53 protein-coding genes (2 of these 53 cut by a window edge) are annotated in these 57,671 nt (G+C 44.9%); 17 read left to right on the top strand and 36 right to left on the bottom strand.

Features of this window, described 5'->3' with window-relative positions; translation table 11 throughout:
• From prfB to lon, 15 genes are all read right to left on the bottom strand, one after another.
• A protein-coding gene (gene prfB / locus MJ612_RS14345; protein ID WP_187031039.1) for a peptide chain release factor 2 occupies positions 1-143 on the bottom strand; the annotation gives its coding sequence in 2 pieces (ribosomal slippage) (positions 1-82 and positions 84-143; 1,077 coding nt in all); it reaches 935 nt to the left of the window's first position.
• 102 nt (positions 144-245) lie between these two features.
• Entirely contained in the window at positions 246-1,319 is a 1,074-nt protein-coding gene (locus MJ612_RS14340) for a branched-chain amino acid aminotransferase (protein ID WP_187031041.1), read from the bottom strand.
• Between the two features lie 27 nt (positions 1,320-1,346).
• Positions 1,347-1,898: a cob(I)yrinic acid a,c-diamide adenosyltransferase gene (locus MJ612_RS14335; RefSeq protein WP_187031043.1), complete on the bottom strand. Its 552-nt coding sequence runs from the start codon at positions 1,896-1,898 to the stop codon at positions 1,347-1,349.
• Entirely contained in the window at positions 1,882-2,625 is a 744-nt protein-coding gene (locus MJ612_RS14330) for an ABC transporter ATP-binding protein (RefSeq protein ID WP_187031045.1), read from the bottom strand. The genes MJ612_RS14335 and MJ612_RS14330 overlap by 17 nt, the downstream gene beginning before the upstream one ends.
• A gap of 9 nt (positions 2,626-2,634) precedes the next feature.
• Positions 2,635-5,679, bottom strand: a complete 3,045-nt coding sequence (locus MJ612_RS14325) for a tetratricopeptide repeat protein (protein ID WP_187031047.1) — start codon at positions 5,677-5,679, stop codon at positions 2,635-2,637.
• Positions 5,680-5,694: 15 nt separating this feature from the next.
• Positions 5,695-5,982, bottom strand: coding sequence for an Asp-tRNA(Asn)/Glu-tRNA(Gln) amidotransferase subunit GatC (gatC, locus tag MJ612_RS14320; protein WP_187031049.1), 288 nt, complete (start codon positions 5,980-5,982; stop codon positions 5,695-5,697).
• Positions 5,924-6,733: a lysophospholipid acyltransferase family protein gene (locus tag MJ612_RS14315; protein WP_187031051.1), complete on the bottom strand. Its 810-nt coding sequence runs from the start codon at positions 6,731-6,733 to the stop codon at positions 5,924-5,926. The genes gatC and MJ612_RS14315 overlap by 59 nt, the downstream gene beginning before the upstream one ends.
• Before the next feature lie 747 nt (positions 6,734-7,480).
• A complete protein-coding gene (locus MJ612_RS14310; protein ID WP_187031053.1) occupies positions 7,481-8,035 on the bottom strand; it encodes an NUDIX domain-containing protein in 555 nt (184 codons plus the stop codon).
• A gap of 60 nt (positions 8,036-8,095) precedes the next feature.
• Positions 8,096-8,476, bottom strand: coding sequence for a RidA family protein (locus MJ612_RS14305; RefSeq protein WP_187031055.1), 381 nt, complete (start codon positions 8,474-8,476; stop codon positions 8,096-8,098).
• 72 nt (positions 8,477-8,548) lie between these two features.
• A complete protein-coding gene (locus tag MJ612_RS14300; protein ID WP_187031057.1) occupies positions 8,549-9,646 on the bottom strand; it encodes a hypothetical protein in 1,098 nt (365 codons plus the stop codon).
• 353 nt (positions 9,647-9,999) lie between these two features.
• A complete protein-coding gene (acs, locus tag MJ612_RS14295; RefSeq protein ID WP_187031059.1) occupies positions 10,000-11,898 on the bottom strand; it encodes an acetate--CoA ligase in 1,899 nt (632 codons plus the stop codon).
• Between the two features lie 306 nt (positions 11,899-12,204).
• Positions 12,205-12,942 carry an SDR family NAD(P)-dependent oxidoreductase gene (locus MJ612_RS14290; RefSeq protein ID WP_250419194.1) on the bottom strand — a complete coding sequence of 246 codons (738 nt, stop codon included), beginning with the start codon at positions 12,940-12,942 and terminating at the stop codon, positions 12,205-12,207.
• 207 nt (positions 12,943-13,149) lie between these two features.
• On the bottom strand, positions 13,150-14,541 hold the full coding sequence (gene hslU / locus MJ612_RS14285) for an ATP-dependent protease ATPase subunit HslU (RefSeq protein WP_187031061.1): 1,392 nt from the start codon (positions 14,539-14,541) through the stop codon (positions 13,150-13,152).
• Positions 14,542-14,593: 52 nt separating this feature from the next.
• Complete coding sequence (gene porQ / locus MJ612_RS14280; RefSeq protein ID WP_187031062.1) at positions 14,594-15,637, bottom strand: type IX secretion system protein PorQ; 1,044 nt, start codon at positions 15,635-15,637, stop codon at positions 14,594-14,596.
• A gap of 95 nt (positions 15,638-15,732) precedes the next feature.
• Positions 15,733-18,222, bottom strand: coding sequence for an endopeptidase La (gene lon, locus MJ612_RS14275; RefSeq protein ID WP_187031064.1), 2,490 nt, complete (start codon positions 18,220-18,222; stop codon positions 15,733-15,735).
• Between the two features lie 224 nt (positions 18,223-18,446).
• On the opposite strand from lon, the gene MJ612_RS14270 reads away from it, so the two are divergent.
• Together MJ612_RS14270 and MJ612_RS14265 are read left to right on the top strand one after the other, a co-directional pair.
• The gene (locus tag MJ612_RS14270) at positions 18,447-20,426 is read left to right on the top strand and encodes an OmpA family protein (protein WP_187031066.1); all 1,980 of its coding nucleotides are present in this window, start codon (positions 18,447-18,449) and stop codon (positions 20,424-20,426) included.
• Positions 20,427-20,441: 15 nt separating this feature from the next.
• Positions 20,442-21,203 carry a DUF4184 family protein gene (locus MJ612_RS14265; RefSeq protein ID WP_187031068.1) on the top strand — a complete coding sequence of 254 codons (762 nt, stop codon included), beginning with the start codon at positions 20,442-20,444 and terminating at the stop codon, positions 21,201-21,203.
• Here MJ612_RS14265 and MJ612_RS14260 read toward each other — a convergent pair.
• The 5 genes from MJ612_RS14260 to MJ612_RS14240 are packed head-to-tail and all read right to left on the bottom strand — an operon-like array spanning position 21,200 to position 26,904.
• A complete protein-coding gene (locus MJ612_RS14260) occupies positions 21,200-21,700 on the bottom strand; it encodes a DUF6702 family protein (protein ID WP_187031070.1) in 501 nt (166 codons plus the stop codon). The two genes, MJ612_RS14265 and MJ612_RS14260, sit on opposite strands and share 4 nt — an antisense overlap.
• Positions 21,701-21,705: 5 nt before the next feature.
• Positions 21,706-22,821 carry a LysM peptidoglycan-binding domain-containing protein gene (locus MJ612_RS14255; protein WP_187031072.1) on the bottom strand — a complete coding sequence of 372 codons (1,116 nt, stop codon included), beginning with the start codon at positions 22,819-22,821 and terminating at the stop codon, positions 21,706-21,708.
• A gap of 11 nt (positions 22,822-22,832) precedes the next feature.
• Positions 22,833-24,146, bottom strand: coding sequence for an RIP metalloprotease RseP (gene rseP, locus MJ612_RS14250; RefSeq protein ID WP_187031074.1), 1,314 nt, complete (start codon positions 24,144-24,146; stop codon positions 22,833-22,835).
• 50 nt (positions 24,147-24,196) lie between these two features.
• The gene (locus tag MJ612_RS14245; protein ID WP_187031076.1) at positions 24,197-25,357 is read right to left on the bottom strand and encodes a 1-deoxy-D-xylulose-5-phosphate reductoisomerase; all 1,161 of its coding nucleotides are present in this window, start codon (positions 25,355-25,357) and stop codon (positions 24,197-24,199) included.
• 47 nt (positions 25,358-25,404) lie between these two features.
• Positions 25,405-26,904, bottom strand: a complete 1,500-nt coding sequence (locus MJ612_RS14240) for a GH3 auxin-responsive promoter family protein (protein WP_187031078.1) — start codon at positions 26,902-26,904, stop codon at positions 25,405-25,407.
• A 164-nt stretch (positions 26,905-27,068) separates the two neighbouring features.
• Here MJ612_RS14240 and MJ612_RS14235 point away from each other — a divergent pair, with 164 nt between their 5' ends.
• Positions 27,069-27,503: an OsmC family peroxiredoxin gene (locus tag MJ612_RS14235; RefSeq protein ID WP_187031080.1), complete on the top strand. Its 435-nt coding sequence runs from the start codon at positions 27,069-27,071 to the stop codon at positions 27,501-27,503.
• Positions 27,504-27,562: 59 nt separating this feature from the next.
• Positions 27,563-28,072: a hypothetical protein gene (locus MJ612_RS14230; RefSeq protein WP_187031082.1), complete on the top strand. Its 510-nt coding sequence runs from the start codon at positions 27,563-27,565 to the stop codon at positions 28,070-28,072.
• Between the two features lie 401 nt (positions 28,073-28,473).
• Here the strand turns inward: MJ612_RS14230 and dnaA are convergent, their stop codons facing one another.
• The 5 genes from dnaA to MJ612_RS14205 all read right to left on the bottom strand — a co-directional run bounded on the left by dnaA (position 28,474) and on the right by MJ612_RS14205 (position 34,015).
• A complete protein-coding gene (dnaA, locus tag MJ612_RS14225) occupies positions 28,474-29,898 on the bottom strand; it encodes a chromosomal replication initiator protein DnaA (RefSeq protein ID WP_187031084.1) in 1,425 nt (474 codons plus the stop codon).
• Between the two features lie 105 nt (positions 29,899-30,003).
• Positions 30,004-30,939: a bifunctional metallophosphatase/5'-nucleotidase gene (locus MJ612_RS14220; protein WP_187031086.1), complete on the bottom strand. Its 936-nt coding sequence runs from the start codon at positions 30,937-30,939 to the stop codon at positions 30,004-30,006.
• Between the two features lie 6 nt (positions 30,940-30,945).
• A complete protein-coding gene (locus MJ612_RS14215; protein ID WP_187031088.1) occupies positions 30,946-31,710 on the bottom strand; it encodes a 5'-nucleotidase C-terminal domain-containing protein in 765 nt (254 codons plus the stop codon).
• A 231-nt stretch (positions 31,711-31,941) separates the two neighbouring features.
• Positions 31,942-32,670, bottom strand: coding sequence for a hypothetical protein (locus tag MJ612_RS14210; protein WP_187031090.1), 729 nt, complete (start codon positions 32,668-32,670; stop codon positions 31,942-31,944).
• A 22-nt stretch (positions 32,671-32,692) separates the two neighbouring features.
• Positions 32,693-34,015 carry an amidohydrolase gene (locus MJ612_RS14205; RefSeq protein ID WP_187031092.1) on the bottom strand — a complete coding sequence of 441 codons (1,323 nt, stop codon included), beginning with the start codon at positions 34,013-34,015 and terminating at the stop codon, positions 32,693-32,695.
• A gap of 126 nt (positions 34,016-34,141) precedes the next feature.
• On the opposite strand from MJ612_RS14205, the gene MJ612_RS14200 reads away from it, so the two are divergent.
• The 4 genes from MJ612_RS14200 (at position 34,142) to scpA (ending at position 39,198) form a co-directional block, all read left to right on the top strand.
• Positions 34,142-34,525, top strand: a complete 384-nt coding sequence (locus MJ612_RS14200; protein ID WP_187031094.1) for a YkvA family protein — start codon at positions 34,142-34,144, stop codon at positions 34,523-34,525.
• Between the two features lie 76 nt (positions 34,526-34,601).
• On the top strand, positions 34,602-36,440 hold the full coding sequence (locus MJ612_RS14195) for a methylmalonyl-CoA mutase subunit beta (RefSeq protein WP_187031096.1): 1,839 nt from the start codon (positions 34,602-34,604) through the stop codon (positions 36,438-36,440).
• Complete coding sequence (locus MJ612_RS14190; RefSeq protein WP_187031098.1) at positions 36,421-36,882, top strand: YybH family protein; 462 nt, start codon at positions 36,421-36,423, stop codon at positions 36,880-36,882. The genes MJ612_RS14195 and MJ612_RS14190 overlap by 20 nt, the downstream gene beginning before the upstream one ends.
• Positions 36,883-37,047: 165 nt before the next feature.
• Positions 37,048-39,198, top strand: coding sequence for a methylmalonyl-CoA mutase (gene scpA / locus MJ612_RS14185; RefSeq protein WP_187031100.1), 2,151 nt, complete (start codon positions 37,048-37,050; stop codon positions 39,196-39,198).
• Positions 39,199-39,352: 154 nt separating this feature from the next.
• Here the strand turns inward: scpA and MJ612_RS14180 are convergent, their stop codons facing one another.
• Positions 39,353-40,150, bottom strand: a complete 798-nt coding sequence (locus MJ612_RS14180) for a hypothetical protein (RefSeq protein ID WP_187031102.1) — start codon at positions 40,148-40,150, stop codon at positions 39,353-39,355.
• A 114-nt stretch (positions 40,151-40,264) separates the two neighbouring features.
• On the opposite strand from MJ612_RS14180, the gene MJ612_RS14175 reads away from it, so the two are divergent.
• On the top strand, positions 40,265-40,810 hold the full coding sequence (locus MJ612_RS14175; RefSeq protein ID WP_187031104.1) for a metal-dependent hydrolase: 546 nt from the start codon (positions 40,265-40,267) through the stop codon (positions 40,808-40,810).
• Between the two features lie 75 nt (positions 40,811-40,885).
• Here MJ612_RS14175 and MJ612_RS14170 read toward each other — a convergent pair whose 3' ends face one another.
• The gene (locus MJ612_RS14170; RefSeq protein ID WP_187031106.1) at positions 40,886-41,689 is read right to left on the bottom strand and encodes a hypothetical protein; all 804 of its coding nucleotides are present in this window, start codon (positions 41,687-41,689) and stop codon (positions 40,886-40,888) included.
• 165 nt (positions 41,690-41,854) lie between these two features.
• Between MJ612_RS14170 and MJ612_RS14165 the strand changes: the two genes are divergently transcribed.
• The 4 genes from MJ612_RS14165 to MJ612_RS14150 all read left to right on the top strand — a co-directional run bounded on the left by MJ612_RS14165 (position 41,855) and on the right by MJ612_RS14150 (position 44,098).
• A complete protein-coding gene (locus MJ612_RS14165; RefSeq protein ID WP_187031108.1) occupies positions 41,855-42,253 on the top strand; it encodes a hypothetical protein in 399 nt (132 codons plus the stop codon).
• Positions 42,254-42,355: 102 nt separating this feature from the next.
• On the top strand, positions 42,356-42,562 hold the full coding sequence (locus MJ612_RS14160) for a hypothetical protein (RefSeq protein ID WP_187031110.1): 207 nt from the start codon (positions 42,356-42,358) through the stop codon (positions 42,560-42,562).
• Between the two features lie 72 nt (positions 42,563-42,634).
• A complete protein-coding gene (locus MJ612_RS14155) occupies positions 42,635-42,868 on the top strand; it encodes a hypothetical protein (protein WP_187031112.1) in 234 nt (77 codons plus the stop codon).
• A 105-nt stretch (positions 42,869-42,973) separates the two neighbouring features.
• On the top strand, positions 42,974-44,098 hold the full coding sequence (locus tag MJ612_RS14150; protein WP_187031114.1) for a YncE family protein: 1,125 nt from the start codon (positions 42,974-42,976) through the stop codon (positions 44,096-44,098).
• A gap of 81 nt (positions 44,099-44,179) precedes the next feature.
• Here MJ612_RS14150 and MJ612_RS14145 read toward each other — a convergent pair whose 3' ends face one another.
• A complete protein-coding gene (locus MJ612_RS14145; RefSeq protein ID WP_187031116.1) occupies positions 44,180-45,583 on the bottom strand; it encodes a DUF5723 family protein in 1,404 nt (467 codons plus the stop codon).
• A gap of 274 nt (positions 45,584-45,857) precedes the next feature.
• Here MJ612_RS14145 and meaB point away from each other — a divergent pair, with 274 nt between their 5' ends.
• The gene (meaB, locus tag MJ612_RS14140) at positions 45,858-46,838 is read left to right on the top strand and encodes a methylmalonyl Co-A mutase-associated GTPase MeaB (protein ID WP_187031118.1); all 981 of its coding nucleotides are present in this window, start codon (positions 45,858-45,860) and stop codon (positions 46,836-46,838) included.
• A gap of 62 nt (positions 46,839-46,900) precedes the next feature.
• On the opposite strand, the gene folB is transcribed toward meaB, so the two are convergent.
• The 3 genes from folB to MJ612_RS14125 are packed head-to-tail and all read right to left on the bottom strand — an operon-like array spanning position 46,901 to position 49,166.
• On the bottom strand, positions 46,901-47,257 hold the full coding sequence (gene folB, locus MJ612_RS14135) for a dihydroneopterin aldolase (protein WP_187031120.1): 357 nt from the start codon (positions 47,255-47,257) through the stop codon (positions 46,901-46,903).
• The gene (locus MJ612_RS14130) at positions 47,257-48,240 is read right to left on the bottom strand and encodes a DivIVA domain-containing protein (protein ID WP_187031122.1); all 984 of its coding nucleotides are present in this window, start codon (positions 48,238-48,240) and stop codon (positions 47,257-47,259) included. The genes folB and MJ612_RS14130 overlap by 1 nt, the downstream gene beginning before the upstream one ends.
• The gene (locus MJ612_RS14125; protein WP_187031124.1) at positions 48,237-49,166 is read right to left on the bottom strand and encodes a WD40 repeat domain-containing protein; all 930 of its coding nucleotides are present in this window, start codon (positions 49,164-49,166) and stop codon (positions 48,237-48,239) included. Before MJ612_RS14125 ends, MJ612_RS14130 begins: the two co-directional genes overlap by 4 nt.
• An 84-nt stretch (positions 49,167-49,250) precedes the next feature.
• On the opposite strand from MJ612_RS14125, the gene MJ612_RS14120 reads away from it, so the two are divergent.
• Positions 49,251-49,901: a 4'-phosphopantetheinyl transferase superfamily protein gene (locus MJ612_RS14120; protein WP_187031126.1), complete on the top strand. Its 651-nt coding sequence runs from the start codon at positions 49,251-49,253 to the stop codon at positions 49,899-49,901.
• A 2-nt stretch (positions 49,902-49,903) separates the two neighbouring features.
• Complete coding sequence (locus MJ612_RS14115) at positions 49,904-50,494, top strand: thioredoxin family protein (RefSeq protein WP_187031128.1); 591 nt, start codon at positions 49,904-49,906, stop codon at positions 50,492-50,494.
• Between the two features lie 128 nt (positions 50,495-50,622).
• On the opposite strand, the gene MJ612_RS14110 is transcribed toward MJ612_RS14115, so the two are convergent.
• From MJ612_RS14110 to MJ612_RS14090, 5 genes are all read right to left on the bottom strand, one after another.
• Entirely contained in the window at positions 50,623-50,868 is a 246-nt protein-coding gene (locus MJ612_RS14110) for a hypothetical protein (RefSeq protein ID WP_187031130.1), read from the bottom strand.
• 249 nt (positions 50,869-51,117) lie between these two features.
• Positions 51,118-51,969, bottom strand: a complete 852-nt coding sequence (locus tag MJ612_RS14105; RefSeq protein ID WP_187031132.1) for a transglutaminase-like domain-containing protein — start codon at positions 51,967-51,969, stop codon at positions 51,118-51,120.
• Positions 51,970-52,089: 120 nt separating this feature from the next.
• Positions 52,090-53,718: an acyl-CoA carboxylase subunit beta gene (locus tag MJ612_RS14100; RefSeq protein ID WP_187031134.1), complete on the bottom strand. Its 1,629-nt coding sequence runs from the start codon at positions 53,716-53,718 to the stop codon at positions 52,090-52,092.
• A gap of 85 nt (positions 53,719-53,803) precedes the next feature.
• Positions 53,804-54,862 (bottom strand): MlaD family protein, encoded by a 1,059-nt coding sequence (locus MJ612_RS14095; protein ID WP_187031136.1) that lies wholly within the window; start codon positions 54,860-54,862, stop codon positions 53,804-53,806.
• Positions 54,863-54,883: 21 nt separating this feature from the next.
• Positions 54,884-55,666, bottom strand: a complete 783-nt coding sequence (locus MJ612_RS14090; protein WP_187031138.1) for an N-acetylmuramoyl-L-alanine amidase family protein — start codon at positions 55,664-55,666, stop codon at positions 54,884-54,886.
• Between the two features lie 85 nt (positions 55,667-55,751).
• On the opposite strand from MJ612_RS14090, the gene MJ612_RS14085 reads away from it, so the two are divergent.
• Positions 55,752-57,671: the 5' portion of a putative LPS assembly protein LptD gene (locus tag MJ612_RS14085; RefSeq protein WP_187031140.1), read on the top strand. The gene runs 735 nt beyond the window's last position; the window shows 1,920 of its 2,655 coding nt (coding positions 1-1,920); the start codon lies at positions 55,752-55,754; its stop codon lies beyond the right edge, outside the window.

Below are 57,671 nucleotides of genomic sequence, written 5' to 3'. Positions count from 1 at the left end.
CTTCTTTCGGATTATCCCAAAAGTCGGGGGCAGTGGTCTGGAGTTCAACCTTCTCTACTTCTTCTTTTTTGTTATCGTAGTCAAAGATACCTCCTCAAGGCTTCTACGCGCGCCTTTAAATCTCTTACCTGCTCTGCAGTCATCGTTTTATAGTTTTTGTTTTGCTATACTTTGTTTAAAACAAGAAGATGCTGAAATATAAACCTGGTGGCTATACTTCAGCATCTGATGCTATATTTATCTTACTATAAGCTAATCCTGTAAACCCAGTTATATGGGTCCGGCGCCTGGCCAGTTTTAATCCGATCCAGTTCCTGAGCTACCCTGTTCGATATCTCACGTCCTTCTACAGCAGGCAGATCCATGTCTTCACCATTATAGTATATAGTTGCAATCTGGGCTATAGTTGCAGCTGTTCCTGTACCGAATGCTTCCTGCAAGGTACCGGCTTTATGAGCTTCTACTATTTCTGCCACAGATACTTTGCGTTCTTCTACTTTATATCCCATATCACGGGCAACCTGTAATACACTGTCGCGGGTAATACCGGCAAGTATAGTTGAGCTCACACTAGGTGTAATCAGCACCCCATCGATCACGAACATTACGTTCATAGTGCCTGATTCTTCGATATACTTGTGCTCTTTGGCATCGGTCCAGATTAGCTGTTGATACCCTTTTTCCTGCATTTTTTTTGCCGGATACAAAGCCGCACCATAGTTACCAGCTGCTTTTGCGTACCCTGCACCACCTTCTGCAGAACGTACATAGTTGGTCTCAATAGCTACTTTTACAGGTGCACTGTAGTAAGCTGCCACCGGGCACGAGAAAATAGTAAATCTATAGTTGGAGGATGGCCTTACACCAATAAAATCGTCGGTAGCAAACATGAACGGACGGATATATAAGGCACTTCCGGCAGTTGGTGGTACCCAGGCAGCATCTACACGAAGTAGTTGCTCAAGCCCTTGCATAAATATCTCTTCCGGAATCTCAGGAATGCACATGCGGTCTGCAGAGATGTTGAGGCGCTTAAAGTTATCGTATGGCCTGAAAAGCAGGATATCACCATCCGCACTGCGGTACGCCTTCATGCCTTCAAAAATAGCCTGACCATAATGTATAGCCGATGTAGCCGGGCTCAGCGACATGTTGCCGTATGGTACGATCTGTGGGCTCTGCCATGCGCCATCTTTAAAGTCAGCCACCAGCATATGATCCGAAAAGATCTTACCAAATTCAATATTATTAAAATCAAGCTCTGAAATGCGCGACTTTGCTACAGGTTGGGTAGATATAGTTAACGTATCAGTAGACATAGCTATAATGTTAGTTGTAAAGGGTTGTTAAACTCTGGGCTTCCAGGTTATTTCTTCTGCCTTCAGTTCGTAAGTCATACGGCGGCAAAGAGCAAACAAGTAATCTGAAAGTCTGTTCAAATAAATAATAATCAGTTCTTCAACGGGAGACTCTTCCTGTAACCGGATAGCCAGCCGCTCTGCCCGACGGCAAACACAACGGGCGACATGGCAGAACGATACCGACTGATGACCACCCGGCAGTACAAAAGCACGCAGCGGCGGTACATCTTCACTCATTGCATCTATTTCTTTTTCCAGCAGCAGAATGTCTTCGTTGTGCAGGTCCGGGGTAACCATCTTCACATCTTTTTCAGGATCAGTGGCCAGCATAGAGCCAATGGTAAACAGCCTGTCCTGTATTTCTTTTAGAATATCAGCTCTTGATGTGTTTACTTCCTGGTCACGTACCAGCCCGATATATGAATTCAGCTCATCTATAGTTCCGTAAGCTTCGATACGAAGATGTGATTTGGCTACGCGGGTTCCCCCTATCAGCGCAGTGGTGCCTTTATCGCCGGTTTTAGTGTATATTTTCATTTACAGTGTTTGCTTCACGCATCATGGCTGCGGTAGCTATATTGGTGTTTATAGTATCCGATTCGATCAAACCATCGCGTAAGCGTACTATGCGGTGTGCATATCTTGCAATGTCCTCTTCGTGGGTTACCATAATAATTGTATTGCCTTTAGAGTGCAGGTTCTCGAACAGCTCCATGATCTCGTAAGAGGTTTTGGTATCGAGGTTACCGGTCGGCTCATCGGCAAGTATAATACTAGGATTGTTAATTAAAGCACGGGCAATTGCCACACGCTGTCGCTGACCGCCTGAAAGCTCATTTGGTTTATGCTTGCCCCTGTTTCCCAAGCCTACGCTTTCCAACGCTTTCTGTGCCCGCTCCTCACGCTGCGATTTGTTATAACCTGCATAAATAAGGGGCAGCGCCACATTCTCCAGCGACGACTGACGTGGCAAAAGATTAAAGGTCTGAAACACGAAACCGATCTCTTTGTTTCGAACTTCAGCCAATTCGTTATCAGTCATGTTGCTCACATCGTTCCCGTTCAGGATGTACTGCCCACCGGTTGGCGTATCCAGGCAGCCAATAATGTTCATCAGCGTAGATTTACCAGAACCCGACGGCCCCATAAAAGCTACATATTCGCCTTTGTTTATGGTGATAGAAACATCCTGCAGGGCATTGATCACTTCGCTGCCCATGCGGTATACTTTAGAAATATGATGTGTTTCAATAATGATGCTCATACAGGCTTTTTATAGTTGCCAGTCGTCAGCTTTTTCTGCGGCAGCCTGGCGGTGGCTTTCATACTGCTTTATAAATGTACTGTATTCTGAGGCAGGAAGCAAGCCCTGTAATGTCTGAAGTGCCTGCTCTGCATAGCTTTCCAACCCTTTATCCAGACTTTCCAGCGCGTATGCCTTGTGCAGCTCTGCTGAGAAAGGATTATAGGTTATACCATCCAGCAAAATCTCATAAGACGTCATCTTATCAGGGGTATACTCTTTATAAAAAGCAGCAGCAGCCTTTACTACTTCTTCATCATACAAAAGCATTTTTACTGCCTGGCTATACTTTTCAGCCGCCTCCCGTGTACGCCCTTTAGCTGCTGCTATACTTGCTTTAAAGTATAAATTATACTTCTTGTCCCGGTTGGTGAGGTGCAGGTTATCCATGCGGCTGAGCAAGGCATCATAATTCTTTGTGTAATGCCATAGTTTTAGCTGTTGCAGGTTAAGCCTGCTGCGCAGTTCACCTTCTGGTTGTAACCTGGTGCCGGCCTCCTTAATTGCCTGGTTCGCTGCTTTCCAGTTTTTACGCTGTAGCAGGTAGTCTATTCGGGCAAGCAATGCCACACGCTGCAGTTCTTTCTCTTTAACGGCACTTACAAGTGCATCTACCTCCTGGGGCTGTAGTTGCGACAAATAAGCCTGCAGGTATTTAACTTTGTCAGCATCCGGGGCTGTAGCAATAATCTGCTGCACATCCTGCTGTAATACCTGCTGTAGTTGGTCGGCCACCTGCATGGCAGATGCTACTTCCGTATATCCTACTTCCTGTAAAGAGTTTACAGCTGCTTCTGTATCGTGGGCCATTGCCAGCGCATACCCATGCGATAAAAAGGCCTGATTATACCCATGATCTTTTGCCAGTTTAAAGTAGTGAGCAGCCGCACGATAATTCTCTTCCTCCAGCATCCAGATGGCTAATGCATTATAATAGTACCCGCTTCGCTCTGAGGCGGCTAAGGCTAAATTCTCAACTATACTTCTGGCTTCTTTCGGGCGACCGTTATAGTGGTGCACCAAAGCTTTACTATACAAGAGATCTTCCTGGAACAGCTGATTGCCTGAGGCTTTCAGATACCGGTCTATGGTCTTGAGCTGAGAAGTATCGCCGTTACTTAACCCGCTAAGTACCTGGTTATAGAAAAGCGTAAATTCTTCAACCCGCTCCAGCGAATCAGGTGCAAAAACCTCATCCTTCTGTCCTGCATCTGCACCTAACAGTTGCCGTAGCGCCGCCATGTTGCTGCGTAACGAAGTATAGTTCCCGCCTTTGCTCTGCGCTAGTAAAGCACGTGCTGGTTCCAACATAGCCTGTCGGGTATAAAAGGCCAGCCTGTTGCTCTGAATGGCTTCTTCGTTTGAAGAATACTTCTGGGCCAGGTTGAAATAATATTCTGTAGAGTCAGTTACGCTGGTTTGCATGTAAAGCAGTGCCAGGTTGTTATAAAGCTCTGCACTCTCCGGAAACTTGTCAATACCTTCGTGCAACACGTACAGTTTTTCGAAGAAATATTGTTTCTCGTCGTAGAGGTTGGCCATGCGCACATACAGCTTCGGATTTGGCCGCTTGGCCATAGCGCCTTTCAGGTGCACGATCTCGTTATTGCGCTGCTGCTCTTCGCGGTACATAGAAGCCAGGCTATAGTTGGCTTTCACGTTATTGATATCGTACACATCGCTCTCTTCATAAAAGCGTTTTGCCAACACCGGGTTTTCAGATGCCTGGTACAGATCCCCGAGATAATTATAGTAGCCAGCCTTGGCCTGGAAATAGGTGCTGTATTGAGTTCGAATTACCAGTATAGCCACTACCACGGTACTCATCAGGAAGAATGAGAACAGTGTAAATACACGCGGCTCATATACAATTTTGTAAACTGCTTTACGCTCCTTTATCAGCTTACCAAAGTTAAGCATCAGGTACAGGAAGAAAACTCCCCCATATACCAGATGGGTATAGATAATAAGGTTATGATATAGTACAGTGAGCGAATCGTTGGCAGTAGCAAACGCATAACCTATACTTAGAAACGCAATGGTAGCAAACACTAAGTATAGAACAGCACCTGTAGGCCTGAACGGGAAATATTTACCATAAAAAGCTTCGCGCTGCTGCATTCCCCAAAAGCCGGCGATTACCGAAAGCAACAGAATCAGGTAACCATTAACATAAATCAGATCGGTTTGCAGGTAACCAACGTGGCGCAGGTATAAAAGAAGCAGGTTAGTTAAGTATAGACCTGAGATCAGTATAAATTGCCAAATACTGAAACGGCGCTCAGGTGTCTTTGCCTGAGTATTTATCCAGAGCAGGGCATTTATGTTCTCAAAAGATACCCATATCATGAAGAGTGTGGTAACAATGAGCGTAGCCAGCGAGCTATAGTTTACAAGGTGCAGGGCTGTAAGCGAAGGGGCAAACTCGGCTTCGGATAAAATAGCCACACCTAGAACAAGCACAGCAGCAAGCATAGCAACTACACGCCAGCCAAAAGTTATATGCTTCCAGAATGCATGGAAACCATAACTTAACCCGGCCAGCAGCACAATAGCCATCAGCAACATTGTCTGGCTGGGCTCAGCTCCAAAAACCTGTAAAAGATCGATGTTAAAGGATGCCAGGAACAGCATCAGCAGCAGAACACCTGCAAAGTATGGCACCTGCCGCATGGTACTTATTGCGGCTGTGTAAAAAGCGATGCAGATGCCAAGTATACTCAGGAAAATAACGGCAGGCCAGGTCCTGACTACGGCTGGGGCTACATCGTACTGCTCCAGCACCAGGTACCCATCAGCATATAATGTAAATGGCTCGAGCAGCCTGGTAACTTCGTGTACAGGCACCGACACCAGCTGCAGGTCAGTTATCTTATCCCAGGCGTATGCCGAGGTATTACCGGCAAAATAATAATAGCCGCCTAGCAACAGAGCTGCTAAAGCAAGGGCCATTAAAAAAAGATAGGGATACTTCAGGTTAGTATCCCAGTTTTTCCAGAAGTTGGTTTTACTCATAAACAGCCTTGCCTTTTACTCCAGTACCTTTGGCACTCTAAAGTAATCGGAGTCTTTTTTAGGAGCGTTCAACAATGCTTCTTCGTGTGTAACGGTATTTTGGGCCACATCCTCGCGCATCACATTCACTTCGGCGGTCATGTGCGTCAGGGGCTCTATGTTTTCGGTATCCAGCTCGCGCAGCTTATCTACCCAGTTCAGGATCTTGTTCAGGTCGCCCAGCATCTCCTGTTCTTTCTCTTCGTTAAACTCCAGCCTGGCCAGGTGTGCTAATTTTCTGATGGTTTGAATATCTGTTGACATCCGTATAGTTGTGTTTAGTTAACTCTTGTTGAATAATATGAAATACCCGGTCCTTTAGTGCCGGCAGGTCCTCCAAAGTCATACCTGCGGTTTCAATAGGTTCGTGTATGATCAGCTTGAGTGGATGGCGGCGCAATCGCAAGCCTACTTCTTCCACGTCAGGCATAAAGTACTGGTTATACGGCATAGTTACCGGCACAACCGGCACCTGCTTCTCAATTGCTATTTTAAAAGGCCCATCTTTAAATTCCAACAGCTCCTGCCCTGCATTCGGGGCAATGGTTCCTTCCGGAAAAATAACCAGGCTACGCCCTTCATCCAGCGTTTTCTTAGACTGAATGTAGCTCTTGGCACTGCTCATGGCACTCTTACGATCTACGCTGATATAAAGCGCTCCGTATACTTTACCCCATAAAGGTACTTTAGCCAACGAGCTTTTCCCTACAAAGTTAAGAAAACCGGGGATAGCGCGCAGCATCATCGGAATATCCAGGTAAGAGCTGTGGTTTGGCGTAAAGATATAACGCTGCTCCGGGTCTAATTTCATGCGCCACTCCACCTGCAGAGGGGTAATGAACATGCGCAAAAATATGGTAGACCATAACCTGTTAATGTTATGTACATGTTTGTGCCACTGCTGCTTGCGCAACAGCAGTACCTGAAATGGATATGTCACCACGAAAGGTACTATAAACCAGGTGCAGCACCAGGTAGTATAAATACGTTGCGACAGGTATTTCAGCACTTTCATGGGATCAAATGTAAGAATATTCCAGCATTGTTCAACGCTTCAAAAACCACTGCCGCTGCAGAATAATTCAATATGGTGGTGTAGTGGTGAATGGTATGGTTAGAAGTACAGTTTATAGTTTCCGCCTTGTCATCCCGAGCGTTAGCCGAGGGATCTTATATGTCCTATTAGATTATATAATTAATTGAACCAAGCCTTTATTCTATAGCTGCCTCCAATCCTGGGAGCTCTACTCACCTACCTTTCTATAGTTAGCTTTGGTGTGCTCACGGCCGCGAGGCCCCGTCTTCGGGCATCGCGCTGCTGATTTGAAGCTACCCTCGCTGTGCTCGTGTTGCCTTCGGCACCGCAACAAATCAAAGGCGCTCAACCCAAAGACTGAAATCAGTTCGATAGCTAATTTTATAGTTTGTTTGAGCTGATATAGTTATATAGCTTTCTCGTGGTTGTAGTTTCGTAGGTACTGGTCATAACCTGTTCGTTCACAGGCTGTAACTATAGAACTATAGTTGATGAAACGTTAGGGGCATGGAAAGCTCCCCGCCTTAGACCAGGAGGGGCTGGGGATGGTTGGACCACGGCAACTATAGCAAAGACAGAAATCACTTCCGAGCGTTTACAAAACCTTAGAGCGTCTTTGCCAATAACCTTTGCTTCGTAGCCAGACGCTAATAGGACCTACGGATGCTACGAAGTCTATATTAATCTGCAAATCCGGAGTCTGACAAGAGGCTGGAAAGGGAAAACTTACCTGACTCCAAGTATAAAAGCAGCTTTTAGGATACCTGCAACGCTGATAGCGTCAGTTATCTCATTATTAAGTGCCATGCGCACGGCTTCGGTGAATAGTACGCGTTTGATGTGCAGTTCTTCTGTTTCCTCAAAAGCGGTATCACCTGCGGTTAATTCCTGTGCCAGAAAAACGAAGCCTTCTTCGTCGGTAACGGAGTTGGAAGTATGCAGGCGGCAAATATTCGTCCATTTTGCAGCAGTAAAACCAGTTTCTTCCTGTAGTTCGCGTTTTGCTGATTCAAGGATATCGTTCTCTACCAAACCACCCCCCATTGGTATTTCCCAGCTATATTCGTTGAGCGGGTAGCGGTACTGGCCAATCAGGTAAGTATAACCTTCATCATCTATCGGAATAATGCCGATAGCTTTGTTCTTCATGCTTACCACACCGTAAATACCTTCGCCACCTTTAGGGTTCAGCACTTTGTCTTCGCGCACTTTTATCCAGGGGTTTTGGTAGATATTTTTCGATGAAAGGGTAGTCCAGGGGTTATGCTGCTCGTCTATCATAGCTATGCTTTGTTGCGATGCAAAGATAAGGGGTTTTAAAATTGGCGGCTGTGGTAAAACCTATTTTCTGGCTGCTATCATTTCAACTTCTACCTGCGCGCCCAGTGGTAAGGATGCCACGCCTATAGTTGTACGTGCCGGGTAAGGCTCTGAGAACTGCGTTTTATACACTTCATTCATCGCGCTGAAGTTGGCCATGTCAGTTAGGAACACATTTACTTTCACTACATCGTCCGGGGTAAGGTCTGCTGCTTTAAGCACCGCAAAAAGATTTACAAAGCACTGCTCCGTCTGGGCTGAAATGTCTCCTTCCACCAGTTTACCAGTAGCAGCATCTATTGGCGTTTGGCCGGATAAGTATAATAGGTTACCAGTTTCTACAGCATGCGAGTAAGGACCAACGGATACGGCACCTTCGGCAGTAAAGGCTTTTCTGGGCATGGGGATGTGATTTGAATAAAGTTTAATAGTTAACAGTTAGCGTAATTTTGAATAATTTTATAGTCTACAATCTTACCTGAAACAATTGCCGTTTAGTATATTTTGGATAGTTGGGTTATAAGCATTCCCGTTTACGATATAATCCTTAAACTCTCCTTCTTCTACCAGCTCTTCATTTTCAAGTAAGCCTTTTATGGCACAAAAGTTACGCAAACTCTTATTCCAGCCAATTTCTAAAAACCCGTTCAATGCCTTAAGCTTCTCTAACCCGTCAATAGTAACTAGCGGCCCATTAGCTGTTATAATCAGCCTGCTATTTCCCATCATAGGGTTATGACCTATAGATGTAAGGTTACCAAGTTCTTTAATACTTGCCAGGGCATCATTCCCATATATTTCCAGTCCTCCACCAATCTCAGTTACTCCATTAAGCCCTTGAAGGTCTGTAATAGCATCGTTAGACATTAATTTAACATGCCCCCCAATTGTACGGATATTCTCTAATCCGGCCAGGCTTGTAAGTTTCGGGTTGTTACTAATAGTAAACCAGCCACCACTCGCCGATGTAATGCCCTCCAGCCCGGTTATACTTACTAAATCGTTATTTTCGCTAATAATTAATTCTACAATTGCTCCCGAGATATTACCTAACCCATCCAGGTTAACTAAAGAAGCATTCTCTTCTACAAATAAACTACCTCCCTCTAATACTGCGTTTGCTAAACCATCAACATTTAGCAATGCTGGATTCATATCAATAGTAATACCTCTTCGATTTTTATCCGGCTGTAAACTTCCTACTGAAGATAAACCATTCAGGCCATCAAGATTCTTTAGCGTTGTATTCTGGTATACAAATAATCTGGAGCCTACCGTTGCTATGTTATGCAAGCCATCTAAACTGGCAAGGTTAATATTTCTGAGTATACTTAATTCATCACTTACTTTCGTCAGGCTCTTAAGGCCTTGTAAATTTGTTATATCCGTTTCAGACATGGCTCCTATTGTTAAGGATCCATTGATCTCGGTATACCCTTTAGCAGCAAAAGCATCTACTTCCTGTTGACTTTTAAGCTCCACATTCCCTGTGAATACAGGATTAAAAACGTCTTCCTTCTTACAACTATAAAGTGAGATTGTAACAAGTATTATGATCAGTATACCCTTCATGTATGCAGTAGTTCCGTGTTGAGATGTTCTTAAAAATACAAACATAAAACTATATAGGCACTTATAAATATTACCCTAAATGTTTTTCTTGTTGCCCCTCTCCCATTACTATAGTTATTCCATTATTTGGACCAGTAACGCTAGTAATGCCACGAACACATTAAGAGTACTCACAGATAATATTTGATGATTTTCAGCGGTAGTTTAACCTATCTTGTAGGTGTTGTTCTGTGCGAATTTAGACAGACTAGGTCTTTGAAGTACACCTCCAGGCTTGAAGGGTTATTGATTAGTTTAAGTATAAAGTCCTACAATAGGCACTGCAGGACTTTACACTTAAACTAATCAATAAATTACAACGCTCCGGCCTTTATCTCATCCACTACATCCGGATCTAACAAGGTGGAAGTGTCGCCCAGGTTAGAGATATCGCCTTCGGCTACTTTGCGCAGAATGCGGCGCATGATTTTTCCGGAGCGGGTTTTGGGCAGGCCACTTACGATCTGAATCTTATCCGGCTTGGCAATTTTGCCAATCTTCTCTACCACCGTTTCGATGATCTCGGCACGCAAATAATCTTCGCGCTCCGGCTTATCTTTGCAGACAACAAAGGCGTAAATCCCTTGGCCTTTCAGGTCGTGTGGGTAACCTACTACAGCCGATTCTACCACATGCTGGTTATGGTTAATGGCTTCTTCAATCTCGGCAGTTCCAAAACGGTGACCGGATACGTTGATTACATCATCTACCCGACCTATGATGCGGTATAAACCGTTCTCGTCGCGCTTGGCTCCATCGCCGGTAAAGTATAGACCTTTGTAAGTAGAGAAGTAGCTCAGGCGTGCACGCTCATGGTCGCCATAAGTAGTACGTATGATGCCCGGCCACGGAAATTTCATGCACAGGTGGCCTTCTACTTCATTCTCTGTAATTTCGGAACCGTCGCTGTTAACAAGTATAGGTTGTATACCTGGCAATGGCAGCGTGGCATGGGCTGGTTTCATAGGGGTTACACCAGCTAGTGTAGAGATCATGATGCCTCCGGTTTCGGTTTGCCACCAGGTATCTACCAGCGGGCAGCGCTCTTTACCCACGTGGGTGTGGTACCAGTGCCAGGCTTCTTCGTTTATTGGTTCGCCTACAGAACCCAATACCTTTAATGAATCTAAACTATAAGAAAGTACGTGGTCTATATCGCCGCTCATAAGTGACCGGATGGCCGTTGGCGCTGTATAGAAAATAGATACACCGAACTTATCGCACACCTGCCAGAAACGGCCCATATCGGGGTAAGTAGGCACGCCTTCAAACATCAGCGTAGTTGCGCCACTTAGCAGCGGACCGTACAGCAGGTACGTATGGCCGGTAATCCAGCCGATGTCGGCGGTGCACCAGTAAATATCGCTTTCCTCGTACTGGAACACGTTCATGAAAGTATACTGCGCATATACCATGTAGCCACCACAGGTATGCACCACCCCTTTCGGTTTGCCCGTCGAGCCTGAAGTATACAATATAAACAGCATATCTTCGGCGTCCATTTCTTCGGCAGGGCAGTCTTTGCTTACATCTTTTACCTCATCATGATACCATACATCGCGGCCCTCTACCATATTTACAGCCCAACCCAGGCGCTCTACTACAACTACTTTCTCTACTGATGGGCAGCTTTCCAAGGCTTCGTCTACCACACGTTTTACTGGTATCTGCTTAGAGCCACGGTTCAGACCATCCGAAGTAAGCACCATTTTTGCACCCGCATCGTTAATCCTGTCGGCCATACTTACGGCAGAGAAGCCTGCAAAAATAACCGAATGAATTGCCCCGATTCGTGCACAGGCCAACACAGCAAAAGCTAGCTCTGGAATCATCGGCATGTAAATACACACGCGATCTCCTTTCTGCACGCCATTCTTTTTCAACACATTGGCAAACTGGCATACTTTCTCGTGCAGCTCGCGGTAAGTAAAGCGCACAAAGCGTTCTTTGGGGTCGTTGGGCTCCCAGATCAGTGCCAGTTTATTGCCGCGGGTTTTCAGGTGGCGGTCCAGGCAGTTTTCGGTGATGTTCAGCTTTCCGCCTTTAAACCAGTTTATATTCGGCTCTTCAAAATTCCACTCCAACGTAGTATTCCACTTTTTGCGCCAGGTAAACGTATCGGCTATATCACTCCAGAATCCTTCCGGGTCTTCCACGCTTCGTTTGTAGGCTGCCTGGTACTGTTCAAAGGTTTTTATCTGGTAGTTCTGCATGGCTTGGGTTAGTTAGGTTAAGGCAAGAAAGTATAAATTGCTTGCATAGTCTTAAACGTACGGCAATATACTTTGTAGCTAAGGTTAAGATAGTTTTTCTGCTATAAATAAGCAAGCTTATGCAGCAACCAGATCAGCATAAAACAAAAAGCCCGGCTACTAAGGCCAGGCGGTTTTGTTACTCGTTGATAGTTATTCGTTTATCGTGTTTGGTATTTGGTGTTTCGTTTTAGTGTTTCGGATCTCCAGGCCAAACTATAGTTGTTTAAGAAAATGAATTCGTAATTCGTAATTCGTAATTCTAAATCACATATTCCGAGCATCCTGTATCACGTCGGTATACTTATCGGTGTGGTTCAGGAAGTATAAAATCTTCTGCGCGACATCCTCGGGCTGGGCCAGTTGGTTGTTGGCTTTGTAGTCCCTAAATTTCTCTACTGTACTGAAGCGGTCGGCATCGGCTTCTCTGATATGTTCCTGCATGGCTGTATCTACTACTCCAGGTGCCAGGGCATATACTTTTACACCTGATCCGCGCATGTCCTGTTCCTTTTGTATTGTAAGTGAAAGCATATCCAGGGCAGCTTTAGAGGCACAATAACTCGCCCAGCCATCAATAGGGTATTTGCCTGCTCCCGAGCTGATGTTAACTATAAGTTTCTGAGCTGGGTGCTGCTGGTATACCTGCAAAAAGGTGTTCATCAGCATGGCAGGCACGATCACATTAATATCAAACACAAACTCGAAACGCTCGTTCGGCATGCCTTCACCTACATATCCGATATCACCCAATACGCCAGCATTGTTTATCAGCACCAGCTTTTCGGCATCGGTGTAAGGCAGAAACACTTTTTGCAGGTTGTGCTCAACGGCAGGTATATCCGAGAAATCCAAAGGCTGATGACGGTAGTTTTTATGGTTGATAGTGCTGTTGCGGCAAACACCTATTACATGGTTGTTCTCGTCTTTTAGTAATTCTTCTGTCAGGGCTTTGCCTATACCTTTGCTTGTTCCGGTTATGATGTAGATGTTCACTTCGTTCACAATTATGAATGATGAATTAAGAATTTTGAATTACGGGGTTAAGGTCGGGAAAGGTTATAGTTACAACTGAAGTATAAAGTATAAAATCCCAACCAAAAATTAAAGCCGGCAGCTCTGCTTTTACAAAACTGTCGGCTTTAAAGTATAGTCTCAAAACTATGTACCCCGCTGTTTGTGGCTATAGTTTATACCTTTCTAACTTTTTAACTATAAAATATACTCACTCAGGTCGCGGTTCTTCACCATACCGGCAAGTTTTTCCTGCACCATTTCGCGGGTAACTACAATCTGGGCGTTGGCTCCTATCCTGTCCGGTACATCAAACAGAATATCGTTCAGCAGGCGGCTCATGATGGTTTGCAGACGTCGGGCTCCAATGTTCTCTACTTCAGCATTTACTTCGTAGGCCATACTTGCTATTTCGTCCAGGGCTTCGTCGTTAAAAGTAAGGGACACGTTTTCTGAGCCTAACAGCGCTTCATACTGTTTGGTAAGCGCGTTCTTCGGGAACTTCAATATCTGGTAGAAATCTTCCTTGGTCAGGCTTTGCAACTCCACACGAATAGGAAAACGTCCCTGCAGCTCAGGTATAAGGTCTGATGGCTTAGCCACGTGAAACGCACCAGCTGCTATAAACAGGATATGGTCCGTGTTGATGACGCCATACTTGGTATTTACAGTAGAGCCTTCCACTATAGGCAAAAGGTCGCGCTGCACCCCTTCGCGGCTTACATCCGGTCCGCTGCCTTTTTTGCTGGAGCTGGCCACTTTATCAATCTCGTCAATAAAAATAACGCCGGAATTTTCAGCTTTAAAGATGGCCTCTTCCTTTACCTCATCCATGTCGATGAGTTTGGATGCTTCTTCTTCCAGTAAAATCTTGCGGGCTTCAGCAATCGTTACTTTGCGCTTTTTGGTCTTCTTCGGCATCATCCCGCTGATCATCTCCTGGATGTTCATCATAGAGGCTTCGTCCATGCCCGGTCCCATAACACCCATACCTGGCATGGCGCTTTGCTGAATACGGATCTCGATCTTGCGGTCTTCCAGTTCGCCGTTACGTATCTTTTCCCTGAATTTATCGCGGGTGCGCTCGTTCAGTTCGTAATCGTTATCCGGCATAACATTCGGGTCTGATGACATACTAACCGGCGAACCTGCCCTGCCCTGGATCGGTGGAATTAATGCATCAAGTATAATATCTTCTACTATCTCGGCGGCCTTCTGCTTTACCTCTTCTTTTTTCCTGGTCTTCACCATGTTCACCGACTGCTCTACCAGGTCGCGCACCATGCTTTCCACGTCGCGGCCCACGTAGCCAACTTCGGTAAATTTAGAGGCCTCTACTTTGGTAAATGGTGCATCTGCGATCTTAGCCAGGCGGCGGGCAATTTCCGTTTTACCTACCCCTGTCGCCCCGATCATCAGGATATTATTCGGTACTATTTCTTTTTGTATGCTTTTATCGGCGTTCATGCGGCGCCAGCGGTTACGTAACGCGATGGCAACATTACGCTTAGCATCCTGCTGCCCGATGATATATTTATCCAGCTCTGCTACAATCTGTGCTGGTGTTAAATGTTCTAAGGAATCTAACATCTTTAAATTTTTAAGTATAAATAAAGTAGCTGCTAAGTATAACAGCCAATTGTTATTCTGTATTCTTCCGCTTCAGCAACGTGCCTGTATCCGTGCTTATAGTTATGTAATGGCTCGCGCCCGACGGATGGTAAAACGCACTGCTATAGTTCAGTTCAAAAGCCCGTACCCGCAACATAGCTCCCAGTGAAAACCCTGCACCACCAGAAGCATTTTCTAAACGCAACTCTTTCCGTCGTAAATGGTTATACCCTGCCCGCACCTGAAAGTTTTTGCTGAAGATAAACTCACTGCCTACCACAAAATGTCGGGCAATCTTATCTCCTACTGTTTTCTCTTCTTTTATCTCGTTGCCGTTCGCATCAAGGCGGCCTTTGGCGTTTGGGTCTAAGTATACAACGTCGAACTGGTACAGGTGGTGTGCTGTAACAGATAGCCTCACGGGCATGTGCTCCGGTTTATAGCTGGCGCCTAGCTGTGCATCAAAAGGCATGTTTTGACGCTCACCGTCATTAAAAGCTTTAACCTGGTAGCCAATGTTCTTAAACACCAGCCCAACAGTAAAGTCTTTTTCAGGATGTTTGAACAAACCGCCCACATCAGCTAACACACCAACTGCCTTGTTACTGGCTATACTTGACACTGCAAGTTTAGCAGTGGCACCGATGGTAAATTCCTCAGTCTGGCGGGCGTGGCTCAGGCTGAAAGTATAGTCGTTCACGGTAAAGCTGCCTTCTTCCTGGCCAGTGGCATCGCGCTGCACAAAATCGCCATAATTCAGGTAATTTATACTTGCAGCCCAGCGTCCCAGCTTCTCGTGGTTAAAGGCATAAGCTATATTGCTCTGTTTTATATCAGCCAGGTAGCCCACGTAACTCAGGCTCAGTTGCCGGTCCATTTCTGCATTGAGCAAAGCCGGGCTAGCCGCCACCATGTTTACATCATGCCCAAACGAACTGACGTTTATACTTCCAAGAGCAGCCTGTTTGGCACTGGTTGGCAACTCCAGGAACGTAAAAGCACGCTGCCCGCCTACCTGCGCTGCGAGCGGAAAGCTCAACAGTGTGCAAAGTAAGAGGGCAGCAGTGTGTTTCATATTAATTTTGATTGAGCCAATGAGTGATTGTGTGAATAAAATTTAAGTTAGAACAAAATTCACTCATTTACTCAATCAAAACTCAAAATTAGACCTTATTCAGCGGTTACTCTGTTATCTTCCGATACTGTCAGGTCGAGTGGGTATTTTACTTTTTCTTTCAGCAAAGCGATTTTGATCACATCATCTACCCTGTCCACGTAATGGATGGTCAGGCCTTTGATGTACTGCTGAGGAATCTCCTCTATATCCTTGCGGTTCTTCTGGCAAAGTATAATATCGGTTACGCCGGCACGCTTGGCAGCCAGTATCTTCTCTTTTATACCCCCTACCGGTAACACTTTACCACGCAGCGTAATCTCACCAGTCATGGCCAATTTAGATTTTACCTTGCGCTGCGTAAACATAGACGCGATAGACGTAAAGATGGCAATACCTGCAGACGGGCCATCCTTAGGAACTGCGCCTTCCGGGAAGTGGATATGCAGGTCGTACTGGTCGAAAATTCTATAATCAATATCCAGCAGATTGGCATGTGCTTTCAGGTACGAAAGTGCTGTAACCGCCGACTCCTTCATCACATCACCCAGTTGGCCAGATAAGGTGAGCTTACCTTTACCTTTGCTAAGTATAGATTCCACGAACAGGATGTCGCCGCCAACGGATGTCCAGGCCAGGCCCGTAACCACACCGGCTGTATCTATGTCCTGGTAAATCTCTTTATCAAAGATCTCAGCACCCATTATCTTGGTTACATCTTCCGGCTTTATAGTTGTCGGGTACTCCTCTTCCATCGCCTTTAGCTTGGCAATGTGGCGCACCAGCTGGCCTATTTTACGCTCCAGGTTACGAACACCGGATTCACGGGTATAGTCTTCTATTACTTTCTGAAGCGCCTGCTTCGTGATCTTTACATCTTCTTCCAGTAAACCATGCTCTTTTATCTGCTTTGGTACCAGGTGGCGCTTGGCTATCTCCAGTTTCTCCTCCATAGTATAACCAGTCAGCTCGATAATCTCCATACGGTCGCGGAGGGCAGGCTGTATGGTATCCAGTGAGTTGGCAGTAGCTATGAAAAGTACCTTGGAAAGATCGTATTCTACATCCAGGTAGTTGTCCATAAACGTATGGTTCTGCTCCGGATCCAGCACCTCCAGCAAGGCCGAAGAAGGGTCGCCACGGAAATCAGACGCCAGCTTATCAATCTCATCCAATATAATAACCGGATTACCAGAACCTACTTTTTTGATCTGGCTGATGATTTTACCCGGCATAGCACCCACATACGTTCTGCGATGGCCACGAATTTCTGCTTCGTCGCGCACCCCACCCAGTGACATTCTGACATAGTTACGGCCTAAGGCAGTAGCGATAGAACGACCCAGTGATGTTTTACCTACACCCGGAGGACCGTACAGGCAAAGTATAGGAGCCTTCATATCGTTTTTCAGCTTTAGTACAGCTAGGTACTCCAGAATACGCTCCTTAACTTTCTCCAGGCCATAGTGGTCTGTGTCCAGTATCTTCTTGGTGCGCTTCAGGTTAAAGTTGTCCTTAGTATAATCTTCCCAAGGCAGGTCCAGCAAAAACTCGATATAGTTTACTGCTACCGGGTACTCGGCAGCCTGCGGGTTCAGGCGGGCCAGTTTATCAATCTCTCTTTTGAAATGTTTGGCAACAGCTTCCGGCCACTTCTTTTTAGCAGCACGGTCCCTGAAAGTTTCGATCTCCTTATCCGGTCCTTCCTGCCCGAGCTCATCCTGCAATACTTTTATCTGCTGCCGCAGGAAATAATCGCGCTGTTGCTGGTCAATATCAGTGTGTACCTTGGTATGGATCTCCTGCTTCAGTTCGAGTAATTGTATCTCGCGTAACATCAGTTGCAGGAGCTGCGTGCCGCGCTCGGTACCGTCGTTCACCTCCAGCAAAGCCTGTTTCTGAGCTACTTCCACGTTCAGGTTACTCGACAGGAAATGCGTCAGGAATGCAGGGCTGTCAATGTTATCAAGCGCGACCTGGGCTTCCTGTGGTATTTCAGGGTTCAGTTTCAATATTTTGGCAGCCGCATCTTTCAACGACTGTACCAGTGCCTTTACTTCCTTATTCTTTTTGTTAAGGTTAGTTTCTTTGCAGTAACTAACACGGGCTGTAAGGTATGGATCTTCTTCAGTGATCTCTTCTATCTTAAAGCGGCTGTGGCCCTGTATAATTATAGTGGTGTTACCGTCAGGCAATACCAGCATCTTTAGTATGCGTGCCACCGTACCTACACTAAACAGGTCTTCCGGAGTTGGGTCGTCGGCGTTTGTATTCTTTTGTGCTACTACACCAATGGTTTTATCGCCTTTGTAAGCTTTGCGCACCAGGCGCACAGATTTTTTACGACTTACAGTAATTGGCAATACTACGCCCGGGAAAAGCACTGTATTACGAACAGCAAGTATAGGCAGTTCGGTTGGCAGCTCCGCTGCAGGTATTTCTTCTTCAGGATCTGTAGTAATAACTGAGATTACTTCATCACCGTCGTTATCTGAAGCTGAGCTAAGTATAAGGTTATGCAGAAAGTTGTTCAAAGTATACTTCATAGTTTGTGTCAATGCCAGAATGACATAAAAAAGCCACACATATGGCTTTTTCTGAATTGCAGTACTATAGTCAAGACTTGTGCCAACTATAGATATCTGCCGCAATGATAAGCTTTAAAGATATCAGGTATTTTGCCTAAAATAAAATGACATCCTAAAGATTCAATTACAAAAATATAGTTCAAAATTAATATCTTTGACGGACAGGTAAAAAAAGACGGAAAATGAACAGATTATACCTGCTTGGATTGCTTTTTATACTTGTACCTGCATTTTGTCAGGCACAGGAGTATAAACATATCCCCTTGGAGACCAACTCAGATTTAAAGGTGCACAAAAAAGCACCGAAGCAGGAGATTCAAATTACCTTCCCTAACCTCAACCAGGTTTCCTATTACCACGACGAGAAAAAGCTATCGGCCATACAAAAACTCGAAAAGAAGCGTCGGTACAAAGAAGTGCTTCCCTTGCTTGAGGCTTATGTAAACAATTTCGGAATCGAGAACTTTTACAAAGATACTCCCCTGATCTGGCGGCTCGGCCAATTACTCGAAAAGCAGGGTCAATCAGAAAAAGCAAGGTCGCTGTACCGCATGGTGCTAAAACACCACCGCTCTGATGTACGCCGGGTTTATTCTTACTACGACTCGCTGGAACAGAATAATAAAGATTACTATGTTCCGCTAAACTATTACTATGAGATGGTGGAGTACCGTAAATCCGTCTCTACATTTCAGCCGCCCAAAGGTGTTTACCTAAACATGGGTAACTCTATAAACTCCCCTTTCGAAGACTACGGCCCAACTATAAACTCCGAAGATGAGGTCCTTATCTTCACCTCCCAGCGCAACACCCAAGGCTTAAATGGCCGCGCCAACGAAGATCTTTTCTATACGCGCCAGGAAAATGGTTATTGGGAACAGGCACAATCCTTTGGCAAACCTATCAACAGTATTTACAACGAAGGCTCTGCCTGCCTGAGCCGCGATGGCAACACTTTATACTTTGCCCGCTGCGAATCTCCGGATGGGTATGGAAACTGCGATTTGTATGTAGCCACCAAACAAGCAGACGGAACCTGGGGCAATATCCAGAATTTAGGTGCTGATGTAAACTCTTCTGCCTGGGATTCACAACCAACCCTGACAGCCAATGAGGACACCATATACTTTGCGTCTGATAGATTGGGTGGCTTTGGCTTATCCGACATCTACTATACTTATAAAACTAAAAAAGGCGAATGGGCTCCGGCAGAGAATGCAGGTCCTGTACTTAACACCCGCGAAAGTGAAGTAAGCCCGTTCTTCCACCCCTTGTACCAGGTTTTATACTTTAGTTCGCGTGGCCAGCTCTATAACTTCGGTGATTTTGATATCTATAAAACATACCGGGTAAGAGGTAAATGGCAGGAGCCGCGCAACATAGGTCCGTTGGTAAACGGGCGTGGCAGCGAATACTATTTCTCTATCGATTCCAAGTCGAAGAATTTATACTATGCCCGCTCCGAAGCCAGCGACCTGCATAACCTTGACCTGTTCTCATTCCCGTTGCCAATGGAGGCTCACCCGCTGGCCGTAACTAAAATAGAAGGCACCCTCCTGGATTCTCTTACAAATAAACCCCTCTCCGGTATTATCTCTGTAATTGATCTTGAAAACGGTATCGAAATATCTTCTAAGTATATTCGCCCGGATGGTACTTTTGAGTTTGACCTGATCGACAATACTAAGTACATGATGCTGATCCAGAGCCCTGACTTTTTTACTATAGAGCGGGAAATTTCTTTGAAGCAGGATACAGCATTTCAGATCATGACCACACTAATAGACTATAGCGTGCCGTTAGTGTTTAAGAATATTGAATTTGACCAGAACCAGTCGGATATTAAAGAAGACATGAAGCCGATTCTGGACGAAGTGGCGCTTTTCCTTTTAGACCATCCTACGTATAGACTAGAGATTTCCGGCCACACCGATGGAGCAGGTGACCCTGAATTTAACCTGACACTGTCCCAGGACAGGGCAGACGCCATCCGGAAGTATATTGAACAGGAAGGGAATATTGCGCGGGGCCGTATAGAATCGTATGGTTTTGGCAGCAGCAAGCCCCTCCGGGAAGAAAAAAATGAAGACGACCGCCGTATTAACCGCCGGGTAGAGTTTAAATTAATTAAACCGGAAAAGGTAGACAGAGGCGGCCGGTAAACTTAACTACTTTTTATGCCTTTTACGGCCGCACACCCTGCACTTATATTACCCCTGCAACGCCTGCATAGCCGTTGGTTTTCTACAACCGGACTTATAGTTGGAAGTATAGCCCCGGACTTTGCTTACTTTTTACCTTACCGCAGATTTGGCACACTCAGTCACTCACTTAAAGGGCTGTTCCTGTTTGATTTGCCTATGGCCCTGGCACTGGCTATACTTTTCCATTTACTGATCCGTGATCAGGTAGTTCAGAATCTGCCCGATTATTTAAGAGAGCGCGCACTAAGTATAAAACCTGTAAAACTGGGGAGTTATTTGTTGAGTAACTGGCACATTTTTGCTATATCTGCCCTGATTGGCTCTTTTACCCACCTGTTCTGGGATAGCTTTACACATGCCAATGAGTACTTTGTGAGGAACTATAGCCATTTCTTTCTGCAGCCTGTTTCATTAGGAATAATTGAGCTACCGCTTTCGCGCGCAATCCAGCATATAAGCACTATTGTTGGGCTTTCGGTTTTAGGCTGGCACATCAGTACGTTGCCAGTTGCACAGGTAAAGCAAAAGCCCTGGCTCTCCTGGATGCCTTACTGGATACTGGTTGGTTTTATAGGTGCCGTTCTTATGCTCCTGAAACTGCCGGGGCACCTGCGACTGGATAATTTGGAAAGACTTGTAATACCTTTTCTTACCGGAAATTTACTGGCAGTTATTTTATTGGGAGGTTTATCAAAGCTACGCTCCCTGCTTTATAGTTCTACTAAAGGAAACTAAAATGTCAGCTTCTTAGCTGTCTCGTCTTTCTGTAAAAGCATGCTGTGCATATTGCCTTTATAGTCCAGATTCACGATGTTCATCTGGTCATCGAAAAGCTCTGTCAGAACTGCATTTTTAATGTATAGTTGCGACAGTGAAGTATTTTGAACAGGAACTTCCAGGTAAACCCACACAACATCTGCTTCCTCTTCCGAGCCCACAAAGCGCTGCTTTAACGGCTTTCCTTTCGTCACTTCAAAAGACATGGCAGCAGCCATATACCCGGCCAGCTGTTGTTTTATACTTTCAGAATTTGCGCTGTAAGTTACCTTGCTTTTGCTTCTCTTGGTAAGCACAGTCTCCAGGTCATCAGTAAACACCTTAATAGCAACCTGCAGGCTCTGTGTGCGTGGGTTAAACTTGATATCAGTAATACTGGAATGGTAGTCGTGAGCCATAGCGGCGGTGCTACTAAACAGGCAAAGTATAGCTACTATAAAAGACTTCAAATTCATGGTAATTAATTGTGCGAAGGCGGCAGGTCAGCAAGTACACGTTGGGCCATATTTGGCATATTATCGCTTACAATACGCTGTACATCGTTGATGTTAGACTGATAAGGTACTTTTATCTTGTTACCTGATACCAGTTCGCCTTTGTTGTTATAGATCGAATAATGAACCAGAAACTCGCGCTCATAGTTCAGGGCAGCACGGTCCAGACAGTTCTCATAGTTGGTCTTTACCTCAAATTGGTTGATGAACACATAGTAGTCGATGCCGTACTGGTTGTTGAAGTAAGTATAAAACTCAGGGTCTTTCACCTTTACACCAAAATGCTTGTTCGGATCTTTGGCCACAGGCACCGTGGCAGGCTCTCCTTCAATACCTAATTTCTCTTTCTGCTCTGTCACCCAGTTCAGCACACCACCTTTTTCTTCTTTTACCTCAGGTTGTGTGTTATACTTTGATTTGTGGTTATCCTGGTAACTATAGCTCAGGGATTTATAAAGCCTGCTCAATTCACTCACGCTGTCGCGGTACACGCCGCCTAGTAAATGTATGGTTTCATAACCCTCAGGTGCCAGCATGGCATTTAACCGGCTACGGAAAGCATGGCGCACGTTCTGGCGTGGTATTTTAGAGTGTCGGGCTATCTCATCATCCGCATCTGAAAAGTATAAGTATGGGTCGAAAGGCACTACCATTACACGCTGTTTTGTTTTACGGGCCGCGCTGGTAGGAACCGGTGAAACAGACGCAGAAGTACTGACAGGTGAAGTAGCAGGGGCAGTTGTAAGTTGTTTATCTGCGGGCTTAGCGGGTGCCTTTGGAGCTGGTGCCGGCTTAGCAGCAACAGCTATAGTATTAAGCTGGCCAGGTCTTTTTAAGTATAGCGACTGCCCAATTTGTAGTTGATTGTTATTCCATTTCTGGAGCGAGTCCAGTGGAATTTGAAAGCGGCGGGAAAGACTATAGTAGGTGTCGCCTTTCTGTACCATGTAAACGCTGTCGCTTTGCAGGGCGACAGCGTTTTGGGTTATAGTTTGCAGCTTAACAGCCGGGGCGGCTGAGGCTGTGATAAAGGCAAAAGCAATAAGGGTACTTGTTAAAATAAGCGTAACGATGGCTTTCATAGCAGCAATCTTTAGAAGATCAACTTGAACACATCGTTAAATATAGCGAAAGCCATTAAGCCTAACAACAATACCATACCCACTTTCTGGGCATTCTCTAAAAAATTATCTGATGGCTTGCGGCCGCTTATCATCTCATACGTCAGGAACATTACGTGTCCGCCATCCAGAGCAGGAATCGGCAGGAAGTTCATGAAAGCCAGTACCATAGAAAGCATAGCCGTGATAGACCAGAACTTGTACCAGTTAAAGGTGTCGCCAAAGATCTGCGCTATACCTATCGGGCCGCTAACAGATTTTGATGCTGAAACTTCACCACGGAAAATCTTACCGAAGCCTTTCAGGTTAGCTGTTATCACACCAAACGCCTGCTCTGTACCTGCCGGAATGGCTTCACCAATGCTGTATTCTTTAGTGGCATAGTTTAGCAATGGCTTCTGGATAAAACCAATTGTGCCATCCGGCTCTACACTGGCTTTCAGGTCCACAACTTTCTCACCGCGCTCTACCTGTAGTGTTATTTGCTTGCCTGCATTCTTGATCAACAGTTGTTTAAACTCATCGAAGAAACGGGCTTCCTCACCATTTACAGTAAGTATATAATCGCCTGGTTTTAGTCCTGCATCAGCAGCGTTGCTTCCGGCCATTACCTGGTCAACCATAAACGGCTGACGAGGCTGCACGAATAACATGCGCTCTTCCTTATCGGCCAGTTTATCCATCAGATCAACAGGCACAGGTATGTTTACTTTTTCGCCGTTGCGCTCTACTGTATAAAATGCGTCCTGGTTCAGCAGGGCATCCATTGAATATACATCTTCAAATTTTTCCAGTGGCTTACCGTTTACTGCCACTATCTTATCACCTGTCTGGAAACCGATCTCTTTACCGATCTCGTTAGGCGCTACACCATACTTTACCTCTTGGGCCGGCAGGTAGCTTTCGCCATAGTTATAGGTCAGGAAAATATAAATAACGATACCCGTGATCACGTTTACAATGATACCGCCCATCATTACGATCAGGCGCTGCCAGGCCGGTTTAGCTCTGAATTCCCATGGTTTTGGCTCTTCTTTCAGCGCTTCTGTGTCCATCGACTCATCCACCATACCCGAAATTTTTACGAAACCACCCAGTGGGATCAGGCCCAGCATGTACTCTGTTTCACCAATCTTTTTACCGAAAACTTTTGGAGGAAAGCCAATAGCGTATTTCTCTACGCGCATTCCAAACCACTTTGCCGTGAGCATGTGCCCCAGCTCGTGCAAACCAACTAAAATTGTAAGTCCCAGAATGAGCTGGGCTACCATGATTACTATGTCCATCTAAGAAATATATGCAAGTATAATTTGTGTTATTAAGAACCGATGTCCTCCTAAACCTTTTTGTTTTTCACAAAATCAGCGGCTAACAGGCGGGTTTCCCTATCTGTATCAACATAGTCGGCAAGAGAAGGGTTTGCAATATACGCAACTTTTGCCATACAGCTTTCTATCAGATCCGACATCTCCAGAAATCCAACTTCATCCTGCAGAAAAGCACCCACAGCAACTTCGTTGGCTGCGTTTAATATGCACGGCATATTCCCGCCCTGTGCCATGGCATCAAATGCCAGCTGCAGATTCCGGAATGTTTTCAGGTCAGGCTGCTCAAAGGTAAGTTGCGGATAATCCATGAAATTGAACCTCGGGAAGTCAGACTTCAGGCGGTTTGGGTAGCCCATGGCATATTGTATCGGCAGTTTCATGTCAGGCAAACCAAGTTGTGCTTTAATAGAGCCATCCTCGAACTGCACCAGCGAGTGAATTATAGACTGCGGATGCACCACCACTTCTATCTGGTCGTTGCGCAAGCCAAACAACCATTTCGCTTCTATCACCTCCAGGCCTTTGTTCATAAGGCTGGCAGAGTCTATCGTAATCTTAGCACCCATGTCCCAGTTCGGGTGTTTGAGGGCCTGTGCTTTGGTTACAAATTTTAGATCTTCAGCAGTTCTGCCACGGAATGGCCCACCTGATGCAGTAAGTATAATTTTCTCGATCGGGTTATGAAACTCACCTGTCAGGCACTGGAAAATGGCGCTGTGCTCCGAATCTACCGGGTAAATGTTCACACCTTTCTCGCGCGCTAGGTCGGTTATCAGTTGTCCGGCTACAACCAGGGTTTCTTTATTTGCCAAGGCTATTTCTTTGCCGGCTTGTATAGCGCGTATAGTTGGCTGAAGCCCGGCATACCCTACCATTGCTGTAAGCACCATATCTACTGTGCCCATTTCTACTACTGAGCACAGGGCATTAGCACCGGCGTATACTTTAATGTCTTCGCGCTGCAGGGCATCGCGCACTTGCTCATAAAGGTCTTCACGGGCAATTACCACCACATTGGGCTTAAACTGCAAAGCCTGTTCTATCAGTAGATCAGCGTTGTTATAAGCGGTTATTACTTCCAGTTCAAAGCTGTCAGGGTTGGCTGCAATCACTTCCAGTGCCTGCGTACCAATTGAGCCTGTTGAACCAAGTATGGCTATTCTTTTCATCTAATTATTTCATAAGTACAGTTACGAGCTGCACCATTAGTTTGTCTTTAGGAATTAGTAATTGAAAGCAAGCCATCCGCCAGGATCCGATCATTACTTAAACGCGGTACTTTGTTTTGCCCTCCTAGTTTGCCCTGCGACTTCATGTAGTTACGGAACGTGCCCAGCGGTAAAGCCTGTATTTTCAGGTTTGCGAGGATGTTGCCCGTAATAAGGTCATTGTAATAACTGTTCAGCTTCTGAAGTTGTTCATTCAGGTCTTTCTCAAAGTCATCCAGGTTATGGGGTGCTTTCGAGAACTCGATCAGCCATTCATGGTACGACTCTCCTTCGCCACTGCTTACAAAGGGGGCCACCGTAAACTCCACCAACTCTACATTCGGAAATTTCTTCATAGTTTGCTGCATGGCCTTTTCTACTTCTTCCCCTATCACATGCTCGCCAAAAGCGGAAATAAAGTGTTTGATGCGGCCTGAAACGATAAGCTTATAAGGTTTTATACTTGTAAACTTCACGGTATCACCGATCGAGTAGCCCCATAAACCAGCATTACTATTTATTACCAGCGCATAATTCTTACCCAATTCTACTTCGCCAATCGTTAAGCGGGTCGGGTTGTCGTTAAAATATTCCTCTACAGGTATAAATTCATAGAAAATGCCGGCATCCAGCAGCAGCAATAGTCCTTTGTCGTTCTGTTCGTTCTGGTAAGCAAAAAAGCCTTCAGAAGCCGGAAACGTTTCGATGCTATCTACGTGGCGGCCAATCGATTCGAACATCTTTTTGCGGTACGGCTCGAAGTTTACCCCACCATACACAAACAGCGAGAAGTTCGGAAAAATATCTTTTATCTGCTTACCCGTCTGGCGCATCAGTTTATCAAAGTACATCTGCACCCACGGCGGAATACCTGAAATCAGCGTCATGTCCTGATCTATGGTTTCCTCAATGATCTGATCCAGCTTTGTTTCCCAGTCTTCGATGCAGTTGGTTTCGTAGCTTGGCAACTGGTTGGTGCGCAGGTAACCTGGTACATGGTGGTTTACAATCCCCGAAAGTCTGCCGGTTTTGATACCCCCTACTTCTTCCAGCACCGGGCTCCCAGACAAAAATATCAGTTTACCATCCAGGAATTTAGCATTACCTGTTTCGTGAATGTAAGCCAGCAGCGCGTTTTTAGCACCGTTAATATGGTTCGGGATAGAGTCTTTGGTGATGGGAATATACTTGGTGCCGGATGTGGTGCCGGAGGTTTTAGCTAAATAAATAGGTTTACCCGGCCAGGTAATATCCGCTTCGCCTTGTTTGATGCGGTTAAAATAGCTGCTCAATCCTTCGTAATCACGTACAGGTACAGCTTTTATAAAATCAGCATGTGTTTTTATACTTTCAAACTGATGGTCGCGGCCAAAAGCGGTTTGTTTTGCACCGGAGATGATTTTTCTGAAAATAGCCTGCTGCGCCTCCACCGGATTCTGCATCCAGTGCTGCTGCTTTTTATGCACATACGCTGCCAGGTACTTACTCAACCACGCCTTTAAACCCATAGATTGCTATTATTTATAGTTGGTAAATATAGGCAGATATCAGCTAATGCCATAAAGTTACAGCTCACAAAGCACGACCTGTCGGCAAATCCAACAAAAACTACTTTAAACAAGTAACCTATAACCATAAAATTGGTTCTATACTTTACCTAAACCATAAAACTATGAAACAGCACAAAGCAAAAGCACAATGGAACGGCAGCCTGAAAGAAGGTTCTGGCGAATTTGAAACCGGCCGTGGCAATGTAAAAACAGGTTATTCTTTCGCATCCCGCTTCGGCGACGATACCAGGGCTACTTCGCCGGAAGAACTGATTGGGGCAGCACACGCCGGTTGTTTTTCTATGTTTCTGAGCGCCTTGGTTGATAAGAAGAACCTGAAAGCAGATTATATCAGAACGAGCGCTGATGTAACATTAGGTGAAACCGATGGCGCACCAACAATCCAAAAAATAGTACTTACCACTGAAGCTAAAATACCAAACATACAGGAAGCTGATTTCCAGCAACTGGTAAAAGATGCCAAGGCTGGCTGCCCTGTTTCCAAAGCGCTGGCGTCTGTTCCTGAAATTACCGTAAACGCTACACTTACCGAATAATTTATTATCTTGCACTAGACCCGCAGGAAGGGTTATATGTTCAACCAAATCAGTAAGGCATGGCAGCATCTGGCAGTAGCAGTGCACGATCGTCGTTATTCATTCAGTTAAGCCCTTCGCGCAGCGCAAAGCTGTCGTTCACCATTCAGCTCATGCTCACATTATTGTGGGTGGTTTGGGCAGCCATGCTGGCATTTTCAGATACAACTTCTTCAGGAGAATCGTACCTGTTTTATGCTTTTCTGGCCCTGGCAATTGCTTTTTTGGTGTACGTTATACTTCAGAACACTTCTATTTTCGGGTTCCAGTCTTATATTGAGGTTACCCCCGAATATATTGTGCGCAAGCACGGTGTTTTCCGTCCGAAGTTTGTGGTAGCTATACCTGATATCAAAGCCGTGTATATTTCACCACTTGCTCTTCGTGTGACGGAAAACAACGATAACCAGACCTACTTCGATTTAAAGCAGGTTAGGAAGCGCCGCGACAAAGAGAAGATCAAAAACAAAGTACGAGATCTGGCAATGCAGCATGGTTTTGAAGTAACCGAAGCAAGTAGTAACCAATAAGGTAATATCTATAAAAAATCGGGCTATACTTTCTAAAAGTATAGCCCGATTTTTTGTGGTACAGGTTTAGAATTATCCAGATACTGGTCATCCCCCTACCCCCTTCAAAGGGGGACCTTATCTACTAATGTAAAATAACATTTTTGAACTAGCATTGTTGAGTGTCCCCCTTTGAAGGGGGTAGGGGGATGAAATGCGGCAACTATAAAATAAGCAGCTAAACCTTACCTATTATTTATTCTTTTATGTAAGGACTATAACCTTAGGGGCCGAAGGCCCAACTATAGTAAGTCACGAGCGAAGACGCTCGCGCCATAGGTTAGGTTCTAGTTTTCCTAAAACAAACCGGGGCTATAGTTACTGAAACTATAGCCCCGGCCATTTATTAAGTATAAGTTTCTCTATCCGGCTTTCGATTTAAATTTCTTCTGAAGCTCCTGTATACTTGCCTTAAATTTCTTGTCCGTATCGATCAGATCGGAAACGGTTTGTACGGAGTGGATAACGGTACTGTGGTCGCGGCCACCAAAATGGTAACCGATAGACTTTAGCGAATGACTTGTGAACTCCTTAGCAAAGTACATGGCCACCTGGCGCGCCGTCACGATCTCCTTCTTACGCGTCTTAGCTTTCAGAGAATCCAGGCTAACCTGGAAGTACTCCGCTACAGTTTTCTGGATGAAGTCAAGATTCACTTCTGTCTCAACATCCTCAATAATATGTTTCAGGGCCTGCTTGGCAAGCTCCAGGTCAATTTCTTTACGGTTCAGTGATGACTGTGCGATCAAAGAGATCAGTACACCTTCCAGTTCACGCACGTTAGTATCCACGCTGTAAGCAAGGTACTCGATTACGTTATCTGGTATATCGATTCCATCGCCTTGCATCTTTTTCTGGATGATGGCCATACGCGTTTCAAAATCCGGGCTCTGCAGGTCGGCAGTTAAACCCCACTTAAAACGGGACAACAGTCGCTCTTCCAGGCCTTTCAAATCGCGTGGCGGACAATCAGAGGTCATCACGATCTGTTTGCCGGACTGGTGCAAGTGGTTAAAGATGTGGAAGAACATTTCCTGTGTCTTCTCTTTACCGCTTAAAAACTGCACGTCGTCTATGATCAGGATATCCACCAACAAATAGAAGTTGGCAAAATCCTGCACGTTGTTCGTTTTCAAAGACTCGATGAACTGGTTCACGAACTTTTCCGACGACACGTAAAGTACAAACTTATCGGGGTTGCTGTTTTTGATGTGGTTACCAATGGCCTGCACCAGGTGCGTTTTACCAAGACCTACCCCACCATAAACCATCAGCGGGTTAAAGGATGTAGTGCCTGGCTTGTTAGCCACGGCATAACCTGCAGAACGCGCCAAACGGTTGCAGTCACCCTCAATATAGTTCTCGAAAGTATAAGAGCTGTTGAGCTGCGAGTTCAGGAAGTTCCTGTCGATGGTCTTAGACTCGAACGGGCTCTTAATAAAGTTTTGCTCGGGGCGGTAAGAGTTTACAACAGCTGCCGGTATTTTTTTGGTCGGGATGTTAACCGTTTGTGGCTTGTTAGACTCGTTGCCGCGGTCAACTATAATAGAGTATTCCAGTCGGCCTTCAGCACCAAGTTCCTGGTAAATTACCTTCTTCAGAAGTTGCACATAATGCTCCTCCAGCCATTCGTAAAAGAACTGGCTCGGCACTTGTATGGTTAATACGCCATCGCGCAGCGATATCGGTTTAATTGGCTCAAACCAGGTTTTAAAGCTCTGATCGCCAATATTTTCCTTAATCACCTGCAGGCAGTTACTCCATACAGTTGTACAATCTTTAATCATCCAGTTTTCCAAAGCTCACAAGACTATTTTGGTGAAGCAAATCTCTCCTTAACCGACAGGGGGCTACAAATTTGCTTAAATATAAGTAAACAAAAAATTATTTTTTCACGAAGTTAATACAGGGTTATCCACAGGCAGCGCAGCCGTTTTTATACTTGTCTTTTGCTTCGTTTTTTTGTTGAATTCAAAGTCGATTCTGCCCAAATAAATACCGGCCCAACCTACCTGGTTGATGAGTGTTTCGTGCCCGTTTTCGTGGCGTAGCACCTCCGGTTGCTCCATAAAAGTATGGGTATGACCACCAAGTATAAGATCGATGCCGCTTACCTGCCCTGCTAGCTTCCGATCATCAATTTTCTCAGACTGGTAACTATAACCCAAATGCGACAGGCAAATAACCATGTGGCACTTCTGATTCTCGCGAAGCTCGGTTACCATTTCCTGCGCTTTTGCTACAGGGTCTAAGTATACAGTCTCACCAAACTGCTTTTTACCAACCAGGCCCTCCAGTTCTATCCCTAAGCCGAATACCCCAATGCGCAGTCCGTCCTTTTCAAAAACCTTGTAAGGCTTAAATTTATCTTTCAGAATGGTTTTAGAAAAATCGTAGTTAGCATTCAGGAACTCAAAACCAGCCAAAGGTAATTGCTTTGCCAGTCCTTCCAGCCCCAGGTCGAAGTCATGGTTACCTAATGTGGCAGCATCGTACTTCATGTCACTCATCAGCTTATACTCCAGCTCGCCGTTAAAAAAGTTGAAGTATGGTGTTCCCTGCCAGATGTCACCGGCATCAAGCAATAACACATTCAGTTCTTCCTTTCGGATCTTATCTACCAAACTGGCGCGGCGGGCCATACCACCCATTCCGGCATGCTTGCGGCCATCGTTCGGAAACGGATCGATGCGCGAGTGCTGGTCGTTGGTATGCAGAATGGTAAGTCTTATAGTTTTGCTGGCAGCTTCTGTGCTGAACGGTAACCCAAGTACAGATAAACCGGCCGCTCCTACTGCGCTATACTTTAAAAAATCTCTTCTCTTCATGGCTGGCTATTTTTTCTGTACCCCGGCAACTCGTGGTTTAGTATCGGCTGTTATTTGTTTACCGGCAGCTGTCAGTTCTTTTATGTGGTTGATGATCATGTCGCGCATCATCATGCCTGCTTTCTCTGTCTTAATGGCTTTCTTGAACATAGCCATGTTATCGCCTCCGCTGGCCAGGTAATCAGAAGTTACGATAGTATAGTTGCGGGAAGTATCCAGTGGCTTTCCTCCTATTTTAACATCAGCAGCTTTGCCATCTTTTACAGTGTAGGTAGCATTGGCTATAGGCGATATTCCGGTTTTAGCTGCAAAATCGAATAGTTCCTGCGTAGTTGGTCCATCCAGCGTCAGCACTACCACTTCGTTCTCGAAAGGCATCAGCTCAAAAATATTGCCCACGTTTACAGGGCCTGCCGGAAGCGGTACACGCAAACCGCCGTTCGTGGTCTGGGCCATGTCTACTGGCGTATCCATCAGCTTGTTTGTCTGCTCCAGCAGCAGGTCTGTTACAAAATTACCCAGTGGCGATTCGTAATCTGCTTTGCGGAGCTCTGTAGCTGCCGTACCAATTACTTCACTCATCTTGGTGCTCACCTGCGTACGGTATGGCGCTATCATGGCCTCGGCTTCCGGGTCGGCAATTACGGTACTATCAACTGGTACATCGGTTTGTTCGAGACTGGCTTGTGGTTGCCATACCTTCTGCTGGCACCCCACGGTAGATGCAGCCAGAAAAAGGGCAGTTATATAACTATGGATCGGGTATTTCATAAGGTCAGGTGCGGGTTATCCACAAAAGTACGGATATCGCGCTTGTGGCACAACATCAAATAACCTGCCAACGGTTTCATAACTTAAGTTAAGGTTTATATCTTAAAACTTATATATTTTAAACACTTTATAGTTTAGGACATAAAAAGCCCAGTAAACTGGTGCTGCAATAGCACCAGTTTACCAGGTTAAAGTAAGTATAATTAGAGTTCAATGAATTAACAGTAGCTGTTATTCAATCCATACTCTACCATCTTCTATTTTGCCTGGAAAATTTGAAAACATGCTCTGATCTAATTCAACTTTCTTACTAAACTTATCAGTCTTACTAAATTTGTAAATGGAAATCTTATAACTCACTGTTCCTGTAGCCAGATTACCTTTATCAATAGTTTGGCTATTTGAACTAGTATTGGTAGAAATAATATCAAAGCCTTTTAACTCAAATTTAGCTTGATCTAGCTCTGCAAATTTTACTCCACCAGCTGAAAATTCATGAGTTATTTGGTCGTCTCTCTTTTCACTTTTCAATTGGTTTGGAATTCGCTGTTCAAGAATTAAATAGTTCTCCCTTCTAAACTCAACCACTCTTACCCATAGCCCTTCCTTTTTGTCAGCTGGTAGTGCTGGTACAATATTCAATTTTATTGAATCGGTTTTAACAGTTATATCTCCGAATTTAAAATCAAAAGGCCCAAACTGTTTTATTCCAGGCTCTGTAGCAACATTTGAAAACTTAAGAGAACCGCTTCCATAGAAGTTATCCTGTATTTTACTAAATTCTTCTATGGTTTTGCTTTTCTTCTTTTCAAGTGTCTCAAGATCTTCTTTTTTAAGTGTCATAACTATCTCTATCTGCTCCCCTACCCTTGGGCTTGGATTTTTAACAGATAATTGAGAATGCTGAGCATAAACACTTAAGGGAACAGTAAAGAAAATTAATAGAATCAGGTATCTCATTATTTTGCTACTTTCATTTCTTTTACAATGCTTTCTTCCCTTTGCCTTCCATATAGTTCAGCGTCAGGTGAGTCAGGGTTTTTACGCCCAACTTCATACCAGCTTCGTCTATATGGAAATCAGGGGTGTGGTGTGCCGGTGCATTTTCAGGTTTTGTGCCTTTTTTCATGCCACCCACAAACAGGTATAACCCCGGAATTTTCTCCTGAAAGAAGGCGAAGTCTTCGGCTCCTGTTACTGCTTTACTAAGAATCACATTTTCGCGGCCAGCAACTGCCTGCAGTGTTGGCAGCATTTTACCAGTTAAAGCAGGGTCGTTAAAGGTTACCGGTGTCTGCGGATGAAAAGAGACTTCGGCGGTGGCACCGGCGCTTTCGGCAATCTTAGTAGCTGTTAGCTTTACCTTCTCATGTATCTTTTTCTGCATCTCGGTGTTCAGGGCACGTATGGTTCCTTCCATCTTCACCTCCTCCGGTATAATGTTATTGCGCACGCCACCGTGTATACTTCCCACCGTTACAACTGCAGCATCTTCCGCAAGTTCGGTTTGCCTGCTGATTATAGTTTGTAAGCCATTTATGATCTGTGCAGAAACCACGATCGGATCTACTCCAGCCCACGGGTAAGCGCCGTGCACCTGCTTGCCTTTCACATTTATTCTGAAGATATCGGCACTGGCCATAGTACCACCCGGTCTATACTTTATCTGCCCCACTTCAGTCTGAGAGTTAATATGCAGGCCAAAAATAACTTCCGGCTTGGGACCTTTGGTCAGTACCCCTTCTTTCACCATCAGGTAAGCGCCGCCTTCTTCGCCTATCGGAGCACCTTCCTCGGCAGGCTGAAAAATAAATTTTACCGTGCCTTTCAGATCCTTTTTCATACTTGCCAGAATCTCAGCTGCACCTAACAACATGGCAATATGTGTATCGTGGCCGCAGGCGTGCATTACCCCTACTTCCTGCCCGTTATAAGTACTTTTTTCTTTGGAGGCGAAAGCCAGGTCAGCACGTTCTGTTACAGGCAATCCATCAATATCGGCACGCAAAGCCACCACAGGTCCGGGTTTATCTCCTTTTAAAATACCGACCACACCGGTGTGCGCCACGCCGGTTTCTACTTCAATGCCATACGACTTCAGCTGCTTTGCAATTTTTGCCGCTGTTTTGGTTTCCCTGTTACCTAGTTCCGGGTACTGATGATAATCGCGACGCCATTCTATTACTTTAGGCTCTATTTTATCGGCCAAGGCATTTGCCTTCGCGAGTAGTTTGGTATCCTGCGCCTGGGCAGACAAGGTAAGTAAGCCGGCACCAAGTATAGTTAGTAAAGCTTTCTGTTGCATATAAGTGAGTTTTGTATTCAGTGAGTTTAAGTAGAAATATAGTAATTAATCCTACAAATACATACAACCATTTACACACGGCACTTAGAAGAGAACTCCTACCCTGCTGCTTCCCGTAGTATAAATATGCTCCGCAACTGGAAAGAGATTGTTCGTAAACTGAAAGAAGATATTTATACTTTATACCTGGCTTCGCGGGACCCGCGCATTCCGTTTATGGCTAAAGTGGTGCTTGTACTTACAGTAGCCTACGCCTTCAGCCCCATCGACCTGATTCCGGATTTTATACCTGTGCTGGGTTACCTGGATGACCTGCTGCTATTACCCCTTGGCATATGGCTAAGTATAAAATTAATGCCTGCTGATGTGCTGGAAGAATACCGCCAGAAAGCCCGCCAGACCTTACAGCACCCACGAAAAACCAGTTACACTATGGCTGCCGTGATCGTTATTATCTGGTTACTGATCGGGTATTGGGTATACCAAGCCTACATTTCACGTATTAAATAAACCAGCGCTAAAAGCTGAACCTATTAAAAACATAAAGTAAAGTATATCTTTACATCAAATTATACCTATACCTAAGATGACGGACGAGAACAAACATACTCAGAAGCTATTCTCGGAATTTACTCCTGCCACGGCAGCCGACTGGGAAGAGCGCGCCCGTAAAGACCTCCGCGACACACCCCTGGAGCAGCTCACCTGGCATACCTACGAAGGCATCGATGTCAAACCTTATTATACCAAAGAAGACGTACAACAACTGCCTGCGTTACAGCAAAAGCCTGGTACTTACCCGTACCTGCGCGGCAGCAAAACAGATGCAAACACCTGGCAGAACATACAGGAAATTAAAGTAGACGGCGATAGCAATGCTGCCATAGACAAGGCTGCAGATGCACTGAGCCGCGGAGCTGACGGAGTACATTTTATACTTCCACACCCCGATCACTTTGACATTGTATACCTGCTGGGCAAAATAGACCTGAACAAACATTTTGTAGCCTATACATTACCCAACAAACTGGATCACTTCCCGAACCGCCTCTACAGCAAACTGGCGGCAAACCAGGTATCACCTCAAAAACTGCGTGGTTTCATTAAGTATGACCCCATGACCGCCAAGGGGGAACTGTCGAGGGAAGAAAATAAAGCTATAGTTGAGGTTCTGAATCTTGCCAAAGAAAGCCCTGAATTTTACGGCATCACCATTAGTGGTACTAACTTCAGCAGCATTGGTGCTTCGGCTACCCAGGAAATTGCTTATACTTTAAGTGCTGCTGTTGCTTATATGCACCGCCTGACTAATGCAGGAGAATCTGCGGAATCTGTGCTCCAGGATATGCAGTTTCATATGGCAGCTGGCACCAATTATTTCTTCGAGATAGCAAAACTGCGTGCTATGCGCCTGCTCTGGGCTGCCGTGGTTGATGCGTATATGGCTCCGCCTTCGCTGGCTGCCAGGTTGCGCATCCATAGCAGTACATCCAGCTGGTACCAAACCACCCTGGACCCATACGTGAACATGCTGCGTGTAACTACTGAAGCCATGTCGGCAGTTATTGCCGGTGCTGATTCGCTTACGGTTTCTCCATTCGACAGTACATTCAGATCTTCAGAAGAATTTTCGGAGCGCATAGCCCGCAACGTATCTATTATACTGAAAGAAGAAGCTTACCTGGATAAAGCCATTGATCCGGCTGCCGGCTCTTATTACCTGGAGTCACTCACGAATCAGCTGGCAACTAAAGCCTGGGAACTATTTCAGGAAGTAGAAGCCAAAGGTGGTTTTGAAGCAGCCTACGAAAGCGGATTTATACTTGGCTCGATCACTGAAGTAAGCCGCCGTAAGTTCCGTGATATTGCTACTGGCCGTATGGTGCTGGTTGGCACAAACAAATATCCGAACCCGAAAGAAAAAATAGATTTTGACCCGGAAGAGCTTATTCAAAGCCATGAGTTTGATACCACCCGCGCTGCTTATCCAACCGAAGTAATGCGTATGGCCACTGAACTGCATTTGCGCAAGCGCCTGCGCCGCCCTAAAGTTATAGTTGCGGTTATCGGAGATGCTGAGAAACGCCAGGTAAATGCCAGCTTTGCAAAAGAGTTCTTTAGCTGTGCCGGCTTCGATACCGAGATGCAACAATACAACAGCGTTGAAGAAGCATCAGATAAATTACAAAGTACAGCCGCTGAGGTGTTAGTGGTAGCCTCTTCTGAAGCCGCTTATATACGCGAGTTTGGTCCGCGCCTGCGCAGCCACCATGCCAAGCCAACTATGATTCTGGCTGACAACCCACAGCACATGAAAGATGAAATGATTGCTAACGGGTATGATGAATTTATTTTCGAGGACTGCGACATGAAGAGCATCCTGGACTTGGTTCATAGAAAATTGCATGGCAACAATGGCCAGTAACCTGAAACTACTTTACCTGACACTACTAACTATGGCTGCTACAACTATACTTTCGTCGTTTACCATGCCTAAAGGCGATGCCGTACAGGAAGTAAAGAAAGCGCTGGAAGGGCAGATTGCTGCCTGGAACAAAGGCGACCTGGAAACAGCCATGACCTTTTACTGGAACTCTCCGGAAATGCTCTGGGTAAGTAAGAACGGTACCGAAAAAGGATATCAGCAAGTATACGACATGTTTCTGCAGGACTTTACTGACCGCAGTAAAATGGGAATTTATACTTATGAGCCGCTGCACATAGAGCAGGTATCTGATAAAGCCGTATACTTTGTTTTCCGGTGGAAGATAGAACTAGAAGGCGAACTGTTGATGGGAGGTGTATCATCGCAGGTCTGGAAGAAAATTGGCAGCCGCTGGGTAGTAACCTCCGAGCACGCCAGTTAGATTTAATTAAGAATTTTGAATGAGTGATTGAGTGAATAATTATGAATTTAAACTCGCTTAAACTCTCATTCTGGACTATAAAGATAAATGGATTTTGATGAGCGGATGAACTGATAGTAAACCTATTCACACATTCACTCAATCACTCATTCATAATTAAGATAAATGAAGCCTGATTTTTCGAAAATAGACATAAGTAAAGTTGCGGCAGCTAATGGTACACCAGCACCAGCTGATGCCAACGTCTGGAAAACGCCGGAGCAGATAAAGGTAAAGACCTTTTATACTTCGGAAGATGCCGCGCACTTTGAACACCTGGATTTTACTGCCGGTTTACCGCCTTATTTACGTGGCCCCTACAGCACCATGTATGTGCAAAAGCCCTGGACCATTCGTCAGTATGCCGGTTTCTCTACAGCTGAGGAAAGTAACGCCTTTTATCGCCGCAACCTGGCTGGCGGGCAAAAAGGTTTGTCAGTAGCTTTTGATTTGGCTACACATCGTGGTTACGACTCCGATCATCCGCGTGTAGTTGGCGATGTTGGTAAAGCCGGTGTGGCTATCGACTCTGTGGAGGACATGAAAATCCTGTTCGACCAGATCCCGCTGAACGAAATGTCGGTTTCCATGACTATGAACGGTGCAGTGTTGCCGATCATGGCGTTTTACATTGTGGCTGCTGAAGAGCAGGGGGTAAAACCGGAGCAACTGAGTGGTACCATTCAGAACGACATCCTGAAGGAGTTTATGGTGCGCAACACCTACATCTATCCGCCGGAGCCAAGTATGAAGATCATCGCCGACATCTTCGCTTATACTTCTAAAAAGATGCCGCGCTTCAATTCCATTTCCATATCGGGGTACCATATGCAGGAAGCCGGCGCCACCGCTGATATTGAGCTGGCTTATACCTTGGCTGATGGCCTGGAGTATGTGCGCACCGGTTTGCAGGCAGGCATGGACATCGATGATTTCGCGCCGCGCTTATCGTTCTTCTGGGCTATTGGCATGAACCACTTTATGGAGATCGCCAAGATGCGTGCTGCGCGTATGCTTTGGGCTAAACTCTTGAAGCAATTCAACCCTAAAAACCCGAAATCTTTAGCACTTAGAACACACTGCCAGACCTCAGGCTGGAGCTTAACCGAGCAGGACCCGTTCAATAACGTAACCCGAACTTGTGTAGAAGCTTTAGCGGCTGCACTTGGTGGAACACAAAGCTTACACACCAACGCCTTGGATGAAGCCATTGCCCTGCCAACTGACTTCTCTGCTCGTATTGCCCGAAACACACAGATCTATATTCAGCAGGAAACCAACATTACCAAAGTGGTTGACCCTTGGGGTGGCTCTTATTACGTGGAAGCTCTGACGCACGAGCTGGCACATAAAGCCTGGGCATTAATAGAAGAAGTGGAAGAACTGGGTGGTATGGCGAAGGCTATAGAAACTGGCCTGCCTAAAATGCGCATTGAGGAAGCCGCTGCCCGCAAACAAGCCCGAATAGATGCTGGCAAAGACATTATAGTTGGCGTAAACAAGTATAAACCAGAGCAGGAACAGGAAATCGAGATCTTGGATATCGACAACACAGCCGTTCGTGAATCGCAGTTGCGAAGACTTGCCAATGTTAAAGAAAACCGTGATCAGAATACTGTTACAAAAGCACTGGAGGCACTAACAAATGCGGCACAGTCTGGTGAAGGCAATTTACTGGACCTGGCCGTAGAAGCAGCTCGCCACCGCGCTACGTTGGGCGAGATTTCAGATGCCTTAGAGAAAGTATACGGCAGACACAAAGCAGTAATAAGAGCTATATCAGGAGTGTATTCAGCAGAAATAACCGACGACGAGAATTTTGAGCGTGCTAAGGCATTAGCTGATCAGTTTGAAGAACTGGAAGGCCGCCGCCCACGCATTATGGTTGCCAAAATGGGCCAGGATGGTCATGACCGCGGCTCTAAAGTAATCGCCACCTCCTTCGCCGACCTCGGCTTCGATGTGGACATTGGCCCATTATTCCAGACCCCAGCCGAAGTAGCCATGCAAGCCGCCGAAAACGACGTGCACGTGGTGGGTGTAAGCAGTTTGGCAGCCGGCCATAAAACACTGGTTCCACAGTTGATAGAAGAACTCCGCAAGCTAAACCGCGATGATATTATGGTTATAGTTGGCGGCGTTATCCCGGCCCAGGACTACGACTTCCTGTTTAAAGCTGGCGCTGCAGGTGTGTTTGGTCCGGGAACTATTATCTCTGTTGCCGCACAGAATATTTTGGAGAAGTTGATCTCTAATGTTAATGAGTTAGAGAGTTAGAGAGTTTAGGAGTTTAAAAAAAGATTAAAGGCCGCAGTTGACACATTTCAGCTGCGGCCTTTTTGCTTCTGCCGCCGGAATTATTTATCAGCTTTTAACCTCTAATTACTGATATCTTTATAAGCAGATTAGTCGCATGGATTTTACCATTTAACTAATTACATTGGTAAGTATAACTAATGTTATAAAATCTTCGGGTTCCGGTATCATCTGTTAAGGTTACTTTTGAGGGATAACCATTACCATTATATTCATAAGTATAATATCCTTCAAAACCTTTATTTACACTACCATCTTCATAGACAGATTCATTACTTTCTTTTCTATGATTATTTCTTGAACTATAAATCGGATCTAAAAATATTCCCTTTAAAGCACTGTGATAATTGGGTTTATCATCATAATCTTCATACCGAGTGCGATGCATTAATTTACCTGTACTTATAAAGTAAGTTTCTGTTAAAACTATGTTTTCATTCTCATCATAAGTATAAACTGACTTATAATCTCCCATAATCTGTTCAATCACTTTATTATCAGTGCTATACTTAAAAGATTGTATTTCTTCTTTTAAACCTATATCTGAATAAGTATACTTCTTCAAAAGGCTTACTACCCCATTAATGTACTCGTATACAGTATATTCTATAGGCTCATCGTCAACATATACATCGTATTTTACCAGCTTATTATCAGCATCATAAGAGTAAAGATGGAGATAAATACTATTCCCAGTAGCTGATTTATATACTGCTCTTTCTTTAACTAAATAGCCATCAGAATTATATTCCAGTGTACTTAATACTCCATCACCCTGATCACTTTTTACTATTCTACATTCTCCCTCAGCCAAATTAGTAGGCTGATCATTTTCTTTTTCCCAGCAGCCTGTAATCGTTAAAGAAATAATTGCTAATAGGATAATTAATTTATACTTACTAAGTACATGCATTTGCTTGTCTATATTAATTACTAAATATATAACACAAGATATATAAATTAGAAATCATATCATCATTATATATTATTTATTCAGAATTTATATTCATAAAGTATAACCTAACGTATGGCATCAGCATTTGCACACGCTGTAGCAGCTTTAACTATCGGTAAAACTTACCCAAGCAAGTATACTTCAGCTAAATTCTGGCTACTTGGCGCGCTTTGTACTATACTTCCGGATGCGGACGTGGTAATGTTTAAGTTTGGGGTGCCTTACGAGCATTTGTTCGGGCACAGGGGCTTTTCGCACTCACTGGTTTTTGCAGTTATACTAGGGGTTATAGTTACAGCTGTTTTCTATAGAAGTATAAAACTCATAAGTATACAGGGGATAGTGTTTACACTTTTCTTTACGATCTGCACTGCTTCGCATACTTTGCTGGATGCGCTAACTAACGGTGGTTTAGGTGTGGCTATATTTGCCCCTTTCGATAATACCCGCTACTTCCTACCCTGGCGTCCGATACAAGTCTCCCCTATTGGTGTTGGCAACTTCTTTAGCGAGTGGGGCTGGCGGGTCATTAAAAGCGAACTGCTGTGGGTAGGCTTTCCTTCTGTAGTTTATATTGCTTGTGTTGTTCTGATCAAGAGCGTTAGCAAGAAAAGCTAAAACACAAAATAAAAGAGCGGGCTCCTGAAGAAGCCCGCTCTTTTATTAATTAGAATTTATAATATCGCTAACGGATTAGTTACACTGGTAAGTGAAGTTGCTTATAAAATTACCAATCGGAGTGGTCATAGTAATTTTTGTTGGAAGATTATTGCTGTTATAAACATAAGAATAAGTAGCAGACATTGATTGTGGTTCATCTTCAACAATAAATGTCATAGTAGCTTTCAAAGGATTATTCTTGTTAGTACCAGACCATGGATCAAAAGCACCTTTCATAGCAGCTGCATAATTGATCTTATTATCGTAGCTTTCATAAGTAACTGTCATTTCCTCAACATCATCAGTTAAATACACCGTTTTGGCTACATTCCCTTGATTATTGTAAGTATGCTTAGTTGTAGAGACAGTTTCAGTACCTTCACCATCAAAACCTTCTGAATAAATCTCATTTACTTCAATAACACGGTTACTGCCATCATACTTTATAGTCATATGTCCATTTGGTTCACCGTCAGCATAAAACCACTCTGCCTTAGTTATATTTCCATTCGTGTATGTATACTCAGTATAAGCGGTTAATTCATCAAGCTCATACTCTTCTTCCCTTACTAACCGATTCTGATTATCATATTCAAATAAGGTGTAGGTTGACTCATCTTCGGCGTTTATAGCTTTACTTACTTTCCCATTAGAGTTATACTCTAAATTGCCTCCAACGCTTCCGAACATAGTCTCTACATCCATAGAAGTTACTTTACAGGCTGTTTCGGTGCCAGTATTTGGTTGCGCATCATCATCCTTATCGCCGCAGGATGTTAAAACTAGTGCTGAAGCTACGAACAGGCTCAGCAATTTGCTGGTAATGTTTAATTTCATTGTTTTATTTTGTTAGATAGATTGAATAATTGGCAAAGTTCATATTAATATATCAATCCTACAATACTTACTTTTGGGTATGTCTGAAAATTTATAAAAAGAAGACTTTCTCTATAATCAGAATTCTAAGCAAACAATAAATACCGGTTCCTATAACTATACTTTATGAAATTAAAATACTTGTTAATAGCCATTGTAGCAGTCTTAGCACTTTGGTTTATTTATGATTCTTTTTCGCAGCCCGGCCCACAAAACCTGGAAGGAGATTTTAAAGAGGTCGCTTTTTACCGGAATGAGAATAATACCGGCCCTATTGTGAGAATATATGCTGCAACAGTAGCAGACACTTTGTGGACCAAGATGAAACAGTACGGAGATTTTATGCCGCACACCAAGTATGGCAACACCAAAGTATACTTCTTTTTAAGCAATGGCCCGTCACCTGAAAAAGTATCAGCCGACGATCAGCACATATCGGCGCAGTACCAGGAATCTTGTATTGCTAAGTATGAAAAAGATGCAATGGGTATGGTTACTTTCATCAAGTTTCCGTTCCGTCGCTAACTATAGTTAAGTATAGTATTTAAGTGTTAGTGCAGAAAATAACACCTGTGAATGTCTTGCTTCCGTACAATATAAGATAGTTAAACCTTAAGAACGGATACAATGAAAAAAGCAAGAATAATACTTTTGGGCGCTGCATTTAGTGGTACTACTTTATTTTTAACATCATGTGGTGGCGGAAATAATGCTAATAATGATGCCCAGGACGAAACTTCTATTGAAACAGAAGAAACACAAAACAATGGTACTATGCAGGATGATATATCAGAGGATACAACCATGATGGGAGATACTGCAACAACTATGTAATGGCCGTCCTGCAAATCTTTAGCCAGGGTTTTATTTAGTTTGATGCATTTGATAACAAAGACAAATATGAAAATGAAGCTTAGAAATATCGCAGCTGTACTGCTGCTAAGTGTACCCTTACTGCTAACAGCCTGCGATACAGGTGAGAACCGCGACATGCCACCGGAATCAACTACCGGCAACACCCAGGAAACCGGTGTGGAAGGATCAGGTGACTTACCAGGCACAGCCGCTGAGGATACGTCGGAATATGTAAATGAAGTAATCGGGGACGATAACGCAGCATCCGGTGATAGTATACAATAACTATAAAGTAAACAACAGAAAAGGACAGGTGTAAGCTTGTCCTTTTACTTTTAGAAACTGGCACTACGTTTGCAACTGCCGCGTTATTGGTAAAATGCATACATCATGATCAGATTTAAACACCTGGCAGCAGCTTTTATACTTTGCTGTGCTGCTATTGTGGCCCAGGCACAGGGCGAACAAAAGAACTGGTACTTCGGCAAAGGTGCCGGCATTACTTTTACCGGCGACTCAGCAGTAGCTGTAACCAATGGCAGGCTTAATACAGAAGAGGGCAGCGCCAGCATTTCTGATAAAAACGGTAATCTGCTGTTCTACACTAATGGCATCACGGTCTGGAACCGCAACCATAAAGTAATGCCAAATGGCAATGGGCTGTTGGGCGGCAATTCATCAACACAATCGGCACTTATACTTCCAAAACCCGGCAGCGAAGCCATCTACTATATTTTCACGACCGATATACAAGCGCAGTCTGATGGGTTACGCTATAGTATACTAGATATGAGCAAAGACAATGGCAACGGCGACATCGTCTTCAAAAATACGTTTATGATAGCTCCGGCCACCGAAAAGTTAACTGCAGTGCGTCACAAAAACGGCAAAGACTGGTGGGTCATTGCGCATCGCTGGAACAGTAATGCCTATATGTCTTTCCTGGTTTCGGAAGAAGGAGTTGCCACAGAGCCTGTGTTGAGCAATGTAGGTACGGTGCATGGGGGCGCCAACCGTAAAGCAATCGGCTATCTGAAACCGTCACCGGACGGCACCAAACTGGCAGCAGCTCTCTGGAACGACAACAGCAATTTTGAGCTACTTAAGTTTGACCGTAGTACCGGCAAGGTATCTGATCCTATACTTTTTAAAGGCTTTTCCGAGGCTTATGGTATAGCCTTCTCACCGGATGGCAGCAAACTTTACGGAACAACTAATAACAAAGGAACGGGCAAAGGCCAGATCATACAGTTTGACCTTCGGGCTGGCACCCCGGATGCCATAACAAAATCAGCAACTATAGTAGCTACTTCCGGCAGCCCTACGCTCGGCTCGTTGCAACTTGGGCCAGACGGCAGAATTTATGTAGCCCGCAGAGATAACTTATACCTGGGTGTGATCTATAAACCAAATGCTAAGGGCAAAGCTGTGCAGTATAAAGACAATGGTTTTAGGCTGGCCGGCCGAAAGAGTGACCTAGGCTTACCTAATTTTGCACAGGATGTAAAACGATAAAGACGTTTAAACTATAAAAACAGAAAGGCCAACCTACTATAGGTTGGCCTTTCTGTTTTTATAGTTTAAGTATACTTCAGCTTAAAGAAGCTGTGGTTTACCGATCTTAAATCTCAGGAAGCCCATGGCAACAGATGCTCCCGGGTTATTTTTTGTGAATGGAGCTGTTACGTCGCGCATACCTATACCAAACTCATATACCGGCGATGTAATAGCAAAACCAAAAGGAATATTAACCTTATCACCTGCCCCTGAAGAAACACCGGAGCTCAGGCGGAATACCGGAACCGGGGAGAAATCTATACCTAAGCCTACAAAATCGCCGGCAAGGTTACCTGGAGCTTTGTTGAGCGGCGCCACATAGTCAACACCTACTTCAACACGCTGGCCAATTTTAACACCAGCACCAAAACGGAAACGTGTAGGCAGGCTTACTTTCATTTCACTTACCGGAGAGAAAACCAACGCGCTGTCAACTATAGACCGGGCCATTTTGCCAGCGTCTTTCCAGAAATCATTATTGTTTGCACCGTCTTCTGCCATTTGTTCCAGCGTAAAGCCTTTGTCCTGACCTTCCAGCAGGTTCTCTGTCCACTTAATGTTACCAATATCGGTTACCGAAGCACTTACTTTTACAATTTTGATGATCTCAGCAGATAAACCAAGATCTACCCCATGGCCACGTCCAACGGGGTTCAGCAATCCGTCTGCACCATCGTAGTTAAATTTCGGATCATCCCTATAGTCATCGTAATTGGCATCCAGCACCGGAGAGAAAGCGTTGTAAGCTTTTACTTTGCCACCTTTTGCACTGAATTCGTACAAGCCTAATCCCTGCAGATATTTGTAGCCGACACCACCATAAATATTGATCAGTGGTAGGTCCATAATTTTGCGGCCGTATGCCAGGTTCCATTCATTTACCCACGACATTTTTATTTCAGAGCCATCAAACAGTTCAGAAACATATAATGTCTCATCAGGCGCTACCTCGTTAAACATAGAAGCATCCTGACCTAGGAAAAGCAACTCAGCAAAGTTTTTGTTAAAGCCGGCATGGCCCAGCATACGCTGCCTGTTGCTGATGGCAAAACCACCGATCTTAGGCAGGCTAACTGACAATGCTAACGTATTTACATCTGCACCTATGTTCAGCACGTTGTCGCTGGTAAATGCGCTGGCAAGCTCCTGACGCTCTGCCTCTCCTATAGAGGAATCAGAAGTTAATTTGATAGCATTTTTTAGGGTTCTGCGGGTAAAAGCCTGCGAGCTGTAGTATCCACCGAATTCAGCTACTGTAAAGGAGATAAATGATGTGCTTCTGCCCAGGTTGGCAGGGTTTACCCCTATTGCTTGGTAGTCGTGCACAAACGTGTTCATTACACCACCACGGCTCACAACAGAGTAGCTGCTGCTCTCAGACTGTGCCAAAGCGGTAACCTGCCCTACCAGCAAAGCTGTGGCAGCCAAAAGTACCTTTTTCATAAAACGGTTAAACAATAATTATTTTAAAAGGAAGATCAAGCCTTTACCTAACCTGGTTTTTAACCACATAGCAAGCAACTATAAGCTAAGCTGTTAGTACAGGTAATGGTATTAAGCGGGGCGCAATTTCTGCTTTTTTCCTGAATATCAGAATATAGTTACTATAAATTATATAAGTAAATTGAATTTGGATGTAGCAGTTTACCTGAAGTATAATCTACCACTCATTATGCTAACTTTGTGAAGCCCGACGGCAGCTTTAAATTATACATCTATGGCTAAAAGATTTTCTACTGACACTTATGTGAATGGTATTTTAAGCGGAGACCGGGTACTGCTGAGCCGTGCCATTACATTGTTAGAAAGCAAATTACCACAGGACCAGGAACTGGCCCAGGAAGTGATAGATAAAGTATTGCCTTATGCTGGGAATGCTGTGCGCATAGGTATAACCGGCGTGCCGGGTGTAGGTAAAAGCACCTTTATAGAAGCATTTGGCAACTACCTGATAGAGCACGAACAGAAGAAGCTAGCTGTACTGGCTATAGACCCTACCAGCCAGCGCACCGGCGGAAGTATACTCGGCGACAAGACCCGTATGGAGTCGCTGTCTATAAACCCGCAGGCTTTTATCCGTCCTTCTCCGGCTGGGAAATCGCTTGGTGGTGTTGCCAAAAGTACCCGTGAAACCATTATACTTTGTGAAGCCGCCGGTTTTGATGCCATTATCGTTGAGACTGTTGGGGTTGGCCAGTCTGAAACGGCGGTTCATGCCATGGTTGATTTTTTCCTGCTGCTGATGCTGGCCGGTGCGGGTGATGAGCTGCAAGGTATAAAACGTGGCATCATGGAGATGGCAGATGGCATTGCCATTACCAAAGCCGACGGCACTAATGCAGGCAAAGCCAAAGCTGCCCGCGCCGAATACCAGAATGCCCTGCACCTTTACCCCATGAGCGCCTCCGGCTGGTTGCCCAAAGTATCCACCTGCTCCGCGCTACTACAAACCGGCCTCGACACCATCTGGCAAACTATAGCAGACTATCTAAAGCTGACACAAAACAACGGTTACTTTGAAAAGAAGCGCCGCGACCAGAACCTGCAATGGATGTATGAAGCAATCCGACAGGGGCTGGAAGATAATTTCTATGCACACCAGCAAGTAAAAGAGCAGTTACCAACTATAGCCGAACAGGTTAAGCTGGGACAAAAGTCTGCTTTTGCCGCTGCGCATGAGTTGCTGAAGTTGGTGTAACTATAAAACAAAAGCAGCTGATCCATTTCTGAACCAGCTGCTTTCTATCAATAAGTATCTTTTTACCTTGCTTCTTCTAAGGTAACCTTAGCCCATTTGCAGATGCCTCCGAGCGGTGGGTTATACTTGTAAACGCTTACCTTCACCGACTGCACAAACGGAAACCGCTCGTATACTTTGTCGATGATACGGTGGCCGAGGTGTTCCAGCAGGCGAGCCGGCACTTTCATTTCTTCCAGCACCAGCGCGTACAGCATTTCGTAGTTTACGGTTTCATCCAGGTTATCAGATTCAGCGGCACGACGCAGGTCGGTGTTTATGATCAGGTCGATGCCATACTTGTTTCCGATCTTCTGCTCTTCGTCGTAAAAACCATGGAAGGCAAAGAACTCCATGCCTTCCAGTGCGATCTGCCCCATTAGGCTATTTCGTCGAAGAAAGAACCTCCGCCTTGTTTAACAGCAGCACCGTTTGCAGCAAACGCATTGCGCGACGGCTCTGTTAGTGGTGGCTGAATTTCTGGTTTGTCTGGCTGCACAGGCTTAATTTCCGGTACTGGTTGCTCAATATCCGGTGCAGGCACGCGGCCCGGGTAATCCGGCTTTATAGGCTCGATCTCAGGTGATGGCACATTAGGCACAGGTGTTACCGGGTTTGGGATCTCCGGGTGTGGCTGTGTTACATCTGGTGCCGGGTCGCCAAGCGGATTGTACTCTTTGCCATTGTTCTGCACAACTACAGGTGCGTTGGCTGCTGTAGATGCCGGTATCTGCTGTGGTATAATTTCTATTGCTGTTGTATCCATGTCTTTCAAGGTTTTCAGCAGCTCTGTGTTATCAATTGTTACATTGGCTGCTCTTGAAAGCATACTGTTTACCGAACTCTTAGGTTTAGCTTTTGTACGCTCCACTTTTTCAAGGGCTTCGTTAGCCAGGTTCTTCAGGTCACGTACCATGGTATCCAGGTAGCCTTCCATGCGCTGGTATTCCTGCTCCAAAGACTTAACTTCTTCCTGCATTTCTGCTACCATTCTCTCGGTCTGGCGGGCTGCATCTTCCAGGACCTGGCGTGCCTGGTTGCGGGCTTTGTTCAGCAGTTCATTGGCCTGCAGCTCGGCTTCGCGGGCACGTAGTTCAGCCGACTTGGTAGCCTGCTCCAGTATGTTGTTTCCAGTATCTTCGGCTGTTTTAAGCGTTTTATAAAGCGATGATTCTACTTCGCGCAGTTTCTGGGTTTCGCGGTTAGCGGCATCCAGCTTCATACGCAGGTCTTTGTTTTCATCCAATAACTTTTCCCACTGCTGCGACAGTGTCAGCAAAAAAGCATTTACTTCATCCTTGTCTAATCCTCTGAATGCCTTCTCAAACGTTTTTTGTCTGATGTCTAACGGTGTAATCTTCATAACGCATTAAAATTTATATCCCAAACCGAAATGGTACGGTCATCGCTACACGAAACTAACTGATTCTGATGAGCCGACCAAAATAATTTATTAACTGATGTGCCGTGGCTGGCATTGCGTACTTTGTCTATCACCTTCAACAACTTAAAGGTTTCTGCGTCCCATACTTTTATACTTTTATCCATGCTACAGGTAGCAAAATAGCGGCCATCGGGGCTGTAGGTGATGTGGTTTATAGTATACATGTGCGCAATCACATAGCCGCGTTCTTTATACTTGTTTTGTACTTCCCAAACCCGTAAATGGGCATCACGGCCGCCTGTTAAAAGCAACTCGCCGTTTGGTGAGTAAGTCAGGGTAAACACCGAATTGGTGTGGTTCTGCAGCTCATACTTCAGGTCAAACGAAACGGCATCAAATATTCTGACTGTGTGATCGCTGTAGCCGGCTGCCAGTTCTCTGGTTTTATGGTTGTATGCCAGGCTACGTACACTTTTCTCTGATTTCCGAATCATCGTTTCCAGTTCAAAGGTATCAGCAGCAAGTACGGCTATACTTCCGTTGGCGAGCCCCATGAATACTTTATTTACATCAGGAGCGTACACAATATCAAAAATGGCTACCTTGGGCAACGGCACCGACTTTACTATTTTCTTTTCCTGAACATCAATTACCTGCAGGCCGTCGTTGTTCTGCCCAACTAGCAACAGGTCGCGGTCCGGGAGGAATTTAATGGCGTAAACAGAGCTTTCGGTACGGGCAATCAGTTCGCCATTTTCAGGGTCGTTCAGGTTCCAGCGCACAATCAAGCCATCACCGGCAGCTGAGTAAAAATGCGCCTCATCCGCAGACTGTTCCAAGCTATAAACACAATCGCGGTGGCCGGTAAGGGTGGCTATTTTCTGTACTTGTACGTTGCTTGCCATTAGTAAAATCAGCGTAAATTAAATTTTAGCTAAATTTACGATTTACCCGGCAGCCCCACAAAAAGCACCGGCTATACTTTATTTATGCCCCTACTCTATTCACGGCAGCTTAACGAGCATACTATACTTGGTGCGTGGTCTATTACAGAACGCACTGATGAGCTTTTGCTTGCCCTGCCCGCTGGAATTACTTTGGATATGATGCTGGAACAGGCACATCCGCGCCGGCAAAAAGAGTGGCTGGCCAGCAGAGTACTGGTTTATAGTTTACTACAGCAGTTTACGTCAGATACACCTGTACTTCAGCGCAATGCGCATGGTAAACCGGTATTTGAGCAGGCGCCATACTTTGTATCCATCAGTCATTCGCCGGGGCTGGCGGCGGTTATACTTTCGGATAAATTTGAAGTTGGCATAGATGTTGAATTACTAAGTGAAAAGGCGCTGCGTGTGGCAGATAAGTTTTTGAGCGAAGCCGAGAAAGAATATACCTGCGGCGAAGCAGATAAAACCTGTTTGTACTGGAGCGCCAAAGAAACATTGTATAAAATGTATAGCCAACGGCAGCTGATATTTAAGGAAAACCTGCTGCTGCAACCTAGCCCTGAAACAGAAAATTTGCTTTTGGGATGTGTGCAGACAGATAAATTTTCTAAATTGTATCAGGTACAGCACGAGGTTTTACAGCAACACATACTTACTTATTGCATCGATAATTCTACAAACAAACTATAGACATGAAATTTTTAGCAACCTTAGCGGCTGCCGTTATACTTACGGTAAGTGCCTTTGCACAGAACAGCAGCTACCAACTTGGCGATAAGGTCTCGGATTTTACGTTGCAGGGTGTGGGTAACTCAAAGGTATCGCTGAGCGACTTCGCCAAAAGCAAAACGGTGGTGCTGGTATTTACCAATAACACCTGCCCTTATGCCAAACTATACGAAAACCGACTGGTAACCTTATCGAGCACGTATGCCAGCAAAGGCGTGCAGTTTATCTTTATTAACCCGGGTGTAGGTATGGGCGAAGGCAGCGAAACGCTTGAAGACATGGCTACCAAGAACTATAGATTCCCATACCTGGCCGACGAAGGACAGAAAGTTAGCTCACGCTTTGGCGCAACTAAGACCCCGGAAGTATTTGTACTGCATAACACCGGCGACAGCTTTGTGTTAAAGTATAAAGGTGCCATAGACGATAACCCACAGGTTGACAGCGGCGTGAAAAACCCTTACCTGAAAAACGTGATAGATGAGGTACTGGCCAGCCGAACTGTAACCGTAGCTGATAAACGCGCCACCGGCTGTCTGATCAGGAAATACTAACTTATAGTTTGAAGTATAAAACACAGAAGCCGCTCTTAGCATTTAAGAGCGGCTTCTGTGTTTTATACCAGCAAGGAGTATAGGATTATATTATAGTTGTTAGTGAAAACACCAACAACGGCAGATGGTTATCTGTTATTCAACATGCTATCTATACTCTCGACCAAGTACTTGAGCTTATCTGAATCGTCCTTTGCTAATACATGGCTAGATTGGTCATATATTACTTTGAGTTTATTAAGAAATTCATACCAGCCATCTGTTAATCCATTAACATACTTTTGGGCATCTTCCAATTCTTCTACTAATTCGAAGTGCTTTTGAGTTTCTAGTTTTTTAATAAATTCTTGGAAGGTATCCCAATAGTATTCCATTTATCAAGACGTAAAGTTGTTAAGCTTATTACCTATCAACAGTTTATACATTCTTCTTATACCTTCTTTTATAACTTATTACTATAATAATTGATAATCCTAAACTCAAGTAAATCAATCCTATATAATTGGTAGTTCTTTCAGGTATGTTATGTCCTGAAGCCGTAAGCATAAGCCAAAACAATGAATTTGCTAAGGTTAACAGGATAAGAATTACTAACAAGATATTTAAAGCTATTTTCATCTCACCTACTGAATAGCCGGATCATCATCCGTGATGGCAGTGAGCAGTTTGGTTACTTCGGTGGCTTTTTCGAGGTCTTTCATTTTCTCGAAGGAAAAGGCTAAGTTACGTAAAGCGCGTTTGATGATCTCGAGGTTGGAAGTCGGTTCGTAAAAAATATCAACCGGGTTCAGGTTCAGCTGCAGAATATAGTTATCGATATCCGCTTTGGAAAGTATAAGCCCTTTGTTGTAAACGTTGATGTAGAACTGCACCCCGTCCATTTTATAGGTAAGTATAAACAGGTTGGGCAGGTTTACCCCATACACCGGAAAGCCCAGGCGTTGTGCAATTACCATGTAAATAACGCAAAGCGTAAGCGGGTTGCCGCGTTTGGTTTCCAGGGCCAGGTGCAGCATGGAGTTTGATGGCGAATGGAAATTCTTGGTATTGGCCGTAAACTTCTTCTCCCGGAACAGCACATTGTTCAGTGACTTTATCTGGTCGTAAGGATGCATGTCATCCTTCATATGGGTCCAGGCATCAAAGTATAGCTGGTCCATAATTTTGGAGATGCTTGCATAATCTACATCAGGGTAGAGGTAAGAATTCACCAGCCACATCCCTTTCAGCAGATCGGTGCCGCCTTCTTCTTTCCAGTGCTGCAAACGGTGCAACAGCCCGTTAAACTGCATGTCGTGGATAAGGTCTTCGATCTTTTTCTGCAGATCAGTGTTCAGAGTTTCTTCCCACTCCTCTTCCAGCAAAGGAATTGCCCCTTCCCCCAGCGAAATTATCTTCTTCTCAACATGCGACGCTACCTCATAATCCGAATCATCCAACAGCGAGATAAGCGCCTTTATTTCCTTCTTAGTCAATGTATGCTTTAATTAGAAATGAAAAATTAGAAATTAGAAATGATTGAGATTAAAACTACTATAAGCTTCTGTCACACATCAACTTCTAATTTCTAATTCATAATTTTTAATTTTCCTAAATCACGTCTGTATCACACCTACGTTATATGGCTTCTCTATAGGTGCGTGGTTAGCGGCTTCAATACCCATTGATATTACTTTTCGGGTTTCAAGCGGATCAATGATGCCATCTACCCATAAACGAGCCGCCGCGTAATAAGGTGACAGTTCTTCGTTATACTTTGCCGTAATGCGCTCCAATAACTCCTGTTCTGCTTCCGGTGTAATTTCTTCGCCTTTTGCTTTTAATGCCGATACCTGAATCTGAAGCAATGTTTTGGCAGCCGCTGCACCACTCATTACCGCAAGCTGGGCTGTTGGCCACGAATAGATCAGGCGCGGATCGTAGGCTTTGCCGCACATGGCATAGTTACCGGCACCATAGCTGTTACCAACTATAATCGTGAACTTAGGCACCACCGAGTTTGCCATAGCATTCACCATTTTAGCACCATCCTTAATAATACCGCCGTGCTCGGCCTTGCTACCCACCATAAAACCGGATACGTCCTGCAGAAACACAAGCGGAATCTTTTTCTGGTTGCAGTTCATGATAAAGCGGGCAGCTTTGTCAGCTGAGTCGGAGTAAATTACGCCGCCCATCTGCATTTCGCCTTTCTTGCTTTTAACGATCTTGCGCTGGTTGGCAACTATACCTACGGCCCAGCCATCAATTCGTCCCAACCCGCAAATCAGCGACTGACCATATAGTTCTTTATAGGGTTCGAACTCCGAGTTATCTACCAGACGCAGGATGATGTCCATCATGTCGTAAGGTTTCACACGGTCGGCTGGCAGTATACCGTAAATTTCCTGCTCATTTAGTTTTGGAGCAGCAGGCTCTACGCGGCTGAAACCAGCTTTCGGGTTATCACCCAGCTTATCGAAAATAGTGCGGATGTGATCCAGCGCTTCTTTATCGTCTTTGCATTTATAGTCTGTTACACCGGATATTTCACAATGCGTGGTTGCACCGCCCAGTGTTTCGTTATCAATCGTTTCGCCGATGGCAGATTTTACTAAGTATGAACCACCTAAGAATACAGAACCAGTACCCTCAACTATAAGGGCTTCGTCGCTCATGATGGGCAAATATGCACCACCGGCCACACAACTCCCCATAATGGCAGCAATCTGAACTATACCCATCGAGCTCATTACCGCGTTGTTCCGGAACATGCGGCCAAAGTGCTCTTTATCGGGGAAGATTTCGTTCTGCATCGGCAAAAACACGCCGGCACTATCTACAAGGTAAACTATAGGCAGTTTATTTTCGATGGATATCTCCTGGGCACGCAGGTTTTTCTTGGCCGTTATCGGGAACCAGGCACCGGCTTTAACGGTGGCATCGTTGGCAACTACCACGCACTGACGACCTTTAATGTAACCAATACCTGTAACCACGCCGCCGCTCGGGCAGCCACCAACTTCAGGGTACATACCATCGCCTGCAAAAGCACCCATCTCCAGGAACTCAGTGCCCTCATCAAGCAGGTAAGCAATACGCTCACGGGCAGTCATCTTGCCTTTTTCGTGCTCTTTCTCGATGCGTTTTTCACCACCGCCCAGGTAAACTTTTTTTAGTTTTGATTTAAGCTGAAAGGTAAGCTGTTTTAAGGAGTCTTCGTTTTTATTGAATTCGATATCCATGAAGGGTGTAGGTTTGTAATTAGGGACTTACAAAGAAAAATCCGCCCAGAAAGCGGATTTCACAAATATACAATTTTATATAGCCTTATTTAGATTTTGTTGTATCCGTTTTTAACGGGACTTTAAGTGTATCCGGCACAGGTCTTCTGAACTCATCCGGGTTCTCATCCTGCATCTCTTTCACTTCCTCCAGTGTTATTACACGGCCTGTAGCATCTACTTTATACTTGTCTTTTCTGCCAATCAGCGAGAACTGTACATAACGTTTCGGGTACGCCTGAATATCGCGCAGCAACATGTTAAGTGCCTCCGTAGAGCGGGCCATATTTTCATACAGCACATCATCGTTCATCAGCTTACCCATAGAACCCTGGTTAGAATTTAGTTTAGCAACTGTCTGCTGCATCTCCATTACGGCTTTGTTGGCATTGTCTACCAGCTTATTTACCTCTGCGCGTTTTAGGGTATCGGTAATTTCAGCCATGTTCAGGGCTACACGGTCTATGTGGCGCTGCGTTTTCACCAGCGATGCCATAAGCCTGTTTGTATTGGTAGTTATATCGTTAATATTGCGCTGGTTAGCACGCAGCATCTGATTCAGAGCCTCTGTAGTAGCCTGAGTATTGGCAAGTATAAGCTGTATGTTTTGTTTGGCTTCGCTGTCGAGCAGGCGGTTAACGCGTGCTAAGGTGGTATCTACCTTATCTATAACCGGTACTGCCTTAGACGAAAGCATATCAGCTATACTTTTTTCGTTGAACGGGATCAGGCGTTCCCCGCCTTTGTACATTTTTTTGCTGTTGCCTAAGTATAAGGTAATGGCTTTGCTACCTAAAAGGTCTGAGCTGGCAAGTGCAGCTATAGTTGAATCACCGATCTGCAGATCTTCCTGCACTTCTATAGAGACAAGGATATGATTGTGCTCCTTAGGCATAAGCTTCAGTTCCTGCACAGAGCCTACCTGCACGCCATTCAGCATAACAGGGTTAGAGGCAGTAAGGCCGTCTACGTTATTATACACCACGTAGAAGGTCCTGGTATCGGAGAACAGCTCAGCCCCTTTCAGGAACTTGAACCCGAAGTATAGTATTACAAGTGCTACTATTCCAAGCAGCGCAACTTTTATTTCTTTTCTTATTTTCACGTAGGGGTGTTAGGTACACTATTAGTTCATAGCTTCCAGTTCTCTCTTATAATCCTTGAAAGCGCGATATATACCTGAAGCCATATACGATTGCCCCGTTTTATCGTTAAGAAATTTTTCTTCAGTAGGGTTTGTAAGGAAGCCACACTCTATCAGCACACTAGGCATATAGGATTTCCAGAGTACCAGGAAACCGGCTTGCTTTACACCACGGCTGCTGCGGCCAACTCTATGTTTAAATTCATTTTCTACTTTCTGGGCAAAACGCAGGCTGTTATCCATGTAAGCGCTCTGGTGCAGGGTAAATAAAATATGGCTTTGCGGGGAGTTCGGATCGAAACCACCATAGTTCTGTTTATAGTTATCTTCGTGCAGGATTACCGAGTTCTCACGTTTGGCAACATCAAGGTTACCTTTTGAGGTATGAAGTCCCATGGAGTAGGTCTCTGTGCCATAAGCAGCCGGAGGCCCTGAGTTCAGGTGAATAGAAATAAAAAGATCTGCGTTGTTCTTGTTCGCAATGCCGGCACGGTCTATAAGCTCCACAAACGTATCCGTTTTACGGGTATACACCACCTTTACATCCGGTAGGTTCGTCTCAATAAGTTTGCCTACCTGCAAGGCAAGGCTTAAAGCAACATCTGCTTCATGCGATACTTTGCCATTACAGCCATTATCCTTACCGCCGTGGCCAGCGTCTATTACCACAGTGCGAACTCTATAGTCGTTTCGGTATTCTAGCTTATTGGATGAAAGAAAGAAGAATACCAGGGCTAAAACTGAAACAGTAACAATATTTCTCACAACGCTCGTTAGTTAAAAGCTAAAACAATAACTTTGTACAAATTAAATAAAACTTTAGGGAAGTCTGAAGAAGTTGCGACACATTTTGACAATTTTACTGCTGCTGCAGTTTGCCGTACTTTCTCCCTTGCTGGTGACAGGTCAGCGTATACCTACACGTGCTCTTCGGCCAGTGTCTAACACGCCACAAGACACAATCAAGCAAGATTCAGTTAACCTGTCGGCCCCGAAAGGCGACATTGAAACGACAATCAAATATTCTGCCAGAGACTCCATACAGTTTGAAGTAGCCCGCAAAGTGGTTCACCTATACGGCGAAGCCAAGATCAACTATGGCACTATGTCGCTGGAGGCTGCCTATATCCAGATCGATTACGAGACTAACTCTTTAACCGCTACTTCTCTTAAAGACTCTACAGGTAAGGATATTGGTGTGCCGGTTTTTGCCGATGGCGCCGAAACGTACTCAGCCAAACGCATTGCCTACAACTATAAAACCAAACGTGGCCGCATTGCTGAAGTAGTAACGCAGCAAGGCGAAGGTTATATACACTCTGAGGTGGTAAAAAAGAATGAGGCCAATGAATTTTTCGGGCTGCACAACAAGTATACAACCTGTAACCTGGCACACCCGCACTTTTATATAAATGCCGGTAAGATAAAGGCCATCCCTAACGACAAAGTAATGTCAGGACCATTCAACCTGGTAATAGGGGATATACCTACACCGCTTGGTTTCCTGTTCGGTTTATTTCCTACACCTAAAAATAATCGGTCTTCAGGGGTTATAGTACCCAGCTTTGGTGAAAACGCAGTTCGTGGTTTTTACCTGATGAACGGTGGCTATTACCTGGCTCTGAACGATTATATAGGTACAACTATAACCGGTGATGTATACTCGCTTGGTGGTTACGACATCCGGGTTAACAACGACTACAGAAAACGCTACTCTTACCAGGGTAATCTCGGTTTTGAATACAACTACTTTAAAAATGACGAGGCAGATGTAGAGCAATCGAAATCTACCAATGAATTTGGAAACCAGATTCCGCCGACGCAGCGCACATTTTGGGTAAGGTGGTCGCACAGCCCTGTAGCAAAACCCGGAAAAGGCCGGTTTACTGCAAGTGTAAACGCAGGTAGCTCCCAGCACAATCGAATCAGTGGCAACAGCCGCACTTCCGATTACCTGGCAGCATCCTTCAACTCAAGTATCTCTTATCAGAAAACGCTGCAAAACTCCCCTTTCAGCTACACTGTAAAGCTAAACCAGGGCCAGACGGATGGCGGCATCATGAACTTTGTGTTACCTGACTTAAACTTCAGTATGTCGTCGGTGAGTTTGTACGAGGTGTTAACAAAGAAAACACCTACCGGACGTTGGTTTGAGAATTTCACTTTAGGTTACAACGTTACAGCCCGAAACGAAATATCGAACCTGACACAGCCGAGCAGAAACAGCCTTGGCGGTGTAGATGTTATAGGAGGAACTGAGGAAGCGGATACGATCAGCTTATCTGACTTTACTACCTTATGGGAGAACGGCCGCCGGTCGGCAACACACAATTTCAGCATTGGCTTAGGTAGCTTTAAACTGTTCAAGTATTTTAACTTGTCGCCAAGTGTGAGTTATAGTGAGCGTTGGGTTGACAGAAAATTCACTTATGAGTATAACCCGGATTCTAATGCGGTAGAAGTAGATACTGCCAGATTTGGCAGGGTTTATCAGTACAGTGCAGGTGCCTCGCTCAGCACTAACATTTACGGTACGGTGTATGTACGCGGCAAGCGTGTAGAAGCCATCCGTCATATGATCAGGCCATCAATCACCTATAACTATCAGCCGGATTTTGGCGATCCATACTTCGGGTTTTACCAGAACCTGTATTTAGGCGATGACGCAAACGGACGTCCGATTTACCAGCAATTGAGCCGCTTTGAATCTGGTGCGCCTGGTGTCGGACTGCAAAGTGCCTTAAGCTTTGGTTTGCAAAATAACATCGAG

The sequence above is a fragment of the Pontibacter deserti genome (assembly GCF_023630255.1).
Taxonomy (GTDB): Bacteria; Bacteroidota; Bacteroidia; order Cytophagales; family Hymenobacteraceae; genus Pontibacter; species Pontibacter deserti.
Note: the sequence above shows the minus strand (reverse complement) of the source record. Positions and strands in the feature narration are given on the sequence as shown.

What these genes read in the sequence shown, in the direction of transcription:
- MJ612_RS14325 (WP_187031047.1), bottom strand. Translation starts at nt 5,679, where the DNA reads ATGAGTAAAACCAACTTCTGGAAAAACTGGGATACTAACCTGAAGTAT.
- MJ612_RS14160 (WP_187031110.1), top strand. Translation starts at nt 42,356, where the DNA reads ATGAAAAAAGCAAGAATAATACTTTTGGGCGCTGCATTTAGTGGTACT.
- MJ612_RS14175 (WP_187031104.1), top strand. Translation starts at nt 40,265, where the DNA reads ATGGCATCAGCATTTGCACACGCTGTAGCAGCTTTAACTATCGGTAAA.
- MJ612_RS14145 (WP_187031116.1), bottom strand. Translation starts at nt 45,583, where the DNA reads ATGAAAAAGGTACTTTTGGCTGCCACAGCTTTGCTGGTAGGGCAGGTT.
- acs (WP_187031059.1), bottom strand. Translation starts at nt 11,898, where the DNA reads ATGCAGAACTACCAGATAAAAACCTTTGAACAGTACCAGGCAGCCTAC.
- dnaA (WP_187031084.1), bottom strand. Translation starts at nt 29,898, where the DNA reads ATGATTAAAGATTGTACAACTGTATGGAGTAACTGCCTGCAGGTGATT.
- rseP (WP_187031074.1), bottom strand. Translation starts at nt 24,146, where the DNA reads ATGGACATAGTAATCATGGTAGCCCAGCTCATTCTGGGACTTACAATT.
- MJ612_RS14310 (WP_187031053.1), bottom strand. Translation starts at nt 8,035, where the DNA reads ATGATAGACGAGCAGCATAACCCCTGGACTACCCTTTCATCGAAAAAT.
- MJ612_RS14125 (WP_187031124.1), bottom strand. Translation starts at nt 49,166, where the DNA reads ATGGCAAGCAACGTACAAGTACAGAAAATAGCCACCCTTACCGGCCAC.
- MJ612_RS14245 (WP_187031076.1), bottom strand. Translation starts at nt 25,357, where the DNA reads ATGAAAAGAATAGCCATACTTGGTTCAACAGGCTCAATTGGTACGCAG.
- MJ612_RS14330 (WP_187031045.1), bottom strand. Translation starts at nt 2,625, where the DNA reads ATGAGCATCATTATTGAAACACATCATATTTCTAAAGTATACCGCATG.
- lon (WP_187031064.1), bottom strand. Translation starts at nt 18,222, where the DNA reads ATGAAGTATACTTTGAACAACTTTCTGCATAACCTTATACTTAGCTCA.
- MJ612_RS14100 (WP_187031134.1), bottom strand. Translation starts at nt 53,718, where the DNA reads ATGGATATCGAATTCAATAAAAACGAAGACTCCTTAAAACAGCTTACC.
- MJ612_RS14255 (WP_187031072.1), bottom strand. Translation starts at nt 22,821, where the DNA reads ATGAAAGCCATCGTTACGCTTATTTTAACAAGTACCCTTATTGCTTTT.
- MJ612_RS14205 (WP_187031092.1), bottom strand. Translation starts at nt 34,015, where the DNA reads ATGCAACAGAAAGCTTTACTAACTATACTTGGTGCCGGCTTACTTACC.
- scpA (WP_187031100.1), top strand. Translation starts at nt 37,048, where the DNA reads ATGAAGCCTGATTTTTCGAAAATAGACATAAGTAAAGTTGCGGCAGCT.
- MJ612_RS14170 (WP_187031106.1), bottom strand. Translation starts at nt 41,689, where the DNA reads ATGAAATTAAACATTACCAGCAAATTGCTGAGCCTGTTCGTAGCTTCA.
- MJ612_RS14115 (WP_187031128.1), top strand. Translation starts at nt 49,904, where the DNA reads ATGAAATTTTTAGCAACCTTAGCGGCTGCCGTTATACTTACGGTAAGT.
- MJ612_RS14235 (WP_187031080.1), top strand. Translation starts at nt 27,069, where the DNA reads ATGAAACAGCACAAAGCAAAAGCACAATGGAACGGCAGCCTGAAAGAA.
- hslU (WP_187031061.1), bottom strand. Translation starts at nt 14,541, where the DNA reads ATGTTAGATTCCTTAGAACATTTAACACCAGCACAGATTGTAGCAGAG.
- MJ612_RS14195 (WP_187031096.1), top strand. Translation starts at nt 34,602, where the DNA reads ATGACGGACGAGAACAAACATACTCAGAAGCTATTCTCGGAATTTACT.
- folB (WP_187031120.1), bottom strand. Translation starts at nt 47,257, where the DNA reads ATGGGGCAGATCGCACTGGAAGGCATGGAGTTCTTTGCCTTCCATGGT.
- MJ612_RS14180 (WP_187031102.1), bottom strand. Translation starts at nt 40,150, where the DNA reads ATGCATGTACTTAGTAAGTATAAATTAATTATCCTATTAGCAATTATT.
- MJ612_RS14240 (WP_187031078.1), bottom strand. Translation starts at nt 26,904, where the DNA reads ATGGGTTTAAAGGCGTGGTTGAGTAAGTACCTGGCAGCGTATGTGCAT.
- MJ612_RS14220 (WP_187031086.1), bottom strand. Translation starts at nt 30,939, where the DNA reads ATGAAGAGAAGAGATTTTTTAAAGTATAGCGCAGTAGGAGCGGCCGGT.
- MJ612_RS14110 (WP_187031130.1), bottom strand. Translation starts at nt 50,868, where the DNA reads ATGGAATACTATTGGGATACCTTCCAAGAATTTATTAAAAAACTAGAA.
- MJ612_RS14120 (WP_187031126.1), top strand. Translation starts at nt 49,251, where the DNA reads ATGCCCCTACTCTATTCACGGCAGCTTAACGAGCATACTATACTTGGT.
- MJ612_RS14150 (WP_187031114.1), top strand. Translation starts at nt 42,974, where the DNA reads ATGATCAGATTTAAACACCTGGCAGCAGCTTTTATACTTTGCTGTGCT.
- MJ612_RS14260 (WP_187031070.1), bottom strand. Translation starts at nt 21,700, where the DNA reads ATGAATTTGAAGTCTTTTATAGTAGCTATACTTTGCCTGTTTAGTAGC.
- MJ612_RS14190 (WP_187031098.1), top strand. Translation starts at nt 36,421, where the DNA reads ATGGCAACAATGGCCAGTAACCTGAAACTACTTTACCTGACACTACTA.
- MJ612_RS14265 (WP_187031068.1), top strand. Translation starts at nt 20,442, where the DNA reads ATGCCTTTTACGGCCGCACACCCTGCACTTATATTACCCCTGCAACGC.
- meaB (WP_187031118.1), top strand. Translation starts at nt 45,858, where the DNA reads ATGGCTAAAAGATTTTCTACTGACACTTATGTGAATGGTATTTTAAGC.
- MJ612_RS14210 (WP_187031090.1), bottom strand. Translation starts at nt 32,670, where the DNA reads ATGAGATACCTGATTCTATTAATTTTCTTTACTGTTCCCTTAAGTGTT.
- MJ612_RS14200 (WP_187031094.1), top strand. Translation starts at nt 34,142, where the DNA reads ATGCTCCGCAACTGGAAAGAGATTGTTCGTAAACTGAAAGAAGATATT.
- porQ (WP_187031062.1), bottom strand. Translation starts at nt 15,637, where the DNA reads ATGAAACACACTGCTGCCCTCTTACTTTGCACACTGTTGAGCTTTCCG.
- gatC (WP_187031049.1), bottom strand. Translation starts at nt 5,982, where the DNA reads ATGTCAACAGATATTCAAACCATCAGAAAATTAGCACACCTGGCCAGG.
- MJ612_RS14155 (WP_187031112.1), top strand. Translation starts at nt 42,635, where the DNA reads ATGAAGCTTAGAAATATCGCAGCTGTACTGCTGCTAAGTGTACCCTTA.
- MJ612_RS14315 (WP_187031051.1), bottom strand. Translation starts at nt 6,733, where the DNA reads ATGAAAGTGCTGAAATACCTGTCGCAACGTATTTATACTACCTGGTGC.
- MJ612_RS14130 (WP_187031122.1), bottom strand. Translation starts at nt 48,240, where the DNA reads ATGAAGATTACACCGTTAGACATCAGACAAAAAACGTTTGAGAAGGCA.
- MJ612_RS14270 (WP_187031066.1), top strand. Translation starts at nt 18,447, where the DNA reads ATGAACAGATTATACCTGCTTGGATTGCTTTTTATACTTGTACCTGCA.
- MJ612_RS14305 (WP_187031055.1), bottom strand. Translation starts at nt 8,476, where the DNA reads ATGCCCAGAAAAGCCTTTACTGCCGAAGGTGCCGTATCCGTTGGTCCT.
- MJ612_RS14335 (WP_187031043.1), bottom strand. Translation starts at nt 1,898, where the DNA reads ATGAAAATATACACTAAAACCGGCGATAAAGGCACCACTGCGCTGATA.
- MJ612_RS14300 (WP_187031057.1), bottom strand. Translation starts at nt 9,646, where the DNA reads ATGAAGGGTATACTGATCATAATACTTGTTACAATCTCACTTTATAGT.
- MJ612_RS14215 (WP_187031088.1), bottom strand. Translation starts at nt 31,710, where the DNA reads ATGAAATACCCGATCCATAGTTATATAACTGCCCTTTTTCTGGCTGCA.
- MJ612_RS14165 (WP_187031108.1), top strand. Translation starts at nt 41,855, where the DNA reads ATGAAATTAAAATACTTGTTAATAGCCATTGTAGCAGTCTTAGCACTT.
- MJ612_RS14340 (WP_187031041.1), bottom strand. Translation starts at nt 1,319, where the DNA reads ATGTCTACTGATACGTTAACTATATCTACCCAACCTGTAGCAAAGTCG.
- MJ612_RS14230 (WP_187031082.1), top strand. Translation starts at nt 27,563, where the DNA reads ATGGCAGCATCTGGCAGTAGCAGTGCACGATCGTCGTTATTCATTCAG.